The following is a 56,142-nucleotide window of genomic DNA, read 5'->3' on the forward strand; positions in this document are numbered from 1 at the left end:
ACGGGGTGGCGCAACCTGCACAGCCAGGACCCGTGCTGGGTTGATGTGGAGCTGCGCGTCGACGGGGTGGCTACGCCAACCCGGGTGAACCGCGCCTGGCCCATCGGGGCCGAACTGGCCGACGCCGAGGTGACCGTCACCAGCTCCCGGGGTCGACACAACGGCCTCTCCGAGCTGGGTCTGGCCCGCCCGCTGGAGCTGTACCGGCCGTTCCTCACCGCCGCCGAGCTGGGCAAACTCGCCGCCGGCACGCAGAGCCAGCTCTTCGACGCGCTCTTCGCGATCCTCGGCCTGGACGCGCTCACCGACGCCGACCAGCGTCTGCTGCGTGCCGCCCGGCCGCACGACACCACCATCAAGGAGGTACGCGCACAGCGCACCGCCCTGGTCGACGCGCTGTCCGGGATCGCCGACGACCGGGCCCGGCGGACCGCCGCACTGCTGCGCGGCCGGGGACAGGTCGACCTCGCCGCGGTGACGGCGATCCTCGACGAGCCGGACGAGGCGACCACCGACCGGGAAGTGCTGCTCTGCCGCGAACTCGCCGCCCTCGCCCCGCCGCTGCTCGACGAGGTGAACCGGCTGGCCGGTCAGCTGCGAGAGGCGGCGGCCGAGGCCCTGCGCTACGACGGCGGCAGGTCCCGTGCCGCGCTGCGCAGCGCCGAACTGCTCCGCCTCGCCCTCGAATACCACGAGGACGAGGGCGACGGGCCGTGTCCGGTCTGCTCCACCGGCACCCTCGACGGTGGGTGGCGTACCGCCGCCGCGGAGGCGCTGACCGACCTCCGGCAGCGCAGCGTCGCCGCCCAGACGGCGGCGACCCGGCTCACGGCTCTGCTGCGGCAGACGCATCACCTGATCGACGACCTCGCGGTGCCCGTGGGCCCGGGGCCGGAGGCGCCGGTCGGGGAGCTGCGCGATGCCGTGGCCGCGCTGCGGCGCGTACCCGGGGAGCCGGCCGACCTGGCCGACCACCTGGCCGCGCGGTACCCGGCGGTGGTGACGGCGGCGGAAGCGGCCCGCGCGTACGCGGAGGGTTTTCTGCGGCAGCGCGACACCGGCTGGCGGGCGGCGGCGGCCGAGGTGCGCGAGTGGGTGGGCGCGGCCGGCGGGTTGCCGGCGCGGGAGGCCACTCTGGCCCGGTTGAAGGCCGCGCGCGGCTGGCTGAAGGACGCCGGTACGGAGATCCGCAACGAGCGGGTTGCGCCGTTCGCCGGGCACTCGCAGCGGATCTGGGCTCAGCTGCGGCAGGAGAGCAACGTCGAGTTGGGTGCGATGACGCTCGAAGGGGCGAACACCCGGCGGCGGGTGGTGTTCCCGGTCAGTGTGGACGGCGCCGACAACGGCACCGCGCTGGGTGTGATGAGTCAGGGTGAGATGCAGGCACTCGGGCTGGCCACCTTCCTGCCGCGCAGCTGCGCTCCGGAGAGCCCGTTCCGGTTCATCGTCGTCGACGACCCCGTGCAGAGCATGGACCCGTCGAAGGTGGACGGTCTCGCACGGGTGCTCGCCGAGTTGGCTGAGCAGCGGCAGGTGGTGGTCTTCACCCACGACACGCGCCTGCCCGACGCGGTCACCCGACTCGGCCTCGGTGATGCCCGCATCGTGGAGGTGACCCGCGCGGAGCGGTCGGTGGTGACGCTGCGGCCCGGATCCGATCCGGTGACCCGCTACCTGGGCGACGCGTCCGCGCTGGCGCGCAACGAGGAGATCACCGCGGAGGTGCGCGGGCCGGTGGTCGCGGAGCTGTGCCGCTCTGCGATCGAGGCGGCCTGCCACCGGGCCGTCTGGCGGATCCGGGTGACGCGGGGCGTCCCGCACGCCGATATCGAGAAGGCGATCGAGGACGCGTCCCGACGGCTCGCCACCATCGTCGCGTTGGCGTTGTTCGACGACGCCGATCGGGGCGGTGACGTACGCAACGAGCTGCTCCGCCGGCACGGACGGCGGGCGGTTGACGCGTATCAGTCGTGCCGGGAAGGCGTGCATGGGGCGTACCTGGCCGACCTGCCGGGCCTGGTCGCGGACGCCCGCCTCCTGACGGAGGCGCTGCGATGACCGCGCCGACGCCACAGCGCTGCCTGGCGGCGGCCGATCAGCTCCTGCGCGGGTCCGGTCTGCTCGGTGCCACGGCGGTCACCGCGGGCTGGTGGCCGCGGGCCTGCGCCTGCCTGATCCGGCTCGCTCTCGAAGGTGGCATCGACGCCTACTGGCGGCGGGTGAAGCCGACCGTGGCGGCGTGCCGGCAGGGCCGCGCGAAGCAGTTGATGCTCCGTGGCCGGCTCGGTCCGGGCACCGAAACCGCCCGCCGGGTGGCGTTCGCCTGGGCGACGCTCTCCGTCGCCACGCACCACCACTGCTACGAGCTAGCTCCTACGGCGGCGGAGCTGCGTCGCCTGCACACCGAGGTGAGCACCCTGCTCGCGCGACTCCAGCCGACCGCCAGCACCACGAGCTGACCCCTGATGACTCAACCAACCACGAGGGATACTGCCTTGTCCTACCAGCCTGGATACGACCCGACCCGCCCGCAGCCGCCGATCTCGGCCGTTCCCGCCAGTCCCTACCCGCCGATCCACTACCAACCGCTGCTGCCCCAGGTGGTCGTGCAGGCCCCGCCCTCGTCCAGCACCGCCACCGCGTCGATGGTCCTCGGCATCCTCGGCGTCCTCGGTGGCTGGTGCCTCTTCGGGCTGCCCTGCGTCCTCGCGGTCATCCTCGGCCACGTCGGGCTGTACGAGACTCGGAACGGGACGAAGTCCGGACGGGGTATGGCCGTGACGGGTCTGATCCTCGGCTACGTCTTCGTAGGCCCGATGATCGCGCTAACGGTCCTGGTCTTCTTCGGCGGTGTGATCGGCGCGGCTACGCCGACGCCGACGTCAGCCCCGTGAGTACAGCGGCCACCGCCGGTCACTGTGGCGACCCGACCCGCTCGCACGACGCGCTCGGTCTGTTCAGCCACTCGCGTCTGGACACTACGCGCGATGAGGTACCACTCCGGATGAGCCGGGGTGACCACGTTGACACCTACTGTGATGCTCTCGCTGTCGATCATGAAGGATGTGGGATGGCGCCTGAAGCCGAGGGATCCGAGAACGAACTCTCCATACCCGTCGACGACGTGCCCGACGCGCGTGGTCACGCCCTCGACGTACCGGTTCCGGAAGCAGCCGAACGTGGGCAGCGAGTCCTCGACCTCCTGGACAAGGCAATCGACGTCCAGGGCGCACTGGTGCGCAAGAACATTGCCCGGGCCCGCCAGCGGAACCCAGAGGCGACACCAGCAGAGGTGATCCGCAATCTGGAGCGGATGTACGTCAGCGCCCTGGCCGGGACGGGTGCTGCGGTTGGAGGGGCTGCAGCGGCGCCCGGCGTCGGCACGGGCATCGCACTGGCGCTGTCGGCCGGCGAATTCCTCTCATCTCTGGAACTGAGCGCTCTCTTCGCGCTCTCGATCGCCGAAGTCCACGGAGTCCCCATCGACGAGGTCGAGCGCCGACGAACGATCGTGATGGGAATCATGCTCGGCGGGTCCGGCTCCGCCACCATCACCAAGGTCGCCGAGCGTACGGGGCAACACTGGGGACGTCAGGTTGTCGCCAAGGTGCCCGCCGAGACGCTGCGTCAGATCAACAAGATCTTGGGGAAACACTTCATCACGAAGTACGGGACCAAGCAGGGAATCATCGTTCTCGGCCGAGCGGCACCGTTCGGTATCGGCGCTGTGATTGGTGGTGGCGCCAACGCTGCCCTCGCCACTCTGGCTGTGCGGGCCGGTCGTCGCGCATTTGGCCCACCCCCGACGTCCTGGCCATAGCTGACACGCAGCACCCCGCAAACGTCGCGCGGGTAGGGTCCAGTCACGGTCGACGAAAGGCAGATCAACCATGACGATTCCCCACCTGACGGCCGCCGACGGCACCACTTTGCCGGCGATCGGGCTCGGCACGTACCGGCTGAACGGCTCGGCGGGCGTCGACGCCATGGCTCAGGCGATCCGGGCGGGCTACCGGTTGATCGACTCTGCCGTGAACTACGAGAACGAGGGCGCCGTGGGCCGGGCCGCCCGGTCGGCCGGCGGCGTACGGGAAGAGTTGGTCGTCACCTCGAAGCTGCCGGGCCGGCACCACCACTTCGACGAGGCGCTGACCACCATCGAGGAGAGTGTGTTCCGCACCGGCCTCGACCGGATCGACCTGTACCTGATCCACTGGCCCAACCCCAAGGTCGACCTGTACGTGCAGGCATGGCGGGCGCTGATCGAGGCCCGCGAGCGTGGTCTGGTCCGGCACATCGGCCTCTCCAACTTCCTGCCCGAGCACATCGACCGGCTGGTGGCCGAGACCGGTGTCGCCCCGGTGGTCAACCAGATCGAGGTGCATCCGTACTTCCCGCAGCAGGAGGCGCTCGACTACCACCGCGCGCACGGCATCCTCGTGCAAGGCTGGAGCCCGCTCGGCCGTGGCAACGACCTGCAGCAGCACCCCGGGATCGTGGAGATGGCGACCGCCCACGGCGTCAGCCCGGCGCAGATCATCCTCGCCTGGCACGTGGCGCGTCAGGTGATCCCGCTGCCCAAGGCCGCGTCCGCGCAGCGGCAGCTGGAAAACCTGGACATCTTCGGCATCAAGCTCACCGAAGACGAGGTCGAGGCCATCTCCGCGCTGGGCCGCCCCGACGGGCGCCTCGCGGACCAGGACCCGGCGGTGTACGAGGAGTTCTGAGCGGCCCGATCACGGGTACCGGCGGGCGCAACCGTGTCGCCGGCAGATCCGGTGGATAGGGAATCACCCGATTCCCCGCTGGCGGATCCGGCCTAGCGTCGACGCATGCATCGCCACCGGCCCGACTCGGCACCGATCGGAGAACCAGAATGATCAAGGTGAGGCTCTTCGCGTTGGTCGTCCTGTCGAGCGTGACGCTCACCGCGTGCGGGGGCAGCAGCGACGACGACACCACCGCCTCGTCGTCGTCCCCCGAGGCGAGCGCCGCGCCGGCACCGTCGGTGACCACCGGAGCGGGCGCCGAATCGGGTGGGGTCACGGCGACGGCCCTCTGTGACTACCTGCGCGGTGAGTTGCCGGCGCTGCGCAAGGCCCCCGGAGAGATCGAGGTGATGGGGCGGCTCGCCACCGGGCTCAGCGGGTGGTACGACCAGCGCGGCGGGGTGCCCGACGGTTCCCAGATCGACACCCTCACCAGGGAGCAGTGCGCCGACGTACGTACCGAGGCCCTCAAGCTGGCCGGGGTGCAGAGCTTCCTGCAGTTGTAGCGCGCTGGTGCGTCCGCGACCCCCTGGGCGTCGCGTGACCCGGGCCAGCAGCGGCCCGGGTCACGCGACGTCGCTCAGACGAGTCCGCCGATGGAGGGGTCGCTGATGCTGTCCTTGCCGTTCTCGACGTGGCCCGCGTAGCGGTACGCGAATTCGGCGTCACCTGCGACGGTGACGGTCAGGTCGTACCAGCCGTGGGTGCGCGAGAGCGTCCACGTCGCGCGCTCCGTCTCGCCGGGCCGCAGCGACAGCTTGGTCGGACGGGTGCGGTACCCGTCCTGGACCGTCACCTCCACCCGCTTGGCGCCACGGTTGTTGAGCGTGAGGGTGACCTTGTCGTCCCGCTCGTCGTACGAGGGGGCGATGTCGAGGTTCGTGGCGTGCCGGCTCGACGGGCCATCCGTGAACCGCCGGAAGAACCCGTTCGGCCCGTGCACCGACAGGTCGTACCCGGACGTGGCCTCCCAGGTGTCCGTCAGGTGCTTGCCCGACTCGACGGTGTAGCTGCGGGGGGCGTCCGCGCTGCCGGCCCGGCGTACCTGGAAGACCGCCGCGGCACGGCCGGAGTTGCGGAAGTCGACGCGCATCGCGCCGTCGCTGACACGCCCGTCGGCGTGCAGGGTGTACGGGATCGCCCGCGCCGGGCGTACGCCGCGCTCCTGCTTCGGCAGCCGCTGGTCCGCTGGCGGGACCGGCATCTCGTCGGGGTGCCGGACCAACTCGTCGGGCTTGAAGTCGTCGGTGTCCGGGAGGGTGGGGTGCTGCGACCGGTTCGGGTGCCGGAAGTCGAAGGCCGTGGTCAGGTCACCGACGACAGCGCGCCGCCACGGGGTGATGTTCTGCTCGATGAGGTCCGGCCGGCCGTGCCCGAACCGCGCCTCCAGGAACTTGATCAGTGAGGTGTGGTCGAACACCTGCGAGTTGACGTAGCCGCCCCGCGTCCACGGCGAGACGATGATCATCGGCACCCGGATGCCGAGGCCGTACGGGCCGGCCGGGTGGTCGGCGTCGCCCGGGAAGATCTCGTTGGTGGTCGGCACGGTCGACTGCCCGTGCTCGCGTGTCTGCGGGGGTGTCGGCGGGACCACGTGGTCGAAGAAGCCGCCCTCCTCGTCGTACGTGATGAAGAGCGCCATCTTGCTCCACACCTCGGGGTTCGACGCGAGGATGTCGATGACTTGCGAGATGTACCACGAGCCGTAGGCCGGCTCCCAGTTCGGGTGCTCGGTGTACGCCTCGGGTGCGGTGATCCAGGAGACCTGCGGCAGTCGTCCGGCCTCGACGTCGGCCCGGAAGTCGGCCAGCAACGCCTCCGGGTCGCGGCCCTGGGTCCTGATCTCGGTGCCGGTCTTGGCCCGGTCCGCCAGCGGCGTGCCGGGCTGCGCGTTCTGGTACTGGTGGAAGTAGAGCAGCGAGTTGTCGCCGTAGTTGCCGATGTACGGGTCGTTCGTCCAGCCCCAGGAGCCGGCGGCGTTGAGGCCGATGCCGACGTCCTGGTAGATCTTCCACGAGATGCCGTTGCGCTCCAGCCGCTCCGGGTACGTCGACCAGTCGTAGCCGGCCTCCGCGTTGGTGATGACCGGGCCGCCGCCCTTGCCGTCGTTGCCGACCCAGCCGCTCCACATGTGGTAGCGGTTCGGGTCGGTCGGCCCCATCAGCGAGCAGTGGTAGCTGTCGCAGACCGTGAAGGCGTCGGCGAGCGCGTAGTGGTAGGGCAGGTCCTGGCGGGTGTGGTAGGTCATCGCCGTGACGCCCTTGTTCGGCACCCACTGGTCGAACCGGCCGTCGTTCCAGGCGGCGTGCCCGTCGTTCCAGCCGTGCGGCGGGTCCGGCAGGAAGGTCTGGCCGAGGTCCTTCACCTCGGGCCGGAACGGCAGCAGCTCGTCGGCGCCGTCGGGCTGGTGCCACACGTCTCTGCCGGACGGCAGTGTCGCCGGATGCGGGTCACCGAAACCGCGCACCCCCCGCATGGTGCCGAAGTAGTGGTCGAAGGAGCGGTTCTCCTGCATCAGGATGATGACGTGCTCGACGTCGTCGATCGAGCCGGTCCGGTTGTTCGCCGGGATGGCGAGCGCCTTGCTGAGGTCCAACGGGAGCGCCGCGCCGATCGCGGGGACTCCCATCGCCTTGAGGAATGTGCGCCGATCCACCGTGGCCATAGCTCACCCTCTGTACGTCTGGTCGGGAAACTGGCGACCGGACGCTACCGACGGCGGGTTGACGGGAGATGGCTGCAGTTGGTTGGTTTTGCGACCACTCGACGACCGGCGGCGGGTGCCGTGGCAGTGTGCGAGCAGCGTTACAGGTGATCTGCCGGCATCCCGGAAGCCCTCCGACGTACGGTGAGATCGTGCCGACGAAAGACGTACTCACCAAGGCCGACCTAGCTGAACTCCGCCGCTCTGCGCTGGGGGCGGCCGACCCGCTCGGTGTCGCCGCCGATGTCGCCGAGGCGGCGGAGCAGGGCCGCCTTGAAGATCCGGACGACGCCGGGGACGCGCTGACCCTGGCCGCCGAGATCGCCGAGATCCGGGCCAGACCGGATGCCGCCCTGCGGTACGCGGACCAGGCCCTGGCGGCGTACCCGTCGGGCGACGACCCCCGGGCCGGGTTGGCCCACGCGCTGCGGGCCCGGGTCCTGTTCCGGGCCGGTGGTCGGGACGACGAGGCGATGGCGGAGCTGACCGCGCTGCGCCCGCTCCTGCTCGTGCAGTCCGACGCCCCCGCCTACCTGAGCGCGGCGCTGGACGCCGGTGGTCGTTCGGCGACCGCAGAGACGTGGCTGAGCGAGGCGGTCGACACCCTGCTCGGCGAGCGTGCCGCCGCCGGGGCGGCCGCGCAGGCCATCACCGCAACCGACCCCGTGGTGGATCTCGGCCCGCCGGAAGCACCGGGTGTTCTCTTCTTCCTGCTGCAACAGCGACACCGGGTACGCCGGGACCTCAACCTGCCGCACGACCGGCAGGATGATCTGGCGGACCGCCTGGAGACTCAGCTCGTCCGCCGGGCCGGGGAGCGCAGGGGCGCCGAGTCTGATCTGCTCTTCTGGCCGCGGGCCGAGTTCGATCGTCTGCTCTCCGAGCACGCCGCGCTGACCGAGGTGTACGGCCCGGATTGGGACGCGCACCGGGCCCGGCTGGAGAAGGAGCTGGTGCGTCAGACGAGTGCCGGTCAGACCGGGCTGGGTGTGTTCAGCGCGACCGTGGCCGGTTTGAACGCCTTCGCCGGTCGACGCAACGGCGACCCGGCCGATGCGGCGATCCGGGCGGGCTACGCGGCTGAGGTGTCGGCTCGGCCCAGTGCGCGGATCCCCTGGCCGCCGGAGCGCAACGACGCCTGCTGGTGTGGCTCGGGCCTCAAGTACAAGAAGGACTGCCTGCCGCGCTCCCGCAGCTGAGGGAGTCAGCTATCGAGCTGCGGTGTGGCGCTGGTAGTGCCGCGCGACGCGGGCGCGGTTGCCGCAGGAGGGCTTGCACCACTCCTGGCGCGGGTGGTCCTTGACGAAATAGCGGACGCAGCGTGGCGCGGGGCAGGCGTGCAGCAGGTCGCGGGCCGGACTGGCGAGGAACTCGATGGCGGCGCGTGCCAGTCCTGCGGAGAGCCTCAGCCCCGCGTCAGCCGTCTCGCCTTGCCAGGTGAGCGTCGGTGCGCCCTCCTGCGCCCAGCTCAGCACCGGCCGGACCGGCAGCGCCGCGGCGGCCTGGTTGAGCCGTTCGACCGCCTCGGGCGGGGAGAGCAGCGAGGAGGCGTCGGCCCGGCTCGGCGGCCCCGGGCGGACCGCCACCGCGAAGAGGGTACGTGCGGCGCGCCGCACCGCCACCACGTCGAGCCGGATCCGCTCGTCGACCGTGGCGAGGGCGTCGAGCCCGCCGACGTAGTCCCGCAGTGGCTCGGCCTGCTCACGGAGCCAGGCGGTCAAGCCCGCGACATCGCCGAGGTCGTCGGCGACCCCGCCGTTGCCGTCGTGCCGGATCGTGCTGGCCAGGGCGAGCGCGAGGTGCGGTGACATGGACTCTCCTCCCCGATCCGGCTTGTGCGGCCGGCGCGGCCCAGAGTAGCTTCCCTAACGCCCTTAACGGTAGTAACCATTAGGAGAGCCCTCGTGCTGGTGATCGCGCACCTCAGTGACACCCACCTCGACAGCCATCCCCGATCGGCCGAGCGAACCGCCCGGGTGATGGACTACCTGCACACCCTGCCGCGACCGGTCGACGCGATCCTGATCACCGGGGACATCGCCGACCACGGCGAGGTGGCCGAATACCAGACTGCCGCGAAGCTCTTCGAATCCCCGCTGCCGGTCATGGTCTGCCCCGGCAACCACGATGTGCGCGACGCGTACCGCAAGGGTCTGCTCGGTGACGACTGCGGCGGCACCGGCCCGATCAACGCCCGCTACGACGTGGCCGGAGCGGTTTTCCTCCTCGCCGACTCCTCCGTGCCCGGCGAGGACGACGGCCACCTGGACGAGGAGACCACGACGTGGCTCGCCGACGAACTGGGCTCGGTGCCGGCCGAAACGCCGACGTTCATCGCCTTCCATCACCCGCCGGTCGTGCTGCACCACCCGGTCATCGACCCGACCCGGCTGCTGCCCGCCGATCCTCTGGCCGAACTGGTCACCGCCCACCCGCAGGTCGTCGCCGTGCTGACCGGGCACTTCCACACCGCCGCCGCAAGCACCTTCGCCGGCCGCCCGCTGCGGATCGCACCGGGCGTGGTCTCCACCCTCCGGATGCCCTGGGAGGGCGATGGGCCGCTGACCACCCAGACCCAGCCGCCCGGCGTCGCATTCCACGTGTACGACGACAGCGGCCTGCTCACCACCCACTACCGGGTGGTGGTCTGAGCATGCACGGAGTCGCGGTGCTCGGCTTCCTCCTCGCCGTCGCGCCGATCACCACCACGCCCGGAGCAAGCCTGACCCTGGTCGTCTCGCGGGTCGCCGCCGGCGGGCGGCGGCAGGGGTGGTGGGTGATCCTGGGTACGGTCACCGGGATCTACGTGCATGCCACCCTGGCCGCCGTCGGCCTGGCCGCGCTGGTGCTTCGCTCGTCGCAGGCGTTCTGGGTCGTCAAGCTGGTCGGCGCCGGTTATCTGGTCGGGCTCGGGCTCTGGCTGCTCTGGTCCGCGTCCCGCCGCCCCACGGGTGCGGGACGGCCACCGACGGTTCGTGCCCGGAGGCTGCCGTGGCACGTACACCATCCATACCTGCAGGGGCTGCTCGGCAACGTCCTGAACCCCAAGGCCGCCGCCATCTACCTCACCCTCGCACCGCAGTTCCTCGAACCGGGCCGACCGGTGCTGGTGCCGATGTTGCTCCTCGCCACGGCACACGCCGCGCTGCACAGCTGCTGGCTCGCCGGCTGGACCGCCGTCTCTGGCGCCGCCGCCCGGCTGCTCCGTACAGCAACCGTGCGACGCATGCTCGATCGGCTGACCGGTGTGATCCTGCTCGGCCTCGGTGTACGTACAGCGGTGACCTGAGTCCGACGTCGTGCCCGGCCGCCGCCGGCGCGGCCCCATTAGGCTGTGACTGCTGAGCGACCGTTACCCGTCCGGGCCGGTCAGCACGGTGGCCGGCCGGACGGGCGCTGCCGGCAATCTTGGGGGCTGACACGCCCTTCCGGTACCGATAGCGTCCATGCTTGGACGATCGAGGCCCGCTCGTCACCGTCAGAGGAGACGCCGATGTTCGAGGAGTTCATGGGCATTCCCGCCCACCCTCTCGTGCTGCACGCCGCGGTCGTGTTCGTGCCGCTGCTGGCCCTACTGACGATCGGTTACGCGCTCGTCGCGCCGATCCGTCCGCACACCCGCTGGGTGCTGGGGCTGCTCGCCCTGGCCGCACCCGTCTCCGCGCTCCTGGCGAAGCTCACCGGTGACGCATTCTTCGACCGCATGCGGGCCGCCAACCGGGTCACCCCCGAGTTCGTCCCGACGATCGAGGCGCACCAGCAGTTTGGCAACTTCACGCTCTACGCCACCATCGGGCTGGCGGTCGTGGCGCTGGCACTGGTGTGGTTCGTCCCGCCGCGGACTGCCGAGGCGAGCGCCACCGGAGGCGCCCGGCACGGCCGCGCGCTGACCCTGTCGTTGCAGGTGTTGTCACTGGTGGCCGCGGGCATCGCGCTGTACTACGTGATCCGCACCGGCGACTCCGGCGCGAAGGCGGTCTGGACGGGTCAGTGACCCCCCGTGGGTCAGGGCCGACCGGCCGGCCGCAGCCACGGAGCGTCAGCGTTGGCTGGCCCGGTCGACGCCCTTGTGCACCCGCGCCGTGCGGTCGATCAGCTCGCGCAGCGCGCTCCCGTCGACGTCGTCGAGCCGCTTCAGGTAGAGGCATCCCTTTCCGGCGCGGTGTGGACCGAGGCGGGCGAGGATCGGGCCGTACCGATCCTCGAAACCACCCACCAGGTAGACGACAAGATTCTGTTTGCGCGGCGAGAAGCCGGCCAGCGGCGCCTCGCCCGAATGCCCGCTGGCGTAGGTGTAGCGGTACCTGCCGAAGCCCACGATGCTCGGGCCCCACATCACCGCCGGCTCGCCGGTCACCTCGCCCATGATCGCGCGGAGCCGCCGCGCGTCGGCCCGCTGACGTTCGTCGGGGATGGCGGCCAGGAAGTCGTCGACGCTGACCTCGGTCGGGACCGTCACTGGCTGCTTCGATGTGGCCATGAGCTGATGCTGTCACGCGAGTACGACGAAGCGTCGCCGCGGTCAGGACACCTCCTCGCGCGCTCGCCAGGAGAGGGCCACGAGCCAAGCCGAGATGATCACCGCTCCGACGGCGAAGCGGATGCTCGCGCTCTCCTCGCTCCACGGCAGGGCGGTGAGCACGAACGCGACGACGCCGCTGGCGGCGCTGTAGACCGCCCAGCCCTGTCGCCCCTGCCCGGCGAACCTCCGGGCGAGCAGCAGACCGGCCGCGATCAGCGACAGGAACGCCGCCGCGCCGCAGACCGTGTGCAGGATGCTGCCCGTACTGGCGTGCTCGGGAAGCCCCGCCGGGGCGCCCGGCGGCCAGCCGAGCGCGGGATCGGGGACGAACACCCCGCCGCCGACCATCGCCACCCCGTACACACCGACCAGCAGCGGCCCCAGCGTGGCGGCCCGGCCCGGGCGCAACGCCCGCCGCAGGCCCACCGCGAACGCGACGGCCAGCAGGCCGGTGCCCACGAACGCGATGAACTGCAGCCAACCGAGGTCACCGAGGGTGAGCGAGCTCAGCGCGTGCCGGCGCAGGTCGAACCCGGGTCGGGTGAAGGCCTGCCCGAATGACAGGGCCGGGAAGAGGATGCCGGCGACTGTGCCGCACCCGAGGAGGTACCGGGTCCGGCGGCGCCGGGCCGACACCGCCCCGTCGGGGGCAGCGGTCAAGGACGTCATGTGCGGACCTCTCGTCTCGTCGTCACGTACTGCCGTCACGACGAACGAGACCCCGCCGGATCGACACCTCCGGCGAAAGAAGTACCGGGCACCGGATCTACGACGGGCGCGAGCCTGGTAATCCATTGTGAACAAAGGGCGCATCCCTACTCGAAGGGATCGACGGGAAGGTCAGCCGGACTTAGCATGGGCACGAATGGATCTTCGGGATCGAGCCCCCGGCCGACCCCTGGCAACCAGTCCGACCGAAGGGAAACGCGCGTGCGTCGAACCCCCTTGGCACTACTCGGCGTCGGTGTGTCCGGCGCCCTACTGATTACCGCAGCTCCGGCGGCATCGGCCGCCCCGCCTGCGGCGACCCCGCCGACCGGCATCGTGGTCAGCGACGGCATGACCCAACCGGTGTTCTCCTTCGCCGACGCGATCGAGGAGCGGGTGTTCGTCCAGACGCCGCTGGACACCGACCACGATGGCCGCCCCGACCGGGTGGCGATCGACATCTCCCGCCCCAGGGAGACCGCCACCCAGGGCTTCAAGGTGCCGGTCATCTTCGAGCACAGCCCGTACCGCAAGGGCACCTGGGGCGACGTGCCGTACCCGAGCGTGCTGGTCGACGACCTGCCGCAGAACGGCTCGACGAACCGTTCCGGGCTGCGGGCGGCCGACGTGGAGGCGGAGCGGGCGCAGGCGAAGGCCAACCTGCCCGGCTCGCTGGACGACTACTACGTGCCGCGGGGGTACGCGGTGGTGCTCGGGCAGAGCGTCGGCACCGGCGACTCGGACGGCTGCCCGACCAGCGGCGACCAGGCCGAGACGCTCGGCACCAAGGCGGTCATCGACTGGCTGAACGGCCGGGCGAAGGGGTACGACGCGAACGGCGCTCCGGTCACCGCCGGCTGGACCACCGGCGCGGTCGGCATGACCGGCGTCTCCTACAACGGGACGCTGCCCAACCAGGTGGCCACCACCGGCGTCGAGGGACTCAAGACCATCGTGCCGGTCTCCGCGATCAGCAGCTGGTACGACTACTACCGGGCCAACGGCCTGGTCGTCGCGCCCGGGACGTTCCAGGGCGAGGACACCGACATCCTGGCCCAGTACACCGCCGGGCAGGCTCGTGCCGAGGGGCAGTGCGCCGACGAGATCGCCGACATCACCGAGGAGCAGGACCGGGTCACCGGCGACTACTCGAAGTTCTGGCAGGATCGCGACTACCTCGACGCCCGAGACGTGCGGGCGAGTGTCTTCGTCGTGCACGGCCTCAACGACTGGAACGTGAAGACCGAGCACTTCGCCGGCTGGTGGGATGAGCTGGCCAAGCGCGACGTACCGCGGAAGATCTGGCTGCACCAGGGCGGGCACGGCGGCCCGGGCAGCAGCGCGTCGGTGACCCTGCCCAACGGTCGGACGTGGACCTACAAGCAGACCGAGAACCGCTGGTTCGACTTCTGGCTGTGGAACGTGCGCAACGGAATCATGGACGAGCCGACCGCCGTGCTGCAGCGGGAGGACCGGGCCTACACCACGTACGCCAACTGGCCCGACCCTGCCGCCCGTACGGTCGGGTTGACGTTCGCCACCACCGACGCCACCGCCCCGGGCACGCTCACCTCGGGTAAGGCGCCGAAGGCCAGGATCGAGCAGGGCTTCGTCGACGAGGGCCGGACCATCCACCCGGACACCCTGGTGGCCAATCCCGATACGGCGAGCCCGAACCGACTCGCCTACCGCTCCCCCACCCTGACCCAGAACGTCCGCATCTCCGGGCGCCCGGAGATGCGGCTGCGGATGGCGATCGACAACAAGCCGGACGCGAACCTCACCGCGTACCTGGTCGACTACGGCCCGGCCGGCTCGACCGCCGCGCCGACCGTGGTGACCCGGGGCTGGATGGACCCGCAGAACCGCAAGGGCCCGGCCCGCACCGAGCCGGTGAAACAGGGCAAGCTGTACGACTACCGGTGGACCCTGGAGCCGAAGGACTACATCTTCCCGGCGGGCCACCGCATCGGTGTGGTCGTCTTCTCCAGCGATCAGGAGTACACCCTGCTGCCGCTGGGTGGCACCGAACTGCGGGTCGCGCCGAACGACAGTGAGCTGCGGCTGCCGGTGGTCGGGGGCCGGTCCGCGCTCGGGTTCTGACACAAGTTTCTCCCGAACAGGTGGGGCAGTCCGACGCGTCGGACTGCCCCACCTGCGCGTTCCGACCGCCCCTGACCCGTCCGAACTGCTGGACGCGGCCCTTCCGTCCCGCGTTTGGCGGCCGAAGGCGCGGGAAGACCTCGCCGATCGGGCCCAGGCGACCCGCCACGTCCGTCGTCCGGCAGCGCTGGCGATGCCGGCGAGACCCGAGGAGGAGCGAGGATGAGCCCACGCAGGACAACCGTCCCGGCGCGCAGGTCACCCGGGCCCACCAAGGCCACCGGGGCGACGAAGATGCCACCGAGCCGGAAGGTGGCGGCCAAGAAGGTCGCCGCTGCCACGAAGCGGGCCACCGGCGCGAGCGCGGCCAAGACGCCTGGCGAGAAGCCCACGCCGACCACGCCCCGCGTCGCCCGCAAGAAGGACGTTTCCGCCACCACGGCCTCGCCCAGCCGCAGGCCGACGGCGAAGGCTGCCGCCGCAAAGAAGGCACCACCGAAGAAGGCGCCTGCAGCGAGGGCCGCCGCGAAGAAGGCGCCCACGGCGAGGGCCGCGGCGAAGAAGGCGCCCACGAAGAAGGCCGCGCCGACCCGGGCCCGCACCACGTCCGCCACCAGGGCTCCGGCCAAGAAGGCGACCACCATGGAGTCGTTCGGCAACCGGCGCACGGCGCGGAAGACCTGAGCTTCGACGCCTACCCCGCCCCACGTCACATGCGCGCCCACGTCCTATGCGCGCCCCACTCACGCGCGCTGAACGGGTCATAAGCGCAGGCCGCCGTCACACACGCGCGCCCCACTCACGCCCGCTGAACGCGTCATACGCACGGGCCGCCGTCACACGGGCACCCCACACCACGCCGGCGGCCCCCGCCACACCCGCAGCCTGCGTCACGCCCGGCGGTCCCGCGCCACACGCCCGCGACCTCACCTCCGTCACCCAGTCCCTCGCGGGCGGTGAGCCCGGCTGGGAGACCGGCAGTCGGGCGGGTCGACGGCGGTGGGGCACCCGCACTGTTGAGCGTGATACCTGAGAGTCATATTGATACCTCAGAGTCATCATGCTCAAAAGCACGCACCCGGCCGACGCACGGCGGCGGCCTCCTAGGTTTGCGCACTTTCCGGGAAGGTGTGGCCTCGGTGCGTCTGGAGGCAGCACTTTCCGGAAAGTGCGTGGCTTGACGCCGGTCGGCGTCGGCGGGCGGGTGGGTGGGTGTGGTGTCCGGTTCGGGATGCGAGCCGGACGGGTGTGACGCGCTCGGGGTAGATCGCCGGTGGGTCCCGGTTGTGGGGGGCGGAGGGGCGGGATTGGGGTTGTCGGCCCGTGGCGGGCTGGGGGTGTCGTCCCGTTTGGGGTGGGCCGTCCCGTGGTCGGGGCCACCCTCAGCGTGGAATCGGGGACCGGCCCGGGTCGTTATACCTGGCATGCGACCGCGGCCCCCTGGCCCGGTGCGCGGCAGCCGCCGGGAACACCGGCCAGGCCGCCCCGGTTACATCCCCCTGTAGCCAGCCGCCAGCCCGCCGGGAACACCCGACCGGCCGGCACGGTTACATCCCCGGAACCCCGAGCAGGTCCCCCCCGGATCGCCGGACCGTTCCCCCTTCTTGAACTTCCTTGACGCGGCACCCCCTGCCGCGTGCACCCCCGATGCAGAGGAGCACGCCATCATGCGTACCGATCTGATTCGTAAGACCGCTCTGACCGCTGCTGGACTCGCCTTCACCGGCGGCGCGATCGCCGGCCCCGTCACCGCCGCCTACGCCGCGTCGGATGCCAAGCCCGCCACGCAAACCCAGTCGGACCGTAAGCCGTCGGGTGAGCGTCAGCTGGGTGTGCGCTACGAGGCGCAGCCGAACTTCTACTACTGCGGCCCCGCCGCCGCCCGCAACGCCCTGTCCGTGCAGGGCAAGGACATCAGCGTCGACGCCATGGCCAAGGAAATGGGCACCACCGAGGCCGGCACGAACTCCATCAACGACATCACCCCGGTGCTGAACAAGGAAACCGGTAAGAACGACGCCTACCGCAGCGTCGAGATCAGCACCCCCAACGCTGACAGCAAGCAGACCGACAAGCTGCGCGCCGACGTCGTGAAGACCGTGGATGACGGTCGGGCTGTGGTGGCGAACATCGCCGGCACCAGCGTCGACACCGACGGTGTGAGCCACTCCTTCGAGGGTGGGCACTACATCAGCGTCGTCGGCTACCGCGACAACGGCAACATCGTCAAGATCGCCGACTCCGCCGACCCGAACCAGGCCTCCTACGAGGTCACCGTCGAGCACCTCGCCGACTGGATCGCCACCCGCGGCTACGCCACCAGCTGACACCCCGCACCAACAACGAAGGGCCGGACCCCCACCAGGGTCCGGCCCTTCGTCGTCATTTCCACGAACTGCGGCACGTATTGACAAGTATCGACGTCGGGGTGAGGCTAGGACGGGAGAGCGCTCTCTCGCACCCGGGCACAACAGACCACCACCAAAGTCTGGCCAAGGGCAAACTCCGATGTCTTCGGCGGCGGCGCCGGAGCTGTCCCTGACCCGTCCCCCCGACAGGAGTCACGAGATGGACAGGGCCGCACCCCTCTCCGGCATCCACCGCCGGCTGCGCCTCGCCACGGCGATCGGCGCACTGCTGGCGCTACTCGGCACGTACATCGTGTCGACCACCGACCGGGCCGACGCCGCCCCGGGCGTCAACGTCATCCGGGTCGCCGAGTTCCCCGCCGACTGCACGTACAGCCACCGGCTGCCGGACGACCCGATCATCTTCCCCGGCCTGCCCGGTGCCTCGCACATGCACAGCTTCTTCGGCAGCACGGTGACGAACGCCCACACCACGCTCCCCGACCTGGTGAACTCTCCGACCACCTGCAACCCGCGGACGGACGTCTCGTCGTACTGGGTGCCGACGCTGTACAACAACAACGTGCCGGTAGAGCCGGCCATCTCCACGTTCTACTACCTGGGTGAGGGCGTACGCGCCGACGTCGTCGCGGCCACCCAGCCCATCCCGCAGGGGCTGCGGATCGTTGCGGGCAACGCTCGGGCGACCGGGCCGAACGAGAGCATCGCCCGCTGGTCGTGCCTGCACGCCGGGCACGTGCCCCCGTCGAAGGACTTCGTCAACTGCCCGGCCGGCACCATGCTGGAGTCGTACCTGGACTTCCCGCAGTGTTGGAACGGCCGCGACCTGGATTCGGCCGACCACAAGAGCCACATGGCGTACCCGGTGAATCAGGCCTGCCCGGCGACGCACCCGGTGCACGTGCCGAAGCTGCGGCAGGTGCTGCGGTACCCGGTCAACGGCAACCCAGCGCAGTTCCGGCTGGCCTCCGGTGCGGGCTACACGATGCACGGCGACTTCTTCAACGCCTGGCCGGTGGCGGAGATGGCACGCCGCGTCCAGGACTGCATCCGTCCGGTGATCAAGTGCGGGCACGACGGCCGACCGATCTGAGCCGACACGTTCGACCCGAGGGCGGGCCCGGTCACGCCGGGCCCGCCCGCACGGGCGGAAAGGAGGTCGGATGCGAGCCCTCGTCGCTGCACCGCCCACTCTGCTCATCGCAGTTCTGCTCGTCGCCGGCTGCGCTGCCGGGTCACCGGCCCCGGCCGGCAGCACCGCACCGTCCGCGACCGTGCCGCCGGCAGTCGCACCGCCGAGCGCGGTGCCAGCCACGGGTACGGCAGGACCGTTCAGCGGCACCGACATCGCCTGGCTCCAACTGACGGTGGCGATGGCCGAACGACTGCAGCCGGTACTCGACCTGGTGCCGGCCCGGACCACCGACCCGGCGTGGCGGCGGCTGGCCGCCCAGGTCGGGGCGGCCCACCGCGCCGACCTGGACCGGTCCCGCCGGCTGCTGGCCGACTCGGGTGCGCCGGCGACCAACCCGCATGAGGGGCACGACATGCCCGGCATGATCACCGCCGAGGAGCTGACCGCGCTGCGGTCGGCCGCCGGGAAGCCGTTCGACCGGCTGCTCGCTCAGCACCTGCGCGCGCACCTGGCGCAGTCGGTCCGGATCGCCACCGCCGAGCAGCAGGGTGGAGTCCACCCGGCGACCACCGCGCTGGCCGCGGCCGTGGTCCGGGGCGGCAACGCCGAACTCGCGCGGCTCGACCGGCTCGACGGTGCGTCGAGCCGCTGACCCCTCAGCCCCGGTTGGTGACGATCTCGTCGAGCACCGGACACCTGCCAACCGAGCCCGCCGACGGCGACGCTCAGGCGGTGTAGCGGGCGGCCAGGTCCACGGTGCGTCGGGCTGCGGCGACCATCGCCCGGTCGGCGAACCGGCCGTCCGGCAGCACCACCGTCCCCGAGTCCCGCCGGTGCGCCTCGGCCACAGCGGCCAGCAGCTCCGCGGCGCGGGCCACCTCCCGATCGGCCGGCCGGAACGCCTCGACGATCACCGGCAGTTGGCGCGGGTGGATCGCCGCGCGGCCGAGGAAGCCGAGCCGCCGACCCACCGCGCAGGAGGCGGCCAGACCGGCGACGTCGGCGACGTCCGCGTACACCGACATCGCCGGCGGCACCAGACCGGCGGCGCGGGCCGCCACCACCACCCGACCGCGCGCCCAGAGCAACCCGTCGTCGTCGCTCACCCCGAGGTCCGAGCGGAGGTCGGCCTCGCCGAGCCCGATCGAGGCCACCGCGGGGTGGGCCGAGGCGATCGGGTACGCCGCCTCCAGCCCGAGCGCCGACTCGACCAGCGGGTGCAGCGGCACGTCGACCCGGTCGGCGAGCGCCGCCACCGTCGCGGCCGACTCCACCTTCGGCAGCCGCAGCCCGGCCAGCCCCGGCCGACCGGACACCGCGGCCAGGTCGGCGTCGACGTCCGGCCCGGTCAGCTCGTTGACCCTGACCTGCACCGGAACCGGCTGCACCTCGGCGAGGAACTCGGCGACCGCGTCCCGGGCGTACGCCTTACGCCCGGCGACAACGGCGTCCTCAAGGTCGAGGATGACCGCGTCGGCACCCGAGGCGACCGCCTTGGCGAACCGGTCCGGGCGGTCGCCGGGCACGTAGAGCCAGCTGAGCAGCATCAGAGCACGCCCCGCTCGCGCAGCGCGGCCAATTCGTCGGCGCTCAGGCCGAGCGCGCCGAACACCTCGTCGGTGTCCTGGCCGTGCCGCCGACCGGCGTGCCGGATCTCCCCCGGCGTGTCGGTGAGTCGGAACGGCACGTTCTGCATCCGCACCTCGCCCAACTCCTCGTCCGGGACGCTGCGCACGGTGCCCAGCGCCGCGTACTGCGGGTCGGCGAGGATGTCCCGCACGTCGTAGACCGGCGCGACCGCCGCCTGCGCCGCCTCGAACGCGGCCACCACCTCGTCCCGGTCCCGCTTCGCCACCCAGGCGCTCACGGCCGCGTCCAACTCGTCGGCGTGCTCGGCTCGGCCGCTGCCGGTGGCGAACCACGGCTCGTCGATCAGCTCGGGTCGGCCGACCAGCCGCAGCACCCGCTCGGCGATGCTCTGCGCACTGGTGGAGACCGCCACCCAGCGCCCGTCCGAGCACCGGTAGGTGTTGCGCGGGGCGTTGTTGTTGGACCGGTTGCCCAACCGGGGCTGGATGTAGCCGAGCTGGTCGTACCAGGTGATCTGCGGGCCGAGCATCGCCATGATCGGCTCGATGATGGCGAGGTCCACCACCTGCCCGGTGCCGGTGGCGTCCCGGGCCCGCAGGGCCAGCATCACCGCGTACGCGGCGGCCAGCGCGCTCACCGAGTCCGCCAGCCCGAACGGGGGCAGGGTGGGTGGGCCGTCCGGTTCCCCGGTGGCCGCGGCGAAGCCGCTCATCGCCTCGGCGAGGGTGCCGAAGCCGGGCCGGCGGGCGTACGGGCCGACCTGCCCGAAACCGCTGATCCGGGTGATCACCAACCGGGGATTGACCGCGCGCAGCTCGGCCGGGCCGAGCCCCCACCGCTCCAGCGTGCCCGGACGGAAGTTCTCCACCAGCACGTCGGCGTCGGCGAGCAGCCGGAGCAGCAGCGCGGCGCCGTCCGGGTCGGAGAGGTTGAGGGTGACGGTCCGCTTGTTGCGGCCGAGCACCTTCCACCAGAGCCCGACGCCGTCCCGGGCCGGGCCGTGACCCCGCGACGGGTCCGGCTTGGCCGGGTGCTCCACCTTGATCACGTCGGCGCCGAAGTCGCCGAGGAACGCGGCCGCGAGCGGCCCGGCGAAGAGGGTGGCCAGGTCGACCACCTTCACCCCGTCGAGCGGGCCACGGGTGGCACGCCCGGCCCCCGGATCAGTCGCGGCGGTCACGGCGTTCCCTTCGTCGGGTCGAGGGCGGCGAGGAAGACGTCGCCGTTGCCGAGGGCGCCGCCGCCCACCGGCGCTCCGGCGGTGAGCCCGCTGACCAGCAGCCGGCCGTCGGCGCCGAGGGTCGCGTAGACGTTCTCCTCGCCGAACGGGTCGGCTGCGTCGTCCCGGACCGTGCCGTACTGGGCGACGCCGAGTTGGCGTCCCCGGGCGTCGAGCCGCACGGTCAGCACGTCCGCGCCGCCGACCGGCAGCCCGAGCGTGCTGTTGGTGAACCCGACCACGGCGACCGCGCCGTCGGGCAGCGGCACCACCTCCGCGCCGGCATCGGCCCCGTGGCCGCCGGTCACGGTCCGCCAGCGTTGCCGACCGGTCGAGGTGTACGCGACGGTCAGCACGTCGCTGCCACCGTTGGTCGCCTCGCCGCCGGTGGAGCCGGTGGCCAGCACCGTGCCGGTGGAGCTGATCGCGACGCCGCCGAGCAGGTCGTCTCCGGCGCCACCCACCGAGGTCACCCAGCTGCGGGTGCCGGCCGAGTCGTACCGGGCCAGCCAGCCGTCTGCGCCGCCGAGCGCCGTCGTGCCCGGCAGGCCGGCCGAGGTGCCGCCGGCCACGTACACGCCCTGCGCGTCGGCCATCACCGCGTACGCCTTGTCCTCGCCTGGCCCACCGAACTGCCGGCTCCAGGCGACGCGCCCGTCCGGGCCGATCCGGGCCAGCACGGCGTCCTTGTCGCCTGCACCGGTCTCGCCGGCGAACGAGCCACTGGTGTAGCCGGCGACGTACGCACCGCCGTCCGGAGCTGGCGCGACGGCGTAGAACCGGTCCGCCTTCGTCGGGTCACCGGCCTGGGTCAGCCAGGCCCGCTGCCCGGACCCGGTCAGCCGGGTCACCAAGGCGTCGTCGGCCGGGTTGCCGGGGTGCTTTCCGTCCAGGTCGCCGCGGGTGTAGCCGGCGGCGATGACCCCGCCGTCGGCGAGCGGCATCAGCCCGTAGAGGCGGTCGTTCGCGGCGGTGCCGAACTGGGTCGTCCACCGCGCGGTCGTGCCGTCGGCGGCGAGCCGGCTCACCACCGCGTCCAGCCCGCCGGCGTACGGCTGGCCGTCGACCGGGCCGGAGGCGGCGTAGCCGATGGTGGTCGTGCCATCCTGGTGGGCGGCGACGCCGCCGGCCCAGTCCGTGCCCGCGCTGCCGTGCACCGGCCCGGGCAGCCCGGCCGGCGGAGTGACGCTCAGCGTGCCGGCGAGGTGCTTCAGACCGTCCACGAAGGCGGGTCGCCAGACATCCCAGTCGTGCCCCCCGTCGAGCACCCGCAGCTCGGCGGCGACCCCGTCGGCGCGGCGCACCGTGTTGTAGAGGGTGGCCGCCTCGTAGTCGAGGTCGTGCGCGGCGTCGGCCGGGTCGGGGTTGGCCCACTCGTCATCGCCGACCGCGACGTACATCCGGACCGGGGACTCCGGGTCCAGGCCGGGCAGCAGGGCGGGGTAGTTCAGCTGCTGGTAGACCTCGTCGGAGAAGCGCTGCGCGCCCGAGCCGAAGGCACCGAACTCGCGCGCCGACGAGTCGGCCGGCGGCAGCGGCCGGTAGACCGCCGGGCTGAGCACCAGCGCGTTGGCGAAGAGGTCCTGGTGGGCGAGGGCGTAGCGCAGCGCCCCGGCGCCGCCCATCGAGTAGCCGCCGACCAGGCGGGCGCCGCGGTGCGCGGCGGTGCGGTAGGTGGCGTCGACATGCGCCACCAGGTCGCGGGTGAGCGCGGTCTCCACCGGCCGGCCCGGGTCGTCCGCGCCGGTGTAGGAGGAGTCGACGTACCAGTTACCCCGGCTGCTCCACGGCGCGTCGGGCAGCACCGCGATCACCGGCGGCACCTCGCCGTCGGCGATCATCCGGTCCAGGTCGGCCTTCACCTGGGTCCACGCCTGCATGGTGTCGCCCCGGCCGTGCAACAGGTACAGCACCGGGTAGCGGGCGGCGGTCGCGTTGGCGTACCCGTACGGCAGGTAGACGGTGTAGTCGATGGTCCCGTCCAACGCCGGGGACGGCGCGGACGCGGTGGTCAGCGTGCCCGCGCGGAGGCGCTCCGCACTCGCCCCAACCGGTACCGCGCCGGTCAGTCCCAGCGCGAGGAGCACGGCGGCCACGCCGCCGCCGATCCGCCAGCGTCTGCCCATCAGGTCACTCCTTGGGGGTCGGAAGGTCTGCGGCGCAGCGGAAGCCCACCTGGTCGGAGCGGGTGAGCCCGGCGCCGGTCAGTAGCAGCTTCACCGAGACGTCCGCCGGCTGCGGGCCGCCGTCGAGGTACCAGTCGGAGCCGTCCGCCCGGTACCCGGCGCCGCCCTTGAGGATGACGAATCGGGTACGCCCGTCGGTGTGCTCGCTCTCGGTCAGGTTCCACACCAGCGGCTCCCGGCGGACGAGCAGCCCTGCCTCGGCGGCCACCTGCCACTCGTCCTCGGTGGGCAGCCGCAGCCCGGCCCACGCCGCGTACGCCCGGGCGTCGGCCAGGTCCACCCCGGTCACCGGGGCGTCGGCCGGTCCGTGCCCCGCGGTGAACCGCTCGGGGCGCACCGGCCGGTAGTTGGTGGCCCGCAGGAACTCGGCGTACTCGCCGTGGGTGACCTCGTGGGTGGCGATGGCGAACCGGCCGAGCCGGACGCTGCGGCGCAGCGTGCCGGTGTGGTGCAGGCGGGGTGGCAGCGGCTTCCACTCGTCGACGTAGGGCGCCTCGCCGTACAGCCCGGTTTCCCGCACCCGGTGCCGGACCACCAGCTCCCGCCGGCCGGCCTCGACAGCGGCCATGCCTCGCGGCAACTGTGGCCGGGGTGCCCACGGAGTCCGGACGCGTACCGCGGAGCGGGCCGGGAAGGACGGGTCGCCGGTGGGTGGCTCGTGCCGGTGCACGGCGGCGTCGGTGACGACCACGGCGGCGATCGCGCCGGCCGGCAGCGGACCGCCCACCGCCAGCCGGCCGTCACCGGTCTCGGTGACGGTCAGCTCGGCGCCGGTGACCAGGTCGACGAAGTGTCGGTCGGCCTGGGCCTCGGTGACCAGCCACGGCCCGTCGTGGTCCGCGCCCCGGTTCACCACCGTCCACAGGGGCTCGTCTTCGTGTGTCCAGCGGGACGCGTACACCTGGCCCTGGCCGGCGTGGTCGGCGAGCGGGACCCAGTCCTCGGCGCGCAACCACGCCGCGTGGCTGGCCTGCACCCGGCGCATCGCCCGCAGCACGGCCCGGTCCCGGTCGTTCCAGCCGACCCAGACGCCGAAGACGCTCTCCCACACCAGCACCCCGACGCCGTTGAGCCAGGCCGAGTGCAACTCGTCGAGGTGGTCGCGGTGCCAACGGCGGGTGTGGTGCAGCACGTGCCGCCGCTCGAACCACTTCGCCCGCAGCACGCCGGGCACCTCGGAGTCGGCGAACCACTGCGCCCACGACATCGAGTGGTCGGCGATCCGGGCCAGCGGGACCCGGCTCTCGCCTTCGAGGACCATGCCGGGGCGGACCGCGTCCAGCGCGGCGCGCAGCTCTCCGGCACCTTCCTTGAGGGTGTCCAGGAAGACGCCGTCGACGCCGAGCTTGCCGGCCAGCGCCGCGACCTCCTCGGCGTCGCTGCCCGGCTCGCGGCGGGTGCCGGTGTCCCACGGGTTGTAGTCGATGAAGACCCGCACCCCGCGCTCCTGGAACGCGCGCACCACCTCGGGCAGCTCCGGCACGTCCCGGTACCAGTCGAACTGGTTACGGTCGTCCAGGCCGATCACCGGGTACGCGTGCCAGAGCACCACCCCGTCGAAGCCGCCGAAATCCTGCCCGGCCGCGTCGAGAAACTCGTCGACGGTGAAGACGCCGCGCTCGTGGTCGTAGAGCGCCTCGTCCCAGAGCCAGATCAGGCAGACGCTGAAGCAGTCGCCGGCGATCTCGTCGTAGTGCGTGCCGGTGTAGCCGATCCGGGCCCGGGCGTCGGCCCGCCAGCGGGTGAGTTGCTCCCGCCAGGCCGGCCAGTCGGCCGGGTCGGCCGGCGCGGCGAAGATCTTCGCTTCGTCCAGGGTGGTCAGGTCGGCGTGCCCGCCGAGCGGCACCTCGGTCGGCCGGTCGATCGGGCGCGGGACATACGGGTTGAAGCTCACGGGGTACCTCGGTAGGTCGCGTCGTAGAGGGCGTCGATGGCGGACCGCTCAGGCAGGGCGGTGGACGCGCCGGGCCGCTGAGCGCAGGCCGCGCCGGCAGCGCACGCCCAGCGCAGGCTCGCCGTGACGGTGTCCTCGGTGCTGGCGCCGCCACGCTCGGCCCAGCCCACGGCGAGCGCGCCGGTGAAGGCGTCGCCCGCGGCGGTGGTGTCCACCGCGTCGATGCGCGGGGCCGGGACGGTCAGGCGCAGACCTCGCCGGTCGGCGTACGCGGCACCACGCGCGCCGCGGGTCAGCACCACCCGGGGCACCAGCTCCAGCAGGGCGTCGAGCAGCACCGGCGGGTCGTCGGAGAAGACCCCGGCCACGACCGCCGCCTCGTGTTCGTTGACCACCAGCACGTCGACCAGGTCGAGCAGCTCCGTCGGCAGCACGGCGGCCGGCGCGGCGTTCAACACCACCGTGGTGCCCTCCGCCCGGGCCCAGTCGGCCGCACGGACCACGGCGGCCAGCGGCACCTCCAGTTGGAGCAGCAGCACGTCCGCCGCGGCGATCGTCGCCCGGTCGTCGGCGTCCAGTTCGGTCAACGTGCCGTTGGCGCCGGGCGCGACCACGATGAAGTTCTCCGCGTCCCGGTCGACGGCGATCAGCGCGATGCCGGAGGGACCGGCGACGGTCCGCAGGCCGCGAACGTCGACCCCCGCGCCGACCAGGCTCGCCCGCATCTGCGTACCGAACTCGTCGTCGCCGACCGCGCCCACGAAGTCGCAGGCGGCACCGGCCCGTGCGGCGGCGACCGCCTGGTTGGCGCCCTTGCCACCGGGCACGGTCCGGAAGTTCTCGCCGAGCACCGTCTCACCGGGGCGGGGCAGCCGCGACGCGGTCACCACCAGGTCCAGGTTGCTGCTGCCCACCACCGCCACGCGCGCGCTCATGCCGGGCTCCTTTCCGTCCACCGGTGCTGGTTCACGACCCGCTCCCCGACTGGGCCAGGGCCTGGGTACGCTCGGCCAGCTCGTCGAAGCCGATCCCGTCGAAGCCGGCGATGCTGCTGGCCAGCCGGTTGCGCAGCGGGGCGACCCACCGCGCCGGCAGCCCGGACGCCCCGGTGAGCGCCCCGGTGACCGCACCGACCGTCGCGCCGGTCGAGTCGGTGTCCCAGCCGCCGCTGACCACCGCGGTGATGGACCGCTCCAGGTCGCCTCGGCCGTACGCCAGCGCGGCGGCCACCAGCGCGGCGTTGTTGCGTACGTGCACCCAGTGCAGGTGGCCGTGCCGGACATACAGCTCGTCGACCACGCGTTCCCAGTCGTCGGCCCCCGCGCCGAGAGCGCGCGCCTCGCGGACCGTGGCCGCGAACCGACTGCGCGGCGGCAGCACCGCCTCGGCGGCGTCCAGCACCTCGTCCATGCTCGCGGCGACCGGCGCGGCGGCGGCCAGGGCGGCGGCCCAGATCGCGCCGTGCACCCCGCCCCGGACGTGGCTGACGGTCGCGTCCCGCCAGGCCAGCTCCGCGGCCCGGTCCGGCCGGCCGGGGTTGACCCAGCCGTACACGTCGGTGCGGATCTGCGCGCCGATCCACTCCCGGAACGGGTTGTGCCGACGGGCGCTCTCTGGTGGAGCGAGCCCGAGCAGCAGGTTCCGGTACGCCACCCGCTCGGCGGTGAAGACCCGGCCGGCGGGCAGCCAGTCCAGCCACGCCTGCGCCACGTCGGCGCTGGTGAAGTCCCGCCCGTGCGTCTCCAGCACCCGCAGCGCCAGCAGCGCGTAGTTCAGGTCGTCGTCCTCGGGCATGCCGTCGATGTTCTCGGCGAGGCTGGTCGGTGCGCTGCGCCGGTTCCACGGCCAGCGGGCGGCGACCTCGGCCGGCAGCCCCTTCGCGGTGAACCAGTCGCGCAGCGGCCACCGGTCGGTCGCCGTGAGGATCTCCCGGATTCCCTCCCGGGGGATCTTCTCCACCGGCTTGCCGAGCAGGCAGCCGGCCGCCCGGCCGAGCCACGCGCCGTGCAGCCGGTCGTGCGTCACGTCGGTCGGCAGCGACCAACTCGTCGGCCATTCGGCCCGTAGTGCGGCCAGCTCATCCGGCTCATCGTCGGCGGCGACGGCGGGCAGCGCGTCGGCGGCGTCCAGCAGCTCCGCCGCGAGCGCCCGCAGCGCCGGGGACGCCGGGGTCGGCGACGCCCCGCTGACCGGCGGGGTCAGGTCCCCGCCGGCCACGGCCCACCGCTGGGCGAGCGCCGCGACGTCGCGCCCCTCGTCCCGGCTGGCCGCCAACTCGTGCGGCAGCAGGTCCTCCGGCTGAACCCAGGTGATCCTCACCGGGTCGACTCGCCGTCGGATGCGTCCGCCACGGCCCGACCGGCGCCGCCGGCCAGCCCGGCGAAGCGCTCCGCCCGCCGGGTGAACCGGGCCTGGTCCCGCTCGAAGACCTCGCCGGCCACCGCCGCGAGAACCCGGGCCGGCTCCACCAGGTCGGTCCGGGAGGCGGTGGCGACCACCTCGGACCACTCCGCCGGCACCGCCGCGGCGCCGCCGAGCGCCCCGGCGATGGCAGCGGCCATCGTGGCGGTGGAGTCGGCGTCCCGGCCGTAGTTGACCGCACCGAGCACCGCCGGGCGGAACTCGCCGCCGGCCACCACGAGCATGCCGATGGCCACCGGCAGCTCCTCGATGGCGTGCAGCCGACTGGGCCGTCGCGCGCCGAGCCCGGGGCTTCGGTACTCCTCCCCCACCGTGTCGTAGGGGGCGACCGCGGCGCGCAACGCCGGAATCGCCTGCTTCCAGTCGTGGTGGCTGCGGGCCTCCTTGACCACCGCGTCGATGGCCGCCCGGGTGCCGTCTCGGGCCAGGTCCAGCGCCGCCGTGACGACGTCCTCGACGCCCGCGCCGGGGGTCGCCGCCGCGGCGACCGCCGCCGCGAAGACGGCGGCGGCCTCCCGGCCGTAGCTGTGCTGGTGCGCTCCGGCGATCTCCACCGCCTCGGCGTACGCCCCGGCCGGGTCGCCCGCGTTGACGATGCCGACCGGGGCCATGTACATGGCCGCACCACAGTTGACGATGTTGCCGACCCCGGCCTCGCGCGGGTCCGCGTGAGCGTGGTGCAGGCGGGTGACCAACCACCGCTCGGCGGCCGCGAGCCGGTGGAAGGTCACCCCCTCCCGCTCCAGGTCGGGGATGTAGACCACCCGCTCGATCAGATCGGGGACCAGCAGCTCCACCACGTCGTACGCGTCGAGGTGGTCCCGTTTGGCCGCATAGGCACGGACCAGGGCGTGGGTCATCAACGTGTCGTCGGTGATGTGCCCGTCGCCCTTGTGGTACGGCGCGAGCGGTCGCGCGGTGGACCAGTCGGCGTGGTACGGGGGCACGATGCCCTCGACCCAGCCGCCGAACCGCGCGCGGATCTGCTCCGGCAGTGCCGTCTCGGTGGCGCCGCCAAGGGCGTCTCCGACCGCGGCGCCGACCAGGCAGCCGACCGATGTGTCGAGCAAGAGTGACATGTCCTACCTCAGAACCTGCTTGCCACCATCGACCAGCTGCGTACCGAGCTGATCAAGGGTGATCTTGTTGGCGAAGTACTGCTGGAGAGCCGGGGTGGCGTACTTGGTCTTCCACTCCGGGTAGCCGTCGGCCTGCTGGAACGGGGCGACGGTCAGGTCCGCGGCGCTGTCCGCGGCGACGTCCCAGCCCTGCTTGCCGGCGGTGAGCTTGACCAGTTCCTCGTTGGCCTGCTTGCCGGTCGGTACCAGCCAGTCACCCTTGGCCAGCGCGGCCATGTTGGTCGGGTTCAGGAAGTACTCGAGGAACTGCGCGGCCTGCTTCTTGTGCTTGGAATCCGCGGAGACGGACAGCGTCTGCGGGTTGGCCGCCTGCTTGGCGGAGAGCCCCTTCACCGGCGGAAGGGTGACCCATTCGAAGCCGGCCGGCGCCTGCTCGACCATCTGCTGACGCAGCGACACCGAGCCGGGCAGCATGGCGTACTTGCCGCCGAAGAAGCCGGGCAGGGTGTCCGCGCCGCTCATGCCGAGCGCCTCCGGGGAGGCGGACTTCGCGGTGTAGATCATGTCGTGGATCCGCTTCGGGATCTGCTTCTCCGCGTCACCGACCCGCACCTCGGTGCGCCCGCCGTCGGTGTAGAAGAACTTTCCGTCGTAGTTGAGCGCCAGGTTCAGCACCCGGTTGGTCGGCGACTTCAGCGCCCAGGCCACGCCGTACTGGCCGGGCTTGGTGAGCTTCTGCGCGTTGCCCTGGAACTCGTCCCAGGTCCAGCCGCCATCTGCCGGCGGCACCGCGACACCGGCGGCGTCGAGCAGCTTCTTGTTGGCGATGACGACCTGCGACTCCAGCAGGAACGGAATGCCGGTGACCTTGCCGTCGACGGTGGCCGTGTCCCAGACGCCCTGGTCGATCTGGCCCTTCAGATCGTCGGAGACCAGCCCGGAGAGGTCGGCCAGGTAGCCCTGCTTGCTGAACTCGCCGATCGCGGACGCCTCGTAGTGCACGATGTCGGGTGCGTCGCCGCCCTCGAAGGAGGTCAGCAGCTGGTCGTGCACCGAGTTCCAGTCACCCTGGACGTACTCGACCTGGATGTCCGGGTGCTCGGCGTTCCATTTGGCGACGAGGTCCTTGTTGACCTGCAGCGACTCCTTCTGCCAGGCGAGGCTGAGGAAGCGCAGCTTGGCCGGGCCGGACGTGGCCTCGTCGCCGCCGCTGTCACCGCACGCGGTGAGCGCGCCGAGGCCGACGACCGCGACCGCGGTGGCCGCGGCGAGTCGACGAAATCGGGTAGGGAGCATGGGGGTTACCTCCTTGGTGGTGGGTGGGGGACGGTTCAGCCCTTGACCGCGCCGGCGAGCGACCCGGACGAGAGCCGGCGTTGCATGAACGCGAAGAAGATCAGGCTGGGCAGCGTGGCCAGCAGTGAGCCGGCGGCCAGCGGCCCGAGTCGGGCGGTGCCCTCGATGCCGACGAACCGGGCCAACGCGACCGGCAGGGTGGCCAGCTCCGGGGTCTTGATCAGCACCAGCGCGAAGAAGAACTCGTTCCAGGCCGAGATGAAGGAGAACAGCGCGGTCGCGACCAGGCCCGGGGCGAGCAGCGGGAAGACCACCCGGCGCAGGACCTGCACCCGGCTCGCACCGTCCACCGAGGCGGCCTCCTCCAGCTCCCGAGGGATGTTGCGGACGAAGCCCTGCAGCATCCAGAGCGCGAACGGCAGCGCCCACACCACGTAGATCAGCACCAGCCCGGCGTGCGTGTTGGCCAGGCCGACCTGCCGCAGCACCAGGAAGATCGGGATGATCAGCAGCACGAACGGGAAGAGCTGGGACAGCAGCACCCAGCCCAGCGCCGCGGTGCCGAGCTTGGAGCGGAACCGGGCCAGCGCGTACGACGCCGGCATGGCGACCAGCACGGTCAGCACCGCCGAGGCGAGCGAGACCTGGAGGCTGTTCAGCGCCGCCCGGCCCAGCTCCTGCTCGGTGAAGGCCTGGACGAAGTTCTGCACCGTCGGGTTGTCCGGGATCAACGTCGGGTGCAGTCGCACCAGCTCCCGCGGCGGCTTGAACGCAGTCGAGAGCAGCCAGACCAGCGGGAAGCCGAGGAAGATCAGGTAGCCGGTGAGCGCCAGGTACTGCAACACACGCCCGGTGCGGCTCGGTTTTCCGAACATCAATGCCCTCCGATCAGGACTGTGCGGCTCGCAAGCTCACTCCTCGCACTGAGCACGACTAGTTCGCCTCCCTCAGCCGGCGGCGGAGATAGACGGCGAGCAGCGCGATGATGATCACGACCATCACGTTGCCGAGCGCCGCCGCGTAGCCGTAGTTGCCGTAGCGGAACGCCTCCTCGTAGGCAAAGAGCATCGGCAGCATCGTCTTGCCGCCCGGCCCGCCTGTGGTCAGCACGTAGACCAGGCCGAACGAGTTGAAGTTCCAGATGAAGTCCAGCGACGTGATCGCCACGATCACCGGGGCCAGGGCGGGCAGCGTGACGTGCCGGAACCGGTGCCAGGTGCTGGCCCCGTCCACCGCCGCCGCCTCGTGCAGCTCGCGGCCCACCCCCTGCAGACCGGCGAGCAGAACGACGGTGGTCTGCGGCATGCCGGCCCAGACCCCGACGAGGATCACGGCGGGCAGCGCGGTGCTGAAGTCGCCGAGCCAATTGGTCCGCAGCCCGTCGGCGCCGATCTGGTGGAAGAACTCGTTGATCAGTCCGGCGTCCGGGTGGTAGACGAGCTTCCAGAGGATGCCGACCACGACCGGCGGCATCGCCCACGGCACCACGGCCAGCACCCGGGCCACGCCCCGGAACCGCAGCTGCTGGTTGAGCAGCAGGGCCAGCCCGAGGGCGAGCAGGAACTGGAGCACGGTCACCCCGACCGCCCAGATCAGCCCGATCTTGAACGAGTTCCAGAACAGCTCGTCGCCGAGGAGTTCCCGGTAGTTGGCCAGGCCGGTGAAGCTCACCTCGACGTTGCGCCCGGCCCGGGCGTCGGTGAAGCCGAGGTAGATGCCGCGCAGCAGTGGGAACACCGACAGCACCAGAATCGGCAGCAGCGACGGCAACAGCAGCAGGTAGATGGTGGTGCGGTCGGAGCGGAACCGGTTCGGCCGACGGGCCGGCTCGGCCCGCTCGACGTCCGGCTGCTCGGCCAGCGTGGTCATGAGGTCACCCCTTCGCTGGACGGGTGGGTGGTCGGTGGGCCGGCCGGCCGAGGGGCCGGCAGCGTCGTGCCACTGGACGCGCGGACGGCGAGGCTCGGTGGCACCTGCTCGCGCCGCGGCGGCAGGGTCGGGTCGGCAATGCGTTGCAGGAGCAGTTCGGCGGCTCGGCGACCGCGCTCGGCCGAGCCGAGCGAGACGCTGGAAAGCTGGGGAAACATCATCCGGGCCAGTTCGGTGTCGTCCATGCCGACCAGGGCGACGTCCTGCGGCACCCGGCGTCCGGCAGCCAGCAAGGCGTGCAACGCGCCGACCGCGATCAGGTCGTTGGCACAGAACAGGGCGTCCGGGTCGGTGCGGGCGAGCAGCCGCTCGGTGGCGGTCCGGCCGGCGGCGTACTGGAAGTCGCCGACCTCGATCAGGTCCTCGTCGAGCGGGATGCCGTGCCGGAGCAGGGCGCTCCGGAAGCCGGCGTCACGCGCGATGCCCGGGACGGTGTCGAGCGGGCCGTTGACGAAGCCGATCCGGCGCCGGCCGGTGGCGACGAGGTGGTCCACGGCCAGCGCCACACCGTGCCGGGAATCGGTACGCACGTTGTCCACCGCTGCGTCCGCGCCGAGTTGGCCGACCACCACCACCGGCACTGGGCTGTCCACCATGGCGCTCAGGTGGTCGTCGGTGACCCGGATCGGCGAGACGATCATCCCGTCCACGTAGCGGTTGGCCAGTCGGCGCAGCAGGGCGGTCTCGTTGTCGATCCGCCCGCCGGTGGCGTGCACCAGCAGCTGCCGCCCGGAGGAGGCGACCACCGCCTCGATGGCGCGCATCATCTCCACGTAGACCGGGTTGCCGATGTCCTCGACGGCGAGCGCGACCAGGCCGGTGCGCTGGGACTGCAGCGACCGGGCGATCGCGTTCGGCACGTAGCCCACCTCGGCCGCCGCGGCGCGTACCTTGCGGATCGTCTCCGGGCTGCCGCCGACCCCGTTGAGCACCCGCGAGGCGGACGCGATGGAGACACCGGCCCGGGCGGCGACTGTGTGCACCGTGGGCCGACCGTCAACCGGTTCCTGTAAACGTTTACGACCCACGTCTGGCACCTCCACCCGATAGCTGTAAACGTTTCCGGGAGTCTGCGCCGCCTGCGGCGGAGAGGTCAAGGGCTCGTTACGAAAACGTTTCCAACGGCCGACGGCCCGATGGCGGGAGTGATCTCCCGGCCCGGCCAGACGACAGCGGGCCGCGGCGACGGCGGCACGACAACTCGCCGCCGGCGATCAGCTCAGGGTGTGGCCGCCTCCGGCCTCAGCTTCCGCCCATGCTCGACGAGCTGTTGTCCGACGAGTTCCCCGGCCGCGAGGTGTATCGGCCCGCCCGTCGCCCAGCCCGCGCACGACGCCCCAGCATGCTGTTGATCAGCAGCAGCACCAGGGCGAAGAGCAGGATTGAACCGGCCAGCATCGCAGCGATCGTTCCAACCGACATGCGCGACCGCCCCTCTCCGGCCCCGACCCTTCCGGCCGGGTGAGCAGATCCTGACACGATCAGGCGGCGCGGGCACCTGCCCGGAGGGAGTCGATGGTCAGGTCGAGGGCAGCCTCAAGGTGGTCGATCCTTCCGGTGGAGAGCAACAGGAGTACGCCGCCCTGGATGCCGGCCAGCAGGGCCGCGGCGGCGCGGTCGGCGTCCACCTCGGGGGCGATGTCCCCGGTCGACTGCATGTGCCGGATGCCCTCGGTGATCGCCTTCTGCCAGCGCGACATGAGCCCGGTCACCACCGCCTGCGCGCCCGGCGCGCGCCGGCCGGCCTGACCGAGTAGACCGTTGAGCGGGCACTTCACGCCCTGCGCGAGGTAGCGCTCGATCAGCCGATCGCGCCACGCCAGCCAGGCTGGCCAGGACGTCAGGTTGCTGAGCATCGGCTCCTGGTCGATGAGCACCTGATCGGCCTCGTGCTCGGCCACCGCGAGCAGCAGCTCATCCTTGCCCTCGGGGAAGTAGTGGAAGAGCTGGCCCTTGCTGGTGCCGGTGCGGGCCATGACGTCCTCGAGACGTACCTCGTCGACACCGCGCTCGCGGATCTCGGCGGCCGCCCCGGCGACGATCCGCGCCCGGGTCGCCTCGCCCTTGCGGGTCAACGCGCGAGTCATGCGACCTCCCGATGGCGCCTGCGGCGCCGATTCTCGTCTGGACCGGCCGGTCCAACCGTAGCTCGATTTTTGGACTTGCAGGTCCATTTTTGCCGAGCAAGAGTCTGGACCACGCGGCCCCTCCGGGCCGGACAAGCGATCGGAAGGACGCGACGATGAACCACTACTACCTGCTCGGGCGGTCCGGTCTGCGGGTGAGCCGCCTGGCTCTGGGCACGATGAACTTCGGCGTCGACGGGTTCCACGCCGCGTACGGCAAGACCGAGGATGAGGCCGAGCCGATCTTCCGGCGGTACCTGGAGGCGGGCGGCAACTTCATCGACACGGCGGACTTCTACACCGCCGGGGAGAGCGAACGGATCCTCGGCCGCCTGATCGACCGGGCCGGCGTCCGGGATCGGCTCGTACTCACCAGCAAGTTCACCAACACCGTCGACCAGAGCGACCCGAACGCCAGCGGCAACGGTCGCAAACACATCGTGCGGGCCCTGGACGCCTCGCTGCGCCGGCTCGGCACCGACTACATCGACCTGTACCTGCTGCACACCTGGGACCGGATCACCCCGGTCGAGGAGGTCGTGCAGACCTTCGACGACCTGGTGCGCGTCGGCAAGATCCGGTACGCCGGCCTCTCCGACGTACCGGCCTGGTACGCGGCTCGCGCGCAGAGCTACGCCGAAGCGCACGCGCTGACCCCGATGGTCACGCTGCAACTCCCGTACTCCCTGGTCGCGCGCGACATCGAGGCGGAGTACGTGCCGATGGGCCAGTCCCTCGGCATGGGCCTCACCGCATGGAGCCCGATCGGCGGCGGCCTGCTCAGCGGCAAGTACCGACGGACCGGCGACGGCCTGAGCGGGAACGGTCGGTTGACCAATCCGGCTGCCCCGGGTCGGGAGATCAACCCTCGGGACTGGCAGGTGATCGAGGCACTGGAGAGCGTGGCCGCCGACCTGGATCGGAGCATGGCCCAGGTCGCCATCAACTGGGCGGTCACCCAGCCCGCCGTCGCATCGGTGATCATCGGGGCGAGCAGCCCCGAGCAACTGGACAGCAACCTCGCCGCGCTCGACTTCGAGATCCCGGCGGACGCCCGTCGTCGGCTCGAGGAGGCCAGCGCGCCGCACGTCGGAATGCCCCACGTGATGTTCACCCCGGAGTACCAGTCCTGGGTGGTGAGCCCCGGCCTCGGCATCGGCGACAAGCCGGCGGGGTACGCGCCGCCGGTGTTCAACGGCGCCACCCAGCCCTCCACCTGACGGAACCCGACCTGCCGGTCAGGCGAGGGAGACGGCGACCAGGGCGACGGCGGAACCGGCGAAGACCACCGTGTTGCGGAGGTAGGTCTGGGCGCGCACCCAGCGAGGGAAGGCGTTCTCGGCGGCCTGGAGGAAGGGCTTGACCTCGACGCGGGTCAACTCCGGGTCGCCGTTACGGCGGAAGGCAGCCTCGACGGACTTCACGGCGGTGAGGTTGCTGTAGACGATCACCACGTTCATCAGCACGACCAGCGAGGAGAAGATCCAGGTCAGCGGCTGGGCCAGGTCGGAGCCGGCGAGGTGCAGGGCGGCGACGGTGGTCATCACCGCGGCGACGGCCACCGGGGCCGCGGTCTCGTGGCCGCTGGCGTCGAACCGGAGCTTGTTCTCCGCCAACACCTCGGGGCGGACGTTCTGGCGGCGAAGCTCGGCCTCTGCGGCGGCCTTCGCGACAGGGCCGAAGCGGTGACGGACCACCGGGATGCTGACGAAGGCGGCGGCGACGAGCAACTGCATGACGGCGGCGAGGGTGTTCATGGAACTCTCCTTGGAGTTGCACTTAGTTCAACTGGCTGGCGGAGATGACGGTAACCGGCTACTTGAACGTTGTGCAAGCCCTGGGTTGAACTTTGTGCAAGCGACTGCGTACCGTGAGGGGCATGGCACGCGACACCCTCACCCGAGAGCAGATCGTCCGCACCGCCGTCGAACTCCTCGACGCCGAGGGCCTCGAAGGCCTGAACATGCGCGCCCTGGGCAAACGACTCGACTCCGCCGCCACCGCCATGTACTGGCACGTCAAGAACAAGGACAACCTCGTCCTGCTCGCCACCGACCAGGTGTGGGGCGAGCTCAAGCTGCCCGACCTGGACGCCGTCGACTGGCGTACCGCGACCACCGCCATGGCCGTCGACCTGTACGAGATGTTCACCCGTCACCCCTGGCTGGTGCAGGCATTCGCCGCGCACGTCCTCTACGGCGAGGGCAAGGCTCGCCACGACGACCACAGCCTCGCCGTCCACGAGACTGCCGGCTTCACCGGCGCCCAGGCCGACCAGGCCGCCTCCGCCGTTTTCACCTACGTTCTCGGCAACGCGGCAGGTGCCGCCGCGACCGCCTCACTCACCCGGAAACTCACGCGGGACGACACCACCGCCGAGGAACAGTTCCAGGACGCCATGGGCAAGGCCAAGGAAATCGCCATGCGCTACCCGCGCCTGCGTACCCGCCTGGAGACCCCAGCGGCGACCGACTATGCCGCCGCGCCCGACGACGCCTTCGAGTTCGGGCTCCAGGCTCTCCTCGACGGCCTGGAGCGGCAGCTCGCCGCCTAGCCCGGCCGCCGAGCTGGTTCGGCCGCGCCACCGGAGGCGCAGGCCGGACCTCCGAGCCGAACAGGACTCGGGATCACTCTTGCACAATGTTCAAGACGTGCCTAGTGTTGGCCCGGCAACCACTTGAACAAAGTGCAATTCGGGGAGAGTGACGGAACATGTCGCAGGAGACGCTGGCGGAGTTCGTCGAGGTGGCGGCCACCAAGTTCGGGGTTCCCGGAGTCGCCGTCGGAGTGTGGGCGGACGGGCGGGAGATGTACGCCTGCCACGGGGTGACGAGCGTCGACAATCCGCAGCCCGTCGACCAGGACACGCTGTTCGTGCTGGGCTCGGTCACGAAGCCCTTCACGGCGACCGCGTTGATGCGTCTGGTCGCACAGGGGCGGGTCGACCTGGACGCGCCGGTGCGCCGGTATGTCCCCGAGCTCGTGCTGCCGGACGAGCGGGCCGCGGCGGAGATCACCGTGTTGCAGCTGCTCAACCACACCGCCGGGTTGGACTGGAGGATGGGCGTCGAGACCGGAGAGGGCGACGACGCCCTGGCCGCGTACGTGGCGAAGATGGCCGATCTGGAACTCATCGCGCCGCCGGGCTCCCGCGCCTCCTACAGCCAGGTCGGGTACGACCTCGCCGGGCGGATCATCGAAAAGGTCACGGGCCTGACCTACGAGCAGGCCATCGCCTCGCTGCTGTTCGAGCCACTGGGGCTGTCGCACAGTTCCTTCGCCACCAACGACGTCATGACCCGGCGGTTCGCGGTGGGGCACAACCTTGGCGAGGACGGAACGCTGGCCGTCGCACGACAGTGGAAGGACAGCCGCGCCAACAACCCCGGCGGGGGTGCCGTGTCCTCGGTGGTGGACCAACTTCGGTGGGCCCGGTTCCACCTCGGTGACGGTCGCGCGGACGACGGTGCCCGCATGCTGCCAACCGAGGTACTGGAGCGGATGAAGGCGCCGACGGTCGAATTGCGGGGCAGCACGCTTGGCGACGCCTTCGGCATCTGCTGGTTCCTCCGCGATGTGGACGGTGTTCGCACCATCGGGCACGGCGGATCGGCCAACGGCCAGTTCGCCGAACTTCTCATCGTCCCCGAGCGAAACTTCGCCGTCGTCGCGCTGTCCAACTCGGGCCCGGACGGCGGCCTCGCCGTCAACCAGGCCGTCGTCCGGTGGGCACTCGAGCACTACCTGGGCGTTGTCGACCAGGACCCGGAGCCGCTCCCCTTCGACGATGCGCGAGCCAGGGAAGTCGCCGGAAGGTACGAGAACGACATGATGACGCTCGAAATCGCCACCGATGGGACCGGGCTCACGGTCGAATGCGGGATCAAACCGGAGATCCGCGCGGCCACGGACACCGAACTCCCCCCGGATCTCCCACCGGCCGATCTCGGCCTGCTGCCCGGCGAGGCGGACGAATACATCGTCACCAGCGGCGGTCTCAAGGGGCAACGCGGCTTCTTCGCCCGCGACGAGAGCGGCGCGATCACCGGGGCCGACCTGGCCGGCCGGTTGTTCACGCGCGTTTGCCGGTGATGGCCCCCGGTGTCGGCGGGTACGCCCTGGTGGCACCAGGGCGTACCCCGATCAGTCAGACCTGACGATCGTCGGCGGCGACCAGCGAACCGGGTGTGCCGACGGAGCCGGACGGCGTGGCGGCTGCCGGTGCGAAGGCGACCCGGGAGCGCAGCTGCCGGAACCCGGTTCGTTCCAGCTCGGCCAGCACCGCCACCCGGTGGGCGTCCACGTCGGCGATCACCTCCCGGGCGCCGCCGTCGACCAGCACCCGGACCGCTTCGGCCAGCAGCTCAGCCCGGACGGCGTCGTGGAGCAGACCGAGGTAGGCGATGAGCGGGAAGCAGGCGTCCCCGGCCGTCCCGACCAGTCCGACCGGCTCGCCGTCGTCCAACGCGACCCGCCAGTCGCCGGCCGGGCCGCCCAGCCAGGCCAGTGGGTCGGTGGCCAGATCGACGCCGCCGACCGCCCGCGCTATCTCCACGCCGGTCAGCACGTCCGGCTCGGTGACTCGTGCGACCAGTGCGTTGATCTCGGTCGGGTCGGTGGCCGGGCGGAAGGCGTACCGCCCGGAGGTGGCCGGCAGCGGCGTGCCCGTCCAGGAGCATCGGAGCCGCTCCCCGCGCTCGACCAGCCCGGCTAGCCGGGCCGCCGCCATCGGCGCCTCCATCACGGCCAGCACCTCCGGCCGGCGCCGCCAGTGCGCCGGCATGGCGGCGTAGTACAAACCGGGACCGCCCAGCGCCTCGTGGGCGGCGCGCAGCAACGCGGCACCCACCTCCGGCTCGGCGTCCAGGTCGAACCGGTCCAGCCAGGGCGCACCGACGGCACCCGGCGGGAGGAGCCAGGCCGCCCGGCCGACCACCCGGCCGGCGCGAAGGGCGACCCAGGTGTTCTCGGGCCGGTAACCGCCGCCGGCGATCCCGTCGGCGTAGCCGACCTGGCGCAGTTGGGGCAGCGGATCGGGCATGGAGTCGAACAGGTTTTCCTCGCCCGCGACGAGCGGGCGGATGACCAGATCGGTCATGGGTTGACCTCCGGAGAGCAAGCGCCCCGGGTCAGATCCGCGTGGACGCCGGGGCGCGGAGGGGGCGCAGAACATCGGACATTGTTCTGACCTCCTCCCGGCTCGATGGCGTGCCGAAAACGTACTCGACGCGCTCGCCGGCCCGCAAGACCGGCACACGGCGGCGGAGTCGGGCCGAGCGACGGCTACAACGCCGGATTGGTCTCCGGTCCACTCCGGTGGGACAGCCCGTCGTAGATGGCGATCCCGGCCAGGATCAGCCCGGCGCTGACAGTCGCCGCGACTGGCGGAAGGAAAACCATGGGCGGCGCCGCCGCGGCCAGTACCAGCGCACCGACCATCAGGACCCAGCAACGCGACTTGGTCTCGGACGGCCGTTCCAGGTAGGTCCGCCCGATCAGGAACAGCACTGGACCCCCGAAGATGATGACCACCAGCGCCCAGTCGATCGGCGGGTTCGGGTCCTCGATGACCTGCCCGAAGCCGACCGCGGTGCAGATGATGCCACCGACGATGAGCAGCAGGCTGAAGCTCGCCCACCAGGACAGTTGCAGCCCTTCCGCGGCCAGACTGCCGGTCGAGGGCCGGCCCGGCCCCACGTGGTAGAAGTAGATTCGCCAGAACGACACCACCGCCACGAACGCGGCGACGAGGGTGATCGTCCGCTCGGTCGAGAAGCCCGGGAAGCTGATCGCGGCGCCGGCTTCGAGCACCACCTCGGCGAGCGCGATCATGAAGAACTGGTTGTACCGGTCGGCGAGGTGAACGTAGGAGACCTTGGCCCAGGTGCTGCGCCGGTCCCCGCCCACTCCGGGGACGGGCCAGCTGGTGGCCGCTCCGCCGACCTCGATGGCGAGGGCGAGGGTCCAGAAGACGCCGCGGCCGAGCCCTCCGCTGATGCCACCGGCGATCCACAGCACACCGGACACCACGTGCCAGCTCAGCACCCGGACCGAGACGCCCTGCATCGGGTGGCCTCGCAGGGCCAGCGCCAGGTAGAGCGGGCGGCCGACCTGGATGAGGACGTACGTGCAGGCGAAGATCGCACCCCGCTCGCCGAACGCCTGTGGCAACGAGACCGCCAGCACCAGCGTGCCGAACATCGTCGCCAGCAACAGGATCTGGATATCCGTGCGCCGGGGGTCATAGGTGCTCGACATCAGGGCGTTGAGCGACCAGATCATCCACATCGCCGCGAAGAACAGCAGCGTCTGACCCGCCTCCGACAGCAGCGAGTGTCGGACGATGGTCAGGTCGTCCGCGACCCGCCCGGCGAGGCGGGCGAGCGCGAAGACGTAGACGATGTCGAACAGCAGTTCCAGGACGGTCGACCCGCGTGGGCTGCTGCTGTCCCCCAGCCCACGCAACCCGGCGCGTGTCAGCACGAGGGGCGTCCGCTCAGCCGGCCAGGGCTGCCGGCACCGGCACGCCGAGGTGGGCGAGGAGCCGCCCGGCTTGGTAGCGGTGTTCGGTGACCTGCCCCGCTGCCATCGCCCTGGGTCTCCTCGCCGACCGGCCACGTCATTGCTGTCGGCGAATTTTATCCCGGTCTTTCGTATTCCTGGAGGTTATGCCCGGAAAGCACGACTGTTTGGATCCGCGGCGTATCGGCGGTGTGAAAACAGGTGCGTCGGCTGTCCAGAACGCGTGAAGATCCTTGTCCGGGTCGAGCGGATGGGATGTGCTGGACGACGTCGGGGTGAAGGACCACCCCGAGCGAGGTGAGAAGGACGACGGTGGTTAGGTCCAAGCGGCGCATCCCGGCGGGCGTGTACGAGCCCGGCCGTGGCGTATGGACGGTCGGTGCGGCCCAGACAGCGCCCGAGCGTCCCCCGCTTCCGGGCTGCGTACGTCCGTAGCCCTGTCGCTCTCACCGCGCCGCGCGACGGGCCTGGGTCGGTTCGACCCGGCCCGTCGCGCCCACATCGGCGGTACGCCGGATCATGCGTGCCGTCACCCTCCGGTAGGAGCGCGGGTCGACGGGCAGCAACCACTGACGTGCCCGGGTCAGCCGGCCGAGGTTGAGCCCGAGTTCGTCGAGGACCTCGTCGACGTTGTGCATCGAGAACGGAATGACGTTCGTGCCCCGGGCGTGCCGCCCGCTGGTCCGCGCCGCCATCCAGGCCAGGCGCGCGTGCACCTCCGCGCGCATCCGGTCCCGGGATGGCAGCGTGATCCCTCCCCGCAGGTGGGCGGCGGTCCACACCGCTGCCATCTCCGCGCTCAGCGGGCTGAAGAACGAGGAGTTGTAGCCGGCGAACGTCAGGCGTGGCACGTCGATCGGCAGGATCTGGCGGTACAGCATGAAGTTGCCCGCGTCGTCCTGCAGCCGGGCGTGCAGCGCGTCGTCGAAGAACGGGACGTGCTGCCGGAAGCCGGTGCCACAGATCACCAGGTCCGCGGCGAGCATCGTGCCGTCGCCGAGGCGGGCGGTCGGCCGCCCGTCGTCGACCAGGAGTTCGGTGATCGTCTGGTCCCGATGGACGGTGATCCGGCCGTCGGCGACGCGCTCGAAGAAGCCCTCCGTGGCGAGGCTGACGGTGCTGCGGGCGATGTCCTGAAAGGTTCCGTTCGGCACGAGACCCAGCTCGCGCAGCTTGAGCTGCCTGGTCGCGACCGACCCGACGCTGTCGAGCAGGGTGCGGCGCAGGCCGTCTCCCGGACCGTGCAGGAACCGCTCGAAGCCCTTCAGGTTGAGGTACCGGAACAGCGCCTCGCCCATCCGGGTGAGCAGGAGGTATTTGTAATTGAGCGCACCGCCGAGCTTCCTGGGCATCTTCCAGAGCAGTTCGCGAGCGACGACGTGGGTCTGGGTGGCGACGTCGCTCAGCGGGACCGCCACGTCGCAGGACGACTTGCCGTACCCGACGACGAGGACGTTCTTTCCGCGGGCCGCCGCGAGGTCGTGCAACTCCCCCGCGGCCAGGACGCGTCCGCCGGCGGCGGTGAAGTCCGCGCGGCCTTCGAAGGACGGGACGAGGGGCTCGGAGAAGATGCCGTTGGCGACGACGAGGTGGTCGTACCTCTCCAGGGTCATCGGGGCCTGGGCGCCGGCCGGTCGCGACGTGAGCAGCCACCCGGTCTCGTCGTCCACGAGTTCGGCGGAGACGACCTCCGTGGCGAGGCGCAGGGCGACGCCGAGCCCGAACATGTCCACGTAGCTTTCGAGGTACTGCTGGACCTGCTCGCCCGTCGGCCACTGCGGGTAGTGGGCCGGCATGGGCAGGTCGGAGAGGTGGTAGGTGCCCTTGTCGTTCTGGGTGCGGAGGCCGGGGTAGCGCCGGGTACGACTCCACACCCCACCGACGTCGGGCGCCTTCTCGAACACGGTGACGTCGAAGCCACTCTGCCGCAGCACCTTCGCTGCGCTCAGGCCGGCGAATCCAGCGCCGACGACGGCAATCCTCATGACGGCCTCCGGAAGGTGTGACCCGCTGGCGGGAACGGCGGCGGCAGGGGCGCCGGCGGTGTCCGTACGCTAACGAGCGCGATGCACGGGCCGCTATCCGCTGCACGCGGAGTGTGTCCGCGGTGCGCAGTCGAACCGCTCCCTGTCGGGTCGCCGCCTTTCCCGCCCCCTCACCCCGGTCGCGTCCTAGGGTCAGCGCATCAGGACGCCGTGGGAGGTGTCGGATGGATGCCGTGACGGTCCGGACGCGCGACGTCGAGCACGCGCGTGCCGAGGTGGGTCGCGTGTTCTGTCCACACCGGCTCACTCCGCAGCCGGGCGTCCACAGCGTGCGGCTACGGATGGCGGCCCGCCGGGTGGGCGGCGTGGGCATCATCGACCTCGACTACGGCCAGGCGGTGCGGATCCAGCCCACCCCGCTGGAGACCTTCTACCTCGTACAGATTCCGCGCAGCGGTGGCACGGTGGTCCGGCACGCCGGCCATGCGGTGACCTCGACGCCCGACGTCGCCTCCGTCCTGTCGCCGTACGACGCCTCGGACATGCACTGGTCCGAGGGGTCGCCGCACCGGATCTTCTACGCCGACCGGCGCGCCATCGACCGGGAGCTCGCCCGCCTGCTGGGCCGCCCGGTGGACGGCCCGATCCGCTTCGACATCGGCATGGCCATGACCACGCCGACCGCGAGGGCGTGGGCGCGCGGGGTGGACTTCCTCGCCGCGGAACTGTCGCAGCCGACGGACGCGTCCCTCCTCGACCACCCACAGGTCGCCGCTCGGTTCGAGCAGGGGCTCATCGGCAAGCTGCTACTGGCCCACCGGCACACCTATTCCGACCTGCTCGCCGAGCCGGCGCGCCACCCGGCCCCCGGGCGCCTCGTCCGCCAGGCCTGCGCCCTGATCAGCGACCACCACGGCGAGGCACTGACGGTTGGGGATGTCGCGGAGGCGCTGCGGGTGAGCGTACGAACGCTGCAGGACTGCTTCCGACGCGAGTTGCAGACCACGCCCACCGCGTACCTGCGCGCCTGCCGGCTCGACGCGGTGCACCGCACACTGCGCACGAGCGACCGCGGCATGTCCGTGACGACCGCTGCCCTGCAACACGGGTTCGTCCACCTCGGCCGCTTCGCCAGCGACTACCGGGCCCGCTTCGGCGAGGCGCCGTCCACGACCCTGCGTCGCTGACGACTGCGGCCCTGCCCGGGCTCCGGCGGCTCGCGCCAGGTCACCCGGTCCGCCGGCGGAGCCGCCGGACCCAGCCGAGCCGGCCTCGCGGCGTCCTGCCCGGACGCCGGCCGGCCCTCCGGACCGGGCGGACCGCACGGCCCGCTTTCAGGCCGGCGCGTCCGAGCAGCCGAATCAGCAGCCAGCAGAACACCGCCAGCATGCCGAACAGGACACCCGTCACGATCCGCCAGCGCATGCTCTCGACCTGCAACACCTCCGGCACCAGCGCGGCGACGCCGGCAACCGCGGTGATCGAGAACAGCCACTGGAGCCGCTGCTGGAACAGCGCCGTCTGCAACCCGAAGAGCTGGCTCAGGTTGCTGCGGAGCAGTTCCAGGCGCTGCCGGGCGGCCTGAAGGTGCCGGGGCACCCGCAGGCCCTCGATCAGGAACGTGGCCACCGTGATCCGCATCGGATCCCGGTACATCAGATCCACGTTGCCAACCTCGGCCAGCCCCCGGCTCAGTTGCAGTTGCACCCGTGCCAACCGGGTGATGCGGGCGCCGAGTGAGTGGCCCGGCCCGACGAGTTCGTCGCGGTCATTCGGATCCACCCCCACCCAGAGCTGGCAGAAGAACCACTGAGCATGGATCTGCCCGTACATGTCCTGAACCATTCGGACGGCCGCCGGGCCGCCCTCGACCCCATCGTGCAGTACGGCCACCGTGGACCAGCCCGTGGGGGCACGTAGATGTGATCGATGTCGAGGCTCACCCAGCCATTCTGGTTGCCTCGCCCAACCGCGGCTGCCCCTGTCGTCCGGTGGGCGTCAGCGGTGCATGTGCAGGCGGATCGTGGTGGCACCGGGCCTGGTGTGGACGCGTACGAGATCGCAGAGTTGGTTGACCAGGATGAGCCCTCGGCTGCCGGGCTGCCGCGGCGGCACCGGAATCCGGCCGGCGAGCGGATTCGTGATGTGCCCGGTGTCGCTGAACTGACAGATCAGTCGCGTGCGGTCGGTCCACACCGCGAGGGTGCCGCCGGCGGCGGTGTGTCTGACCGTGTTCGTGGCCAGTTCGTTGACCGCCAGGGTCAGGTCGGAGACCCGGTCCGGGGCCAGTCCGGCCGCGATGGCCTCGGCGGTCACCAACCGGCGGATGGCCGGAAGGGCAGGTAGGTCGACGATGATGGTGGCCGCGTGGCCGGGCGGGTCCCGCAGCGGCAGGTTGAACCCAGCGGCCACCACGACTGGGTCGGCGTAGTGCGGGCTCTCCCACACCGCACCGCCCATCTGCACCGTCGGATGGGTGCGGTAGGCGTCGTCAAGCCAACTGCGGGCCAGGCTACTGGTGTCGTAGGGGCAGAGGATGGTGGCCGGTCGGCCGGCGAACGCCGCGTTGATGAGGGCCTCGTGCTGGGCGCAGGCGGGGTATTCCGTCGCGGTACGGCCGGCCCAGATGGGCTCACCGATGATGCGTACCCGCTTGCCGGGGTGGGCGGCGGCGAAGGCCAGCAGGACGCCCGGAAGGATTCGCCCGGGGTTGCGCCCGGCCACGCTCATGTCGTGCAACTGGACCCGGTCCGCGTCGCTGCCGAGCGTGGTGCGGATGTGGTCGAGGTTGTCCCCCGGTACGGCGACCATGACCGGCTCACCGGCGGCGAGCCCGGCGTGGATGAACGGCACCGTGCCGGCCAGGTACTCCTCGTGATCGCCGTAGAAGAGGGCGGGGTGCGCGAAACCGCCAGCCCTGGTGGCGACGGACGGACTCATGCTGCGGCCTGCGGGGTGGGTGATCCGGAGTCGCTCAAGGGAGACTTCTGTCGGCCGCGTGGATGGCGAGCAGGGCGATGTCGTCGGTTGCCTGTTCGCCGGCGAGTTTGGTCATGATGCGGGCGCAGACCATTTCGGCGGTGCCCGGTTCGATGGCCGCGCGGAGCCGTTCGATGCCCACGTCGATGACCTCGCCGCGGCGTTCGACGAGCCCGTCGGTGTAGCAGATCAGTACCGCATTGGAAGGGAACTCGACCTCGGTGTACCGGCGGGCCGGCTGACGCGGGCCGATACCCAGCGGAAGATCGACTGGAATGGTCAGCATGTCGGCCGGGCGCCCTGGTGTGGCCAGGATGGGTTGCAGGTGCCCGGCGAGGGACACCTGGATGGTGGTCCGGTCCGGGGAGATCATGGCGTACAGGACCGTGGCGAGGTTTCCGGTCTCGAAATGGTGGACCTTACGATCGAGGAGCGTCAGCGCCTCCGCGGGGTCGTCGCAGACCAGCGCGTAGGCGCGCAGCGCGCTGCGGAGGCGCCCCATCACGACTGCCGAGCGCAATCCGTGTCCGGAAACGTCACCGATGACGACGCCCAGCCAGCCGGAGGGCAGGGTGAACACGTCGTACCAGTCGCCGCCGACGCCGATGTCGTGACCAGGTACGTAGCGGGCGGCCATGTTCACACCGGGCGCGTCAGGCAAGTGGGTGGGTAGCAGGCTGCGTTGCAAAGCGAGGGCGGCGGCGCGGTCGAGGCCGCTGGCCTGAGCGCGGGTGGCAAGGCTTGCCCGGTCGGCGGCGAGTTGCAGCAACTGCACGTCGGCGTCGGTGAATCGGTGCGGTCGCAGGCAGCCGACATGTATGACGCCGATCACGTCGCCGCCGGCGAGCATGGGCACGCCCAACAGCGAGCGGGCTCCCTGGTCGAACAGGGCCGCGTCGTCGTCCGCGGCGAGGTTGTCCAGTCTGACGGGCTGCTTCTCCTGAGCGATCCGGCCCGCGAAGCCGTGGCCGACGGGGACCCGAGCACCGTGCCGGACGTCTTCCCTCAGCCCCTTCGTTGCGGTAGCCACGAACTGCTGGGCGTGTACGTCCAGCAGCAGGATGGCGGCGGTTTCAACCCCCAGCACCTCTCGGACACGATCGAGGAGCTCGGCCAGAAGGTCCTTGACGTCGAGCTGGGACAGCGCGGCGTCCGTTACCGCCTCGATGCGACGCAGCCGCTCGTCGCTCCCGCTACCCTGCACGTCAATCACGTGCAGGAGCCTAACCCTTCCCGAGCCCAGGGCAGGCCAGGAGCACTTCCTCGATCGGTCCAGACCGTCGTCGATGACACCACCTAGAAGATGCATTTCGCCTGTTTGGTGTTTCCGTCCCGACCTGCGCGAGGCTGTCGGCCCACGCGGTGAGCGTCAGATGGCCTCCGCCTTAGCCACCTTCCATTCCCCGTCGACCGGGACCAGTGTGAGCACCACCCGGTTCTGGTCGACCTTCTCCCCCGCCGTGTTCACGTTGCGCCGGTACTGGTTGAGGTACACGAGCAGCTCGACCCGTTGGGCGGTCGCGGTCACCACGCCCGTCGCGGACACCTCCGCCGCAACGACCGCCTGCTGCGTGGCCGCGGTCTGCTTCAACGCCGCTGTGGTCTGCTCGTACTCCTTGCCGAACGGGCCGGTCGCGAAGGTGCGGCCGTTGGCGACGCTGTCGTCGAAGGTGCGGTAGTCGTAGGAGAAGATCGCCTTGGCGGCGGCGGGCGCGGTGGCCAAGGCCTGTCGTACGGCCGCATCCCGCTGCCCGGCGCGGTGGTCGCCCCACCAGCCGAGACCGGCGACGGCGGCCGCGAGCACGATCGCGACGGCCAGGGCCGGGACGAGCCGGATCCGGGCCGGGCGCCGCCAGAGGACGCGCGGCCGTCGCACGAATTCGACCAAAGTACCCACAGGTCCTCCCTCTCTCAGCCGACGAACTGCAGGCGGGACACGAGCCAAAGGCCCGATTCGTTGTCGCGGACGAGGTCCAGCTGGATCCGGTAGTGCGACGGCCGCCCCTCGGGTGCCTTGACGTTCTTGACGGTGGCGTCGACGGCCACCAGCACGACCGCCCGGCGGCGGTCGCCGGAGACCAGCCCGGCCCGCAGCACCGACCCGCGCGAGTCGACCTTGTTCTCCACGACCGCAGCGCGCACCTGCGACTGCCCCCGGGTGAACTCATCCCGGAAGTCGCCGGTGGCCCCGGTCGTGATCCGCTGGATGTCCCGGTCGACGCTGGCCGCGCTGACCGAGACAAAGTTGACGCTGGCCTGTCTGGCTGCCGCGACGGCCGCCTGCCGGGCCTGCTCCGTCGCCCGGTCGACGTACCACCGGCGCCCGGTCACGCCGGCGGCGGTGAGCGTCGCAGCGAGGAGTACCACGAGCACGACGATGGACATCCGTCGCCGTCCCGCCGGCACGGCCCTGGCCGGCTCGCCCTCGGAACGCTCACCGGAGGGCTTCTCCAGCGGACCGTCCGCGCTCGCCGGGTCGTCCCCGCCCACCGGATCCTCGAACTCCGTCGGGTCCTCGACCGGTTCCTGGTCGAGCCGCCGCAACAGGTCCTCGATCGGCTCCGTCGGTCGGGGAAGCTGGCGGGGGACGATCCGGCGCTGCGACGCCCGGCCCGGAGCCCCAGCCTTCGCCCCCTTGATGACTTTCAGCGTGTGGTCCCTGCGGGCCCGCATCGCCACCTCCTTCTTCGCGCCGGTCACCGGGTCACCCCGGCGAGCAGCAGCTGCTTCCACGACTGGTCCCCGGCCATCCGGGACTGACCCCCGGTTCCGCCGAACTGCAATGGCCGGCCGTCCGAGCCGAGCACCAGGCCGGTCGCGGGGTCGTACCCGCCGGTCCCGGTCCCGGCGGGCGGGGCGGCGGCTGACGGCCCCGGGTCGGGGACCGGTTCCCGGCCGCCCGGTCGGGGGGCGTTGGCGGCGCCGCGCACGCTGGCGCCGCCCGCGCGATCCCCTGCTCCGCACGTGGTTCCGCCGCCGCGGTACACGCAGGACGGCGGATCGTTGACGTTGAGGACCAGGCCGAGGTGGGCGGTGCCGTCGCCCGGCGTGACGGTGAAACCGCCGGCGACGGCGATCGGGTACACCACCAGCAGGTGCTCGATGCCGGGCAGCCGCCGGGCGGCGATGCCGTTGACGGTCACCAGGTTGCCGAGCAGGGTGCCGACCGTCGGTTCCAGCCCGCGCAGCAACGCGACCAGTTCCCGCCCGGCGGGAGGCCCGGCGGCGAGCAGCCGCCGCAGGTCCGGGTCGGCGTCACGGACGGTGGCCGCCAGCTGGGCCAGTCCTGCCGCCCACCGGCGCAGCGCCTCGGCCGACTCGGCCTGGGTGGTGAGCACGGTTCGTCCGTCGTTGATCAGCGCGAGTGTCTCCGGCAGGCGGGTGGTCGCCTCGGTCAGCAGCGCGTCCCCGTGGTCGAGGATCCGGGCCAGGGCCAGCTCGTTGCCCTCGAACGCGGTGCCGAGTTCGGTGATCAGGACGGTGAGATCCTCCGGGTCGACGGAGCGGACCAGGGCGTCGAGGTTGCTCAGCAGCACCTCCGGCGCCAGCGGGACACCGGTCCGGTCGGCCGGGATCACCGCGCCGTCAGCGAGGTACGGCCCGCTGTCGCGCTCCGGACGCAGGTCCACGTACTGCTCGCCGACGGCGGAGCGTTGCGCCACCACGGCCCGCAGGTCGTCCGGTACCCGGACGTCGCGCTGCAACCGCAGGTCGGCGCGGACCCCGTCACCGCGCAGGGCGACTGCGGCGACCCGGCCGACGGGCACCCCGCGGTAGGTGACCGGGGCGTTGGGGAAGATGCCGCCGGCCCGGGCCAGGTCCATGTGGACGACGTAGCTTCCGCCAAGCAGCCGGTCGCCCAGCCCGACGTAGCGGATGCCGACGTAGCTGACGCCGAGGACGCTCACCAGCAGGAACGCCAGAACCTGCACCTTCGCGGTACGTCCGATCATGGCTTCAGCCCCCCTCCCAGGACGTCCGGCAGGCTGCCGATCTGTCCGATCACCGCGCCGGTCAACGGCAGGACGCACTGCGCCGACATGACCGTGCCCGCGGGCAGTTCGGTCTCGACGGAAAAGACCGTGCCCGGTGGTACGAGGCCCTTCGGCAGGATCAGTCCGCCGATGGGCACCGTCGAGCCGGGCTTGAGCAGGACGCAGCCCTCCGGCAGCAGACAGTCCTTCGGCGGCGTCCAGGTCGCGGGGAAGTTGCGCGGGTCGGGCAGGCACTTCAGGATCGGCAGGTCGGGCAGCGGACGGGACCCGCCGCGAGGTCGCGGGGCGGCAGGTGCGGGGCCACCCGCCGCTGGAGCCCCGCCGCGGCTAGCCCCCGGTGACGGCGTGGCCGGACGGGCCGGGGCGGCGGGGGCCGCGGCGACCAGGTTCGCCAGGATCGACGCCGAGTCGAGGTCGGCGGTGACGGAGAGGTTGACGAAGTCGCCGACGATCGCGCCGGTGACGTTCGGTGGGAACGGGTAGGACAGCATGAAGTCCAGCGACTTCGGCAGGTCGTCCCCGGCCCGTGCCAACTGCTCCAGGATCGGTTGCAGCGCCCGGACGTCGGCCAGGGTGTCGTCGCGGCTCCGGTTGACGACCTGGGTGCCGACGTCGCCCAGCTGGTCCAGAGCGGTCAGCGCCCGGGTCAGTTGGACGCGCTGGCCGGCCAGCACGGTCAGGCCGGGGGCGAGGGAGTCCACGGCCTCGCCGAGCACCTGCTTCTGCCGGTCAAGCCGGCCGCTGAGCCGGTCCAGGGCGTCGAGGGCGCGGACCAGATCGGCCTTCTGCTTGTCCAGCCCGCCGATGAACGTGTCGAGCTGGCGCAGCGCGTCCCGGACCGCGGGTTCCCGTCCGTCGAGTGCGGTGCCGAGCTCCTGGTTGATGGTCCTCAGTTGCGCCAGACCGCCCCCGTTGAGCAGCAGCCCGAGTGCGGCGAGGACCTCTTCCACCTCGGCGCCGCGAGCGGTCCGGGACAGCGGGATGAGGTCGCCGTCGGCGAGTCGACCGCTGGCGGCGCCGGTGGGCGGCGGCGCGACGGTCACGTACTTCTCGCCCAGCAGGCTGCTCTGCCGGACGGCGGCCGTTGCGTTGGACGGCAGCCGTACCTCTGCGCCGATGCGCAGGGTTACCTGGGCGGTCCAGCCGGCCAGGGAGATCTTCTCCACGCTGCCGACCGTCACGTCGTCGACCTTCACAGCGGCCTGCGGCACAAGGTCGAGCACGTCGCTGAACTCGGCGGTGACGGCGTACCCGTCGCCCTTCGGGGCGCCGCCGGGCAGCGGCAGGTCGGCGAGGTCGGGCAGGCCGCATCCGGCCGGCAGCATCACCACCACGATCGCGCACGCCAGGGTCCGCAGTGTGCGGGCGGTCATGACAAACCCCGCAGGATGCCGCCGAGGGTGGGGTCGCTGGTGATGCCGGGGCCGCCCGGCGCCTGGTCGGGGATCGGCGCACCGGGGGAACTGAGGGGAGGTTTCCCCGGTGAGGACCCGCCGGTCGCCGGGGCGCCGGGCGGCAGCTTGAGGAGCTTGCGCAGCTGGTCGGTCATGGGCAGCCCGCGGGAGTGCAGGGTCTGCGCGAGTGCCAGGCACTTGGCGGGCACCTGGGCCGCAGGCAGCTGGTCCACTATCAGTGAGCAGGCGAAGCCAGCAGGGTCGTAGGGACCCATTACGTTGTCGCGGGTGTCCAGGGTGCCGGATCGCGGGTTGTAGGCGAGGCTGAGGTTGCCAAGGGCGAGCGGGGCGACGTCGAGGATGTCGATGACGGCCTGCTGCTGGCGGACCAGGATGCCGGTGATGTCCGCCAGCGCGGCGACGTTGGAGGTCAACGCGTCCCGGTTCTGCCGCACGAACGTGGTCACGTCGGCCAGCGCGGTGGAGAGGTTGCGCAGCGCGGCGGCCAGTTCGTCGCGTTCCCCGGCGAGTTGTTCGGCGACGTCGGCCAACTGCTGGTTGAAGGCGCGCACCTCCCGGTCGCTGCGGGCCAGCGCGGTGGTGAAGCGTTGCAGGTTGACCACCGACCCGAAGAGGTCCTGCCGCCCGGTGGAGAGGGTGGCCAGTGCCTGGGACAGGCCGTCGAGGGTCTCGTGCAGGTTCTGGCCGTTGCCCTCCAGGTTGGCGCGTCCGGAGGCGACCAGGTCGGACAGGGCACCATCGCGGTTGGCGCCCTCCGGGCCGAGGGTGCGGTTGAAGTCGTCGAGCGCCTGGTAGATGTCGTCGATCTCCATCGGAGCAGCGGTCCGCTCCAGCGGTATCTCGGCCCCGTCGGCGAGCGCGGCTCCGCCAGCGTAGGCGGGGGTGAGCTGGACGTAGCGGTCGCTGACCACGCTGGGCGGCACGATGAGCGCCTGCGCGTCGGCGGGAACGGCGATCCCGGGGTCGTAGGACATGGTCACCTGGACGGTGCGGCCCTGCGGGGTCACGGCGACCACCTCGCCGACGCGGACGCCCAGCACCCGCACGTCCGATCCGGGGTACACCCCGACGGCGCGGGTGAAGTGGGCGACCACCCGCCGCGGGGGTGTGCCGCCGCGGAGAACGACCACGCCGGCGGCGACGGCTACCAGGAGGACGGTGGTGACGGCGATCGGTCGTCGCCACCGCTGGATGGGACCGGGCATCAGCGGCCTCCCGTCGTGGGCTGGTACGGCTGGAGCAGACCGGAGACGTACGAGTCGAACCAACGGCCGTTGCCCACCACGTTGGCGAACGCGGTGACGAACGGCCCCATCCGCTGGATGGTCTTCTCCAGGTCGTCCCGGTTGCGCTGCAGGATGGCGACCACCTCACGCAGCTCGCGCAGCGCGGGAGCGAGCTGGGCGCGGTTGTCGGTGACCAGTCCGGACAGCTGGGTGGCGAGCTCGTCGGTGCCGACGAGCAGCTTGTGGATGGCGTCCCGACGCCGGCTCACCTCGCTCAGCAGCGCCTCGCCGTCGGTGACCAGTTTGCGGAACTCCTCGTCCCGGGTGGCGAGCACGGCGGTCACCTGACGGGCGCGGTCGAGCAGCGCCCGCAGTTCGGCGTCGCGTCCGGCGACGGTCCGGGAGAGCCGGGAGAGTCCGACCAGGGAGGCGTTGACGCTCTCGGGCGTGTCGGCGAAGGTCTCGGACAGGGTGGTGAAGGCGGCGGCGAGCTGGTCGGTGTCGACCTTGTCGAGGGTGTCGGCGAGTCCGGTGACCGCCTGCACCACGTCGAACGGCGCCGCGGTGCGGGCGAGGGGGATCTGCCCGCCCTCGCGCAGTCGACCCGGCCCGGCCGGCGAGAGGGCCAGGTACTTCTGGCCGAGCACCGTCTTGATCCTGATCGTGGCGCCGGTGTCGGTGCCGATCCGGACGCTGTCGTCGTCCACCCGGAACCGGACCCGCACGTAGGGCGCGCCGTCGCGGGCGAGTTCCACGACGGTCACCTTGCCCACCCGCACCCCGGCGACCCGCACCTCGTTGCCGGTGACGAGGCCGCTGGCGTCGTGGAAGGCCGCCTGGTACCTGCGTCCGGTGAGGTCGGCCAGCCGGTCGAGCTGGAAGGCACCCAGCAGCACGGCGACGATCAGCGCCAGCCCGAGCGTGCCGACGACCACGGGGTTGCGTTCCCGAAACGGTGTCACTGGCTGCCTCCGGCGCATCGGGCGGCCGGGGCGCTGAAGGTGGGCAGGTCGAGCGGTGCCCGGCCCGACACCGCCACGTTGCCGTCGAAGTCGCAGAGGTAGAAGTTGAACCACGAGCCGTAGGACGCGACGCGGGTCAGGGACTGGTACCGCTCGGGCATCCGCCCGAGGGTGCTGTCGATAACGGCCGCGTTGCGGTTGAGGGTGCCGGAGAGTTCGCCCAGGGCGCGCACGTCCGCGGCGAGCGGTGGTCGGACATCGCGCAGCAGCGACGACGTGGCGGTCGTGAGCTCGCCGATGCTGACCAGCGACTCGCCGATGGCCGTGCGGTCGGCGGACAGCCCGGAGACGAACTGCTGCAGCTGGCTGATGCTCTGGTCGAGGTTCTGGTCCCGTTCGGCCAGGGTGCCCAGGACGCCGTTGAGGTTGGTGATGACCCGCCCGATGACGGCGTCCCGGTCGGCGAGGGTGTTGGTGAGCGACGCGGTGCGTTGCAGCAGGCTGCTGACCGTGCCGCCCTCGCCCTGCAGCACCCGGATGATCTCGTAGGCGAGCTTGTTGACGTCGTCCGGGTCGAGCGCCGTGAACAGGGGCCGGAACCCGCTGAACAACACCGTTAGGTCCAGCGCCGGGGTGGTCTGGCCGAGCGGGATCAGGCCGTCGGACCGCAGTGGTCGCCCCTCCCCCGGGCCCTCGCTCAGCGCCACGTACCGCTGGCCCACCAGGTTGCGGTAGCGAATCTTGGCGCGGACGCTGGTGGCCACCGGGACGTCGGTGGTGACGGTGAAGGCCACCTCGGCGGCGGTGTCGTCGACCACCTTGATGCCGCGGACGCGGCCGACCTTCACGCCGGCGACGCGGACGTCGTCTCCGGTAAGCAGTCCGGTGACGTCGGTGAACCGGGCGCGGTAGGTGACGCCACCCGGCGGGAAGGCGCCGAGGGTCTGCGCGAGCAGCGCCGTCAGCAGCAGGGTCACGGCGGCGAAGACCACCAGCTTCAGCAGGGGCACCATCATCCGGTTGCTCATCGCGCGTTCACCACCCCTCCCCTCAGCAACGGCCCCCACAGCAGGACCGCGATGTCGGGAACCTCCGCGGGCAGGATGCCGGTGACGGCGCCGACCAGGGGCTTGACCAATGCGCGCTCCTCGCCGGTGGCGGCCCGGCCCATCGCCGGGGAAGCGCCGGCGGGCGCGGTCGCCGGCAGGCCGACGGGCAACGGGGTACGCGGGCGAGCACCCCCGCGGTCGTAACCGTCGTTGACGGGCACGTCGGGCGCCGGCTGCCCTGGTTGGGGCAGCCCGCGGCACTGCGGCCCGCCGTGCGCGCCGTAGACGGGCTCGTCGCGTCCCTTCTCGTACTTGCCGCCGTCGCGGGTGACCTCGAGGGTGATGTGCATCCGCCCGCCGGAGAAGACCTCCTCGACGCGGGGTTGCAGGGCGACCAGGCCGCTCATCAGGCACGGATACTCGGGGGCGTACGTGGCGAGCAGTTGCAGCACCGGGCGACTCACCTGGCCGAGCTCGATGAGCTGGTCACCGTGCCGGTCGAGGAAGCTGCGGGTGGCGTCGGCGGTGTCGGTGGTGTCGGCGAGGAACGCCGCCAGCTGTGCGCGCTGGTCGGTGACCGTACGGGCGGTGACGGTGACGTCCCGCAGCAGGGCCAGCAGATCGGGTAGGGCGGCGTCGTAGCTGTCCAGCACGACGGCGAGCTTCCGGACGTCCTCGGCGATGGTCGGCATCGCCGGGTTGAGCTGCCGCAGGTACGCATCGAGCCGCTCGACGTTGGCGCCGAGTTGCTCGCCGCGACCTTCGAGTGCGGCGGCGATCGCACCCAGCGTCGCGGCGAGCTGGTCGGGCCGCACCGCCTGCAGCAGCGGCAGCGCCTCGTCGAGAACCCGTTCCAGCTCGACGGCGGTGCTGCTGCGGTCCTGGGTGATGACGGCGCCGTCGCGGATCGGTACGGCGTTGCCGCCGACCGGCGGGACCAGCTCGACGTACCGCTCGCCGAAGAGCGTCTTGGGCAGCAACCGCGCGCTGACGTCGGCGGGGATCCGCGGCGTCGAGGTCGGATCCAGGGCCAGCCGGATGGTCGCGCCGGCGCCCTCGCTGCCGACCGAGCGCACCTCGCCGACGACGACCCCACGGACCTTGACGTCGGCGCCCGGGCTCAGCTGCAGTCCGGATCGACCGGCCTGCAGGGTGACCCAGTCGACGGGGGTGAACGCCTTGCGGTACTGCAGCACGGAGGCGGTCAACGCCGCGGTCAGTACGGCGATGAAGACGATGCCGAGAATGCGATGTCTCATGCTCACCCCGCGATCCGGACGGTGGTGGTCGCGCCCCAGATGGCCAGCGACAGGAAGAAATCGACGATGTTGACCGCGACGATGGCGAGCCGGACGGCCCGTCCGACCGCGACGCCGACGCCGGCGGGCCCGCCGCTGGCGGTGTAGCCGTAGTAGCAGTGCACCAGCACCACGATCACGCTGAACACGAGCACCTTGCCGAAGGACCAGAGCACGTCCTCGGGTGGCAGGAACAGGTGGAAGTAGTAGTCGTAGGTGCCGGCCGACTGGCCGTAGTAGTGCACGGCGATGGTGCGGGTGGCCAGGTAGCTGGCGAGCAGCCCCACCACGTACAGCGGGATGACCGCGAGGAATCCGGCGATCATGCGGGTGGTGACCAGGAACGGCAGCGAGGGCACCCCCATCACCTCGAGTGCGTCCACCTCCTCGGAGATCCGCATCGCCCCGAGCTGGGCGGTGAACCCGCAGCCCACGGTGGCCGACAGGGCCAGCGCCGCGACCAGCGGGGAGATCTCCCGAGTGTTGAAGTACGCCGAGACGAAACCGGTGAAGGCGCTGCTGCCGAGCTGGTTGAGCGCCTGGTAGCCCTGCAGTCCGACCTCGGTGCCGGTGAAGAACGTCAGGAAGCAGATGACACCGACGGTGCCGCCGAGCACGGCGAGCGCGCCGGAGCCGAAGCTCACCTCCGCCAGCAGCCGTA

Annotated in this window: 52 protein-coding genes (2 of these 52 cut by a window edge); 19 read left to right on the forward strand and 33 right to left on the reverse strand. The window is 71.6% G+C overall.

Annotated features, from left to right (window positions below; genetic code table 11):
* The 6 genes from ACFY29_RS02545 to ACFY29_RS02570 all read left to right on the forward strand — a co-directional run.
* A protein-coding gene (locus tag ACFY29_RS02545) for an AAA family ATPase (RefSeq protein ID WP_386982761.1) crosses the window boundary here: on the forward strand, positions 1 to 2,058 show its 3' portion. 396 nt of this gene lie to the left of the window's left edge; only the last 2,058 of its 2,454 coding nucleotides appear in the window; its start codon lies off the left edge, out of view; the stop codon is at positions 2,056 to 2,058.
* On the forward strand, positions 2,055 to 2,459 hold the full coding sequence (locus ACFY29_RS02550; protein WP_386982763.1) for a hypothetical protein: 405 nt from the start codon (positions 2,055 to 2,057) through the stop codon (positions 2,457 to 2,459). Before ACFY29_RS02545 ends, ACFY29_RS02550 begins: the two co-directional genes overlap by 4 nt.
* A 36-nt stretch (positions 2,460 to 2,495) precedes the next feature.
* A complete protein-coding gene (locus ACFY29_RS02555; RefSeq protein ID WP_386982765.1) occupies positions 2,496 to 2,894 on the forward strand; it encodes a DUF4190 domain-containing protein in 399 nt (132 codons plus the stop codon).
* A gap of 176 nt (positions 2,895 to 3,070) precedes the next feature.
* Positions 3,071 to 3,820, forward strand: coding sequence for a hypothetical protein (locus ACFY29_RS02560; RefSeq protein ID WP_386982767.1), 750 nt, complete (start codon positions 3,071 to 3,073; stop codon positions 3,818 to 3,820).
* A gap of 70 nt (positions 3,821 to 3,890) precedes the next feature.
* Positions 3,891 to 4,727 (forward strand): aldo/keto reductase, encoded by an 837-nt coding sequence (locus ACFY29_RS02565; protein ID WP_386982768.1) that lies wholly within the window; start codon positions 3,891 to 3,893, stop codon positions 4,725 to 4,727.
* 158 nt (positions 4,728 to 4,885) lie between these two features.
* Positions 4,886 to 5,275 (forward strand): hypothetical protein, encoded by a 390-nt coding sequence (locus ACFY29_RS02570; RefSeq protein ID WP_386982770.1) that lies wholly within the window; start codon positions 4,886 to 4,888, stop codon positions 5,273 to 5,275.
* Positions 5,276 to 5,349: 74 nt separating this feature from the next.
* On the opposite strand, the gene ACFY29_RS02575 is transcribed toward ACFY29_RS02570, so the two are convergent.
* Entirely contained in the window at positions 5,350 to 7,434 is a 2,085-nt protein-coding gene (locus ACFY29_RS02575; RefSeq protein WP_386982772.1) for a phosphocholine-specific phospholipase C, read from the reverse strand.
* A 191-nt stretch (positions 7,435 to 7,625) separates the two neighbouring features.
* On the opposite strand from ACFY29_RS02575, the gene ACFY29_RS02580 reads away from it, so the two are divergent.
* Complete coding sequence (locus ACFY29_RS02580) at positions 7,626 to 8,672, forward strand: SEC-C domain-containing protein (RefSeq protein ID WP_386982774.1); 1,047 nt, start codon at positions 7,626 to 7,628, stop codon at positions 8,670 to 8,672.
* Between the two features lie 9 nt (positions 8,673 to 8,681).
* Here the strand turns inward: ACFY29_RS02580 and ACFY29_RS02585 are convergent, their stop codons facing one another.
* Positions 8,682 to 9,284 (reverse strand): CGNR zinc finger domain-containing protein, encoded by a 603-nt coding sequence (locus ACFY29_RS02585; RefSeq protein WP_386982776.1) that lies wholly within the window; start codon positions 9,282 to 9,284, stop codon positions 8,682 to 8,684.
* 93 nt (positions 9,285 to 9,377) lie between these two features.
* Here ACFY29_RS02585 and ACFY29_RS02590 point away from each other — a divergent pair, with 93 nt between their 5' ends.
* The 3 genes from ACFY29_RS02590 to ACFY29_RS02600 all read left to right on the forward strand — a co-directional run bounded on the left by ACFY29_RS02590 (position 9,378) and on the right by ACFY29_RS02600 (position 11,467).
* Positions 9,378 to 10,124: a metallophosphoesterase gene (locus ACFY29_RS02590; RefSeq protein WP_386982778.1), complete on the forward strand. Its 747-nt coding sequence runs from the start codon at positions 9,378 to 9,380 to the stop codon at positions 10,122 to 10,124.
* 2 nt (positions 10,125 to 10,126) lie between these two features.
* Entirely contained in the window at positions 10,127 to 10,762 is a 636-nt protein-coding gene (locus tag ACFY29_RS02595) for a LysE family translocator (RefSeq protein WP_386982780.1), read from the forward strand.
* 204 nt (positions 10,763 to 10,966) lie between these two features.
* Entirely contained in the window at positions 10,967 to 11,467 is a 501-nt protein-coding gene (locus ACFY29_RS02600) for a DUF2231 domain-containing protein (RefSeq protein WP_328415695.1), read from the forward strand.
* Positions 11,468 to 11,512: 45 nt separating this feature from the next.
* On the opposite strand, the gene ACFY29_RS02605 is transcribed toward ACFY29_RS02600, so the two are convergent.
* Positions 11,513 to 11,953, reverse strand: a complete 441-nt coding sequence (locus tag ACFY29_RS02605; RefSeq protein WP_386982781.1) for a DUF1801 domain-containing protein — start codon at positions 11,951 to 11,953, stop codon at positions 11,513 to 11,515.
* A gap of 42 nt (positions 11,954 to 11,995) precedes the next feature.
* Entirely contained in the window at positions 11,996 to 12,664 is a 669-nt protein-coding gene (locus ACFY29_RS02610; protein WP_386982783.1) for a DUF998 domain-containing protein, read from the reverse strand.
* A 261-nt stretch (positions 12,665 to 12,925) separates the two neighbouring features.
* Here ACFY29_RS02610 and ACFY29_RS02615 point away from each other — a divergent pair, with 261 nt between their 5' ends.
* The 5 genes from ACFY29_RS02615 (at position 12,926) to ACFY29_RS02635 (ending at position 18,962) form a co-directional block, all read left to right on the forward strand.
* Positions 12,926 to 14,806, forward strand: a complete 1,881-nt coding sequence (locus ACFY29_RS02615) for a Xaa-Pro dipeptidyl-peptidase (protein WP_386982785.1) — start codon at positions 12,926 to 12,928, stop codon at positions 14,804 to 14,806.
* Positions 14,807 to 15,028: 222 nt separating this feature from the next.
* Positions 15,029 to 15,490 (forward strand): hypothetical protein, encoded by a 462-nt coding sequence (locus tag ACFY29_RS02620; protein ID WP_328415687.1) that lies wholly within the window; start codon positions 15,029 to 15,031, stop codon positions 15,488 to 15,490.
* A gap of 983 nt (positions 15,491 to 16,473) precedes the next feature.
* A complete protein-coding gene (locus tag ACFY29_RS02625) occupies positions 16,474 to 17,133 on the forward strand; it encodes a C39 family peptidase (protein ID WP_386982787.1) in 660 nt (219 codons plus the stop codon).
* A gap of 241 nt (positions 17,134 to 17,374) precedes the next feature.
* Complete coding sequence (locus tag ACFY29_RS02630) at positions 17,375 to 18,268, forward strand: DUF1996 domain-containing protein (RefSeq protein ID WP_386982789.1); 894 nt, start codon at positions 17,375 to 17,377, stop codon at positions 18,266 to 18,268.
* 70 nt (positions 18,269 to 18,338) lie between these two features.
* A complete protein-coding gene (locus ACFY29_RS02635; protein ID WP_386982791.1) occupies positions 18,339 to 18,962 on the forward strand; it encodes a DUF305 domain-containing protein in 624 nt (207 codons plus the stop codon).
* A gap of 73 nt (positions 18,963 to 19,035) precedes the next feature.
* On the opposite strand, the gene ACFY29_RS02640 is transcribed toward ACFY29_RS02635, so the two are convergent.
* The 13 genes from ACFY29_RS02640 to ACFY29_RS02700 form a co-directional block, all read right to left on the reverse strand.
* Positions 19,036 to 19,857, reverse strand: a complete 822-nt coding sequence (locus ACFY29_RS02640) for an HpcH/HpaI aldolase/citrate lyase family protein (protein WP_386982793.1) — start codon at positions 19,855 to 19,857, stop codon at positions 19,036 to 19,038.
* Complete coding sequence (locus ACFY29_RS02645; RefSeq protein WP_386982795.1) at positions 19,857 to 21,080, reverse strand: CaiB/BaiF CoA transferase family protein; 1,224 nt, start codon at positions 21,078 to 21,080, stop codon at positions 19,857 to 19,859. The genes ACFY29_RS02640 and ACFY29_RS02645 overlap by 1 nt, the downstream gene beginning before the upstream one ends.
* On the reverse strand, positions 21,077 to 23,245 hold the full coding sequence (locus ACFY29_RS02650; protein ID WP_386982796.1) for an alpha/beta hydrolase-fold protein: 2,169 nt from the start codon (positions 23,243 to 23,245) through the stop codon (positions 21,077 to 21,079). The genes ACFY29_RS02645 and ACFY29_RS02650 overlap by 4 nt, the downstream gene beginning before the upstream one ends.
* A gap of 4 nt (positions 23,246 to 23,249) precedes the next feature.
* The gene (locus ACFY29_RS02655) at positions 23,250 to 25,199 is read right to left on the reverse strand and encodes an SUMF1/EgtB/PvdO family nonheme iron enzyme (protein WP_386982798.1); all 1,950 of its coding nucleotides are present in this window, start codon (positions 25,197 to 25,199) and stop codon (positions 23,250 to 23,252) included.
* Positions 25,196 to 26,134, reverse strand: coding sequence for a ribokinase (locus tag ACFY29_RS02660; protein ID WP_386982800.1), 939 nt, complete (start codon positions 26,132 to 26,134; stop codon positions 25,196 to 25,198). Before ACFY29_RS02660 ends, ACFY29_RS02655 begins: the two co-directional genes overlap by 4 nt.
* A 31-nt stretch (positions 26,135 to 26,165) precedes the next feature.
* Positions 26,166 to 27,518: an ADP-ribosylglycohydrolase family protein gene (locus ACFY29_RS02665; RefSeq protein ID WP_386982802.1), complete on the reverse strand. Its 1,353-nt coding sequence runs from the start codon at positions 27,516 to 27,518 to the stop codon at positions 26,166 to 26,168.
* On the reverse strand, positions 27,515 to 28,699 hold the full coding sequence (locus tag ACFY29_RS02670) for an ADP-ribosylglycohydrolase family protein (RefSeq protein WP_386982804.1): 1,185 nt from the start codon (positions 28,697 to 28,699) through the stop codon (positions 27,515 to 27,517). Before ACFY29_RS02670 ends, ACFY29_RS02665 begins: the two co-directional genes overlap by 4 nt.
* Before the next feature lie 3 nt (positions 28,700 to 28,702).
* Positions 28,703 to 29,995 (reverse strand): ABC transporter substrate-binding protein, encoded by a 1,293-nt coding sequence (locus tag ACFY29_RS02675; protein ID WP_386982806.1) that lies wholly within the window; start codon positions 29,993 to 29,995, stop codon positions 28,703 to 28,705.
* A gap of 35 nt (positions 29,996 to 30,030) precedes the next feature.
* Positions 30,031 to 30,870: a carbohydrate ABC transporter permease gene (locus ACFY29_RS02680; protein ID WP_386982808.1), complete on the reverse strand. Its 840-nt coding sequence runs from the start codon at positions 30,868 to 30,870 to the stop codon at positions 30,031 to 30,033.
* A 58-nt stretch (positions 30,871 to 30,928) separates the two neighbouring features.
* Entirely contained in the window at positions 30,929 to 31,864 is a 936-nt protein-coding gene (locus ACFY29_RS02685) for a carbohydrate ABC transporter permease (RefSeq protein WP_386982810.1), read from the reverse strand.
* Positions 31,861 to 32,907: a LacI family DNA-binding transcriptional regulator gene (locus ACFY29_RS02690; RefSeq protein ID WP_386982812.1), complete on the reverse strand. Its 1,047-nt coding sequence runs from the start codon at positions 32,905 to 32,907 to the stop codon at positions 31,861 to 31,863. Before ACFY29_RS02690 ends, ACFY29_RS02685 begins: the two co-directional genes overlap by 4 nt.
* Before the next feature lie 259 nt (positions 32,908 to 33,166).
* Complete coding sequence (locus tag ACFY29_RS02695; protein WP_386982814.1) at positions 33,167 to 33,322, reverse strand: hypothetical protein; 156 nt, start codon at positions 33,320 to 33,322, stop codon at positions 33,167 to 33,169.
* An 83-nt stretch (positions 33,323 to 33,405) separates the two neighbouring features.
* Positions 33,406 to 34,011 (reverse strand): TetR/AcrR family transcriptional regulator, encoded by a 606-nt coding sequence (locus tag ACFY29_RS02700; RefSeq protein WP_386982816.1) that lies wholly within the window; start codon positions 34,009 to 34,011, stop codon positions 33,406 to 33,408.
* 155 nt (positions 34,012 to 34,166) lie between these two features.
* On the opposite strand from ACFY29_RS02700, the gene ACFY29_RS02705 reads away from it, so the two are divergent.
* Positions 34,167 to 35,270 carry an aldo/keto reductase gene (locus ACFY29_RS02705; protein WP_386982818.1) on the forward strand — a complete coding sequence of 368 codons (1,104 nt, stop codon included), beginning with the start codon at positions 34,167 to 34,169 and terminating at the stop codon, positions 35,268 to 35,270.
* Positions 35,271 to 35,288: 18 nt separating this feature from the next.
* On the opposite strand, the gene ACFY29_RS02710 is transcribed toward ACFY29_RS02705, so the two are convergent.
* Positions 35,289 to 35,807 (reverse strand): hypothetical protein, encoded by a 519-nt coding sequence (locus ACFY29_RS02710; RefSeq protein ID WP_355612697.1) that lies wholly within the window; start codon positions 35,805 to 35,807, stop codon positions 35,289 to 35,291.
* Positions 35,808 to 35,929: 122 nt separating this feature from the next.
* Between ACFY29_RS02710 and ACFY29_RS02715 the strand changes: the two genes are divergently transcribed.
* Together ACFY29_RS02715 and ACFY29_RS02720 are read left to right on the forward strand one after the other, a co-directional pair.
* A complete protein-coding gene (locus tag ACFY29_RS02715; RefSeq protein WP_386982821.1) occupies positions 35,930 to 36,604 on the forward strand; it encodes a TetR/AcrR family transcriptional regulator in 675 nt (224 codons plus the stop codon).
* A 158-nt stretch (positions 36,605 to 36,762) separates the two neighbouring features.
* Positions 36,763 to 38,142 carry a serine hydrolase domain-containing protein gene (locus ACFY29_RS02720; RefSeq protein WP_386982823.1) on the forward strand — a complete coding sequence of 460 codons (1,380 nt, stop codon included), beginning with the start codon at positions 36,763 to 36,765 and terminating at the stop codon, positions 38,140 to 38,142.
* Positions 38,143 to 38,197: 55 nt separating this feature from the next.
* On the opposite strand, the gene ACFY29_RS02725 is transcribed toward ACFY29_RS02720, so the two are convergent.
* The 3 genes from ACFY29_RS02725 to ACFY29_RS02735 all read right to left on the reverse strand — a co-directional run bounded on the left by ACFY29_RS02725 (position 38,198) and on the right by ACFY29_RS02735 (position 42,557).
* On the reverse strand, positions 38,198 to 39,148 hold the full coding sequence (locus tag ACFY29_RS02725) for an acetyltransferase (RefSeq protein ID WP_386982825.1): 951 nt from the start codon (positions 39,146 to 39,148) through the stop codon (positions 38,198 to 38,200).
* Between the two features lie 185 nt (positions 39,149 to 39,333).
* Positions 39,334 to 40,533: a low temperature requirement protein A gene (locus tag ACFY29_RS02730; RefSeq protein WP_386982827.1), complete on the reverse strand. Its 1,200-nt coding sequence runs from the start codon at positions 40,531 to 40,533 to the stop codon at positions 39,334 to 39,336.
* A 485-nt stretch (positions 40,534 to 41,018) separates the two neighbouring features.
* Positions 41,019 to 42,557: a flavin-containing monooxygenase gene (locus tag ACFY29_RS02735; protein ID WP_386982829.1), complete on the reverse strand. Its 1,539-nt coding sequence runs from the start codon at positions 42,555 to 42,557 to the stop codon at positions 41,019 to 41,021.
* Positions 42,558 to 42,781: 224 nt separating this feature from the next.
* Here ACFY29_RS02735 and ACFY29_RS02740 point away from each other — a divergent pair, with 224 nt between their 5' ends.
* Positions 42,782 to 43,744 (forward strand): AraC family transcriptional regulator, encoded by a 963-nt coding sequence (locus ACFY29_RS02740; RefSeq protein WP_386982831.1) that lies wholly within the window; start codon positions 42,782 to 42,784, stop codon positions 43,742 to 43,744.
* A gap of 40 nt (positions 43,745 to 43,784) precedes the next feature.
* Here the strand turns inward: ACFY29_RS02740 and ACFY29_RS02745 are convergent, their stop codons facing one another.
* The 12 genes from ACFY29_RS02745 to ACFY29_RS02800 form a co-directional block, all read right to left on the reverse strand.
* A complete protein-coding gene (locus tag ACFY29_RS02745) occupies positions 43,785 to 44,390 on the reverse strand; it encodes a hypothetical protein (protein ID WP_386982833.1) in 606 nt (201 codons plus the stop codon).
* 165 nt (positions 44,391 to 44,555) lie between these two features.
* Complete coding sequence (locus ACFY29_RS02750) at positions 44,556 to 45,497, reverse strand: sensor histidine kinase (RefSeq protein ID WP_328415644.1); 942 nt, start codon at positions 45,495 to 45,497, stop codon at positions 44,556 to 44,558.
* A gap of 34 nt (positions 45,498 to 45,531) precedes the next feature.
* Entirely contained in the window at positions 45,532 to 46,749 is a 1,218-nt protein-coding gene (locus ACFY29_RS02755) for a PP2C family protein-serine/threonine phosphatase (RefSeq protein WP_386982835.1), read from the reverse strand.
* 156 nt (positions 46,750 to 46,905) lie between these two features.
* Positions 46,906 to 47,433, reverse strand: a complete 528-nt coding sequence (locus ACFY29_RS02760; RefSeq protein WP_386982837.1) for a hypothetical protein — start codon at positions 47,431 to 47,433, stop codon at positions 46,906 to 46,908.
* Positions 47,434 to 47,447: 14 nt separating this feature from the next.
* Positions 47,448 to 48,236 carry a hypothetical protein gene (locus ACFY29_RS02765; protein ID WP_386982839.1) on the reverse strand — a complete coding sequence of 263 codons (789 nt, stop codon included), beginning with the start codon at positions 48,234 to 48,236 and terminating at the stop codon, positions 47,448 to 47,450.
* Positions 48,233 to 49,489: an MCE family protein gene (locus tag ACFY29_RS02770; protein WP_386982841.1), complete on the reverse strand. Its 1,257-nt coding sequence runs from the start codon at positions 49,487 to 49,489 to the stop codon at positions 48,233 to 48,235. The genes ACFY29_RS02765 and ACFY29_RS02770 overlap by 4 nt, the downstream gene beginning before the upstream one ends.
* Positions 49,486 to 50,904: an MCE family protein gene (locus ACFY29_RS02775; RefSeq protein ID WP_386982843.1), complete on the reverse strand. Its 1,419-nt coding sequence runs from the start codon at positions 50,902 to 50,904 to the stop codon at positions 49,486 to 49,488. Before ACFY29_RS02775 ends, ACFY29_RS02770 begins: the two co-directional genes overlap by 4 nt.
* Positions 50,901 to 52,151: an MCE family protein gene (locus tag ACFY29_RS02780; protein WP_386982845.1), complete on the reverse strand. Its 1,251-nt coding sequence runs from the start codon at positions 52,149 to 52,151 to the stop codon at positions 50,901 to 50,903. Before ACFY29_RS02780 ends, ACFY29_RS02775 begins: the two co-directional genes overlap by 4 nt.
* Positions 52,151 to 53,134 carry an MCE family protein gene (locus tag ACFY29_RS02785; protein WP_386982847.1) on the reverse strand — a complete coding sequence of 328 codons (984 nt, stop codon included), beginning with the start codon at positions 53,132 to 53,134 and terminating at the stop codon, positions 52,151 to 52,153. Before ACFY29_RS02785 ends, ACFY29_RS02780 begins: the two co-directional genes overlap by 1 nt.
* Positions 53,131 to 54,162 carry an MCE family protein gene (locus ACFY29_RS02790; RefSeq protein WP_386982848.1) on the reverse strand — a complete coding sequence of 344 codons (1,032 nt, stop codon included), beginning with the start codon at positions 54,160 to 54,162 and terminating at the stop codon, positions 53,131 to 53,133. The genes ACFY29_RS02785 and ACFY29_RS02790 overlap by 4 nt, the downstream gene beginning before the upstream one ends.
* Positions 54,159 to 55,442 carry an MCE family protein gene (locus ACFY29_RS02795; RefSeq protein ID WP_386982850.1) on the reverse strand — a complete coding sequence of 428 codons (1,284 nt, stop codon included), beginning with the start codon at positions 55,440 to 55,442 and terminating at the stop codon, positions 54,159 to 54,161. The genes ACFY29_RS02790 and ACFY29_RS02795 overlap by 4 nt, the downstream gene beginning before the upstream one ends.
* Positions 55,443 to 55,444: 2 nt before the next feature.
* A protein-coding gene (locus tag ACFY29_RS02800) for an MlaE family ABC transporter permease (protein ID WP_386984607.1) crosses the window boundary here: on the reverse strand, positions 55,445 to 56,142 show its 3' portion. The gene runs 97 nt beyond the window's last position; 698 of the gene's 795 nt are visible here — the last part of the coding sequence; its start codon lies beyond the right edge, outside the window; its stop codon occupies positions 55,445 to 55,447.

The sequence above is a fragment of the Micromonospora sp. NPDC000668 genome, assembly GCF_042897975.1.
Taxonomy (GTDB): Bacteria; Actinomycetota; Actinomycetes; order Mycobacteriales; family Micromonosporaceae; genus Micromonospora.

What these genes read in the sequence shown, in the direction of transcription:
- ACFY29_RS02550 (WP_386982763.1), top strand. Translation starts at nt 2,055, where the DNA reads ATGACCGCGCCGACGCCACAGCGCTGCCTGGCGGCGGCCGATCAGCTC.
- ACFY29_RS02705 (WP_386982818.1), top strand. Translation starts at nt 34,167, where the DNA reads ATGAACCACTACTACCTGCTCGGGCGGTCCGGTCTGCGGGTGAGCCGC.
- ACFY29_RS02660 (WP_386982800.1), bottom strand. Translation starts at nt 26,134, where the DNA reads ATGAGCGCGCGCGTGGCGGTGGTGGGCAGCAGCAACCTGGACCTGGTG.
- ACFY29_RS02780 (WP_386982845.1), bottom strand. Translation starts at nt 52,151, where the DNA reads ATGCCCGGTCCCATCCAGCGGTGGCGACGACCGATCGCCGTCACCACC.
- ACFY29_RS02595 (WP_386982780.1), top strand. Translation starts at nt 10,127, where the DNA reads ATGCACGGAGTCGCGGTGCTCGGCTTCCTCCTCGCCGTCGCGCCGATC.
- ACFY29_RS02735 (WP_386982829.1), bottom strand. Translation starts at nt 42,557, where the DNA reads ATGAGGATTGCCGTCGTCGGCGCTGGATTCGCCGGCCTGAGCGCAGCG.
- ACFY29_RS02625 (WP_386982787.1), top strand. Translation starts at nt 16,474, where the DNA reads ATGCGTACCGATCTGATTCGTAAGACCGCTCTGACCGCTGCTGGACTC.
- ACFY29_RS02620 (WP_328415687.1), top strand. Translation starts at nt 15,029, where the DNA reads ATGAGCCCACGCAGGACAACCGTCCCGGCGCGCAGGTCACCCGGGCCC.
- ACFY29_RS02675 (WP_386982806.1), bottom strand. Translation starts at nt 29,995, where the DNA reads ATGCTCCCTACCCGATTTCGTCGACTCGCCGCGGCCACCGCGGTCGCG.
- ACFY29_RS02575 (WP_386982772.1), bottom strand. Translation starts at nt 7,434, where the DNA reads ATGGCCACGGTGGATCGGCGCACATTCCTCAAGGCGATGGGAGTCCCC.
- ACFY29_RS02710 (WP_355612697.1), bottom strand. Translation starts at nt 35,807, where the DNA reads ATGAACACCCTCGCCGCCGTCATGCAGTTGCTCGTCGCCGCCGCCTTC.
- ACFY29_RS02715 (WP_386982821.1), top strand. Translation starts at nt 35,930, where the DNA reads ATGGCACGCGACACCCTCACCCGAGAGCAGATCGTCCGCACCGCCGTC.
- ACFY29_RS02745 (WP_386982833.1), bottom strand. Translation starts at nt 44,390, where the DNA reads ATGTACGGGCAGATCCATGCTCAGTGGTTCTTCTGCCAGCTCTGGGTG.
- ACFY29_RS02790 (WP_386982848.1), bottom strand. Translation starts at nt 54,162, where the DNA reads ATGAGCAACCGGATGATGGTGCCCCTGCTGAAGCTGGTGGTCTTCGCC.
- ACFY29_RS02795 (WP_386982850.1), bottom strand. Translation starts at nt 55,442, where the DNA reads ATGAGACATCGCATTCTCGGCATCGTCTTCATCGCCGTACTGACCGCG.
- ACFY29_RS02650 (WP_386982796.1), bottom strand. Translation starts at nt 23,245, where the DNA reads ATGGGCAGACGCTGGCGGATCGGCGGCGGCGTGGCCGCCGTGCTCCTC.
- ACFY29_RS02720 (WP_386982823.1), top strand. Translation starts at nt 36,763, where the DNA reads ATGTCGCAGGAGACGCTGGCGGAGTTCGTCGAGGTGGCGGCCACCAAG.
- ACFY29_RS02750 (WP_328415644.1), bottom strand. Translation starts at nt 45,497, where the DNA reads ATGAGTCCGTCCGTCGCCACCAGGGCTGGCGGTTTCGCGCACCCCGCC.
- ACFY29_RS02600 (WP_328415695.1), top strand. Translation starts at nt 10,967, where the DNA reads ATGTTCGAGGAGTTCATGGGCATTCCCGCCCACCCTCTCGTGCTGCAC.
- ACFY29_RS02640 (WP_386982793.1), bottom strand. Translation starts at nt 19,857, where the DNA reads ATGCTGCTCAGCTGGCTCTACGTGCCCGGCGACCGCCCGGACCGGTTC.
- ACFY29_RS02605 (WP_386982781.1), bottom strand. Translation starts at nt 11,953, where the DNA reads ATGGCCACATCGAAGCAGCCAGTGACGGTCCCGACCGAGGTCAGCGTC.
- ACFY29_RS02635 (WP_386982791.1), top strand. Translation starts at nt 18,339, where the DNA reads ATGCGAGCCCTCGTCGCTGCACCGCCCACTCTGCTCATCGCAGTTCTG.
- ACFY29_RS02685 (WP_386982810.1), bottom strand. Translation starts at nt 31,864, where the DNA reads ATGACCACGCTGGCCGAGCAGCCGGACGTCGAGCGGGCCGAGCCGGCC.
- ACFY29_RS02775 (WP_386982843.1), bottom strand. Translation starts at nt 50,904, where the DNA reads ATGACCGCCCGCACACTGCGGACCCTGGCGTGCGCGATCGTGGTGGTG.
- ACFY29_RS02585 (WP_386982776.1), bottom strand. Translation starts at nt 9,284, where the DNA reads ATGTCACCGCACCTCGCGCTCGCCCTGGCCAGCACGATCCGGCACGAC.
- ACFY29_RS02740 (WP_386982831.1), top strand. Translation starts at nt 42,782, where the DNA reads ATGGATGCCGTGACGGTCCGGACGCGCGACGTCGAGCACGCGCGTGCC.
- ACFY29_RS02695 (WP_386982814.1), bottom strand. Translation starts at nt 33,322, where the DNA reads ATGCTGGCCGGTTCAATCCTGCTCTTCGCCCTGGTGCTGCTGCTGATC.
- ACFY29_RS02700 (WP_386982816.1), bottom strand. Translation starts at nt 34,011, where the DNA reads ATGACTCGCGCGTTGACCCGCAAGGGCGAGGCGACCCGGGCGCGGATC.
- ACFY29_RS02725 (WP_386982825.1), bottom strand. Translation starts at nt 39,148, where the DNA reads ATGACCGATCTGGTCATCCGCCCGCTCGTCGCGGGCGAGGAAAACCTG.
- ACFY29_RS02770 (WP_386982841.1), bottom strand. Translation starts at nt 49,489, where the DNA reads ATGATCGGACGTACCGCGAAGGTGCAGGTTCTGGCGTTCCTGCTGGTG.
- ACFY29_RS02680 (WP_386982808.1), bottom strand. Translation starts at nt 30,870, where the DNA reads ATGTTCGGAAAACCGAGCCGCACCGGGCGTGTGTTGCAGTACCTGGCG.
- ACFY29_RS02610 (WP_386982783.1), bottom strand. Translation starts at nt 12,664, where the DNA reads ATGACGTCCTTGACCGCTGCCCCCGACGGGGCGGTGTCGGCCCGGCGC.
- ACFY29_RS02670 (WP_386982804.1), bottom strand. Translation starts at nt 28,699, where the DNA reads ATGTCACTCTTGCTCGACACATCGGTCGGCTGCCTGGTCGGCGCCGCG.
- ACFY29_RS02565 (WP_386982768.1), top strand. Translation starts at nt 3,891, where the DNA reads ATGACGATTCCCCACCTGACGGCCGCCGACGGCACCACTTTGCCGGCG.
- ACFY29_RS02560 (WP_386982767.1), top strand. Translation starts at nt 3,071, where the DNA reads ATGGCGCCTGAAGCCGAGGGATCCGAGAACGAACTCTCCATACCCGTC.
- ACFY29_RS02630 (WP_386982789.1), top strand. Translation starts at nt 17,375, where the DNA reads ATGGACAGGGCCGCACCCCTCTCCGGCATCCACCGCCGGCTGCGCCTC.